The following is a 44,726-nucleotide window of genomic DNA, read 5'->3' on the forward strand; positions in this document are numbered from 1 at the left end:
GATTCGAACCAACGGCCCCCTCCTTAAAAGGGAGATGCTCTACCGGCTGAGCTAACGAGACAATCAAAAAATGAAATTATGCCAAAAGAATATTTTTTTGTCAAGATCTAAAATAAAAATTTAAGCATATTCTTAAATATGCTTAAATTTAAACGATTAAGCTAAGTCCAATGACACTTTTCCATTTTTAATTTCTGCCACCTTAACCTTAACCTCGTTACCAATTTCTAACTTTTCCTTGAATTTAGAATTATGCAATAAACCATCTACGCCATCTCTAAGTTCTACAAAAACTCCAAATTCTACAACTTTTTGAACTTTTCCTATAAATTCTTCTCCGATATCAAATTTAGGCACTTCTTTTCTATCGCGCTTTTTATTAGAACCTTTAGAATGAACTAAATTTAATATATATTCTTTGCTTTGAGAAATAAAACCATGATTAATTCCTGCTATTTTAACCTCACCTTTATCTCTATCTAAGTCAATATTAACTTCAAATTTTTCTATAATCTCTTTTATAGTTTTACCACCTTGGCCAATAATATCAGGGATTTTATTTGGATCTACATTAAAAATTTCAATCTTTGGTAAAATTGCTTCATTAACAACTATGTTTTGATTGGCCTCTTCCATTAATTGTAAAATGTGCTCCCTAGCTTCTTTTGCTTGATATAAAGCCTCTTTTAAAACTTGTTGCTCTATACCGCCAAGTTTTATATCCATCTGCAAAGCAGTGATTCCCTTGTAACTTCCTGCTACTTTAAAATCCATATCTCCATCATGATCCTCAAGACCCATAATATCTGTTAAAATAGCATATTTTTCATCTTCAAAAACAAGTCCCATTGCCACACCTGCCACTAGTTTTTCACTTTTTACCCCTGCGGCTCTTAAAGCCAAAGCACCACCACAAACAGTAGCCATAGAACTAGAACCATTACTTTCTAAAATTTCAGACACTAAACGAATAGTATGAATATAATCCGTATCAATACTAGGATGTAAAGCTCTTTTTGCTAAATTTCCATGCCCTAACTCTCTTCTACCTGGAGCTTTTATAGGAGTAGCCTCACCTACGGAAAAACCTGGAAAATTATAATTTACCATAAATTTTTCGCATATAGGATTTTTTTCTGTTAGTAAATCTGACATTTGCGCATCATTATCACTTCCCAAGGTAGCTATAACTAAAGCTTGAGTTTGCCCTCTAGTAAAAAGACACGATCCATGTGCATTTGGCAGAATATTTGTCTCTATATCTATCTTTCTAACATCTTTCAAGCCTCTACCATCCGCCCTTTTATTTTCATTAAGAATTTGACTTCTAACAAGTTCTCTTTTGCACAAATATAAAGCTTTCTCAATATCTTCAATTTTCCATTCATTTTCAATAGCACTAGCTTCATTTTCAATCTCTTTTGCTATTTGTGAAATTTCACTTGCTCTTTCACTTTTCGCCATTTGGTTAATTGCAATTTTAAGCTTTGAGATATAGGAATTTTTAATAAAATCAACAATTTTGCCACCATCTGTTTCTATTTTAAATTCAAGTTTGGAATTTTTTCTATAAGCAGCAAAAACTCTTTCATATTCATTAGAGCCACGCAAAATCGCATTACCTGCAAATTCCAAAGCCTTTAAAACATCATCCTCATTAAGCTCATTCATATAATGTTGACCATTTTGTTTGTTTGCTAAAGCTCTCATTTCTATCATTAAAAGCTCATCTTTAACACCCGCCACATAAAGGTCTAAGGTGCTATTTTTTAATTCACTATTGCTTGGATTTAAAACAAATTCATTATTCATACGACCTATTCTTACACCACAAACTGGCGCTTTTATAGGAATATCACTTAAATATAAAGCAATGCTTGCGGCATTTAAACTCATCACTTGCAGATCTACTTCAGGATCAGCAGAAAGAACCATTACTACAATTTGAGTTGGATAGGCATAGCCTTTTGGGAAAAGAGGTCTTAAACTTCTATCTATAATCCTTGCACTTAAAGTTTCATTATCACCTGGTTTAGTTTCTCTTTTTACATAACCACCTGGAATTCTTCCTGCTGCATAAGCTTTTTCTATATATTGTACCGTAAGAGGTAAAAAATCCTCTTCTACCATTTTTTCTTCTCTAGCAACAGTTGCCAAAACTACAGCATTTTTTTCTTGCATTAAAACTGCACCTGCTGCTTGTTTTGCAACCTTATTAGTCTCAAATATTTCAAGATGATTATTAATATTTATTTCATGTCGCATGATTTTTCCTTTAATATTTTCATCATAGGCAAAAACCAAATAAGCTTTTTAAATTTTAAAAATTAAAACTTAAAAAGCCTGTTTTTGTTTTGCCTATAAATTTATATCTAAACAACCGATTGTTTAGATATAAATTTATCTCTTTAATGGAAGATAATATTTACTTTCTTCTAAAATATCTAAAATTTCATGAGCTTGCAAAATCGTTTTATTTTTAAAATAAAACTCAATATTCACAAAATGATCAATTTTTTGCACACAATAAACCTCATCTACAAAAACACCGATATATTCATATACATCACTTGGCATTAAAGCAGTAGCATAAACAATACTATTCACTTCTTCTTTTAACAAACTTTTAATACATGAAGAAGCAGTAATTCCACTTTCGCAACCTTCATGCAATATTAAAATATTTCTCCCTTTTAAATCCTTTAAAAGATTTCCTTTTCTATAACGATACACATTTTTTAAAATTTTTTCTTCGTAGGTTCTATTGGCTTCACCATAAATATAATCTAAACTTATATCAAAAGCTTTAACTAAAGCCTCATTATAAACCAACTCCTTTGTTTCACTAATCATAGCTATTTGACATTCATCATTATTAGGAGCTTTAATTTGTTCTGTAAATAAAAAATCATATGGAATTTCTAATTTTTGTGCTAGTGCATCAACAAAAACTATCGATTTTAAAGAAGGTGTAATAATAATATAATCTTTTAGTTTGTTTAATGGTAATATATCATATAATTTCTCAAGTGCATCTTTTTCATCTTCAAAAAATATCATATCGACCTTTCATTTTCCTCTAAAGAAAAATCATAAGATACCCCGCCTAATGGATAAAAATTAAACATAAAATATACACCACTTTGATCTTTAGCACTAATACCACCACTTGTAAGTTTAGGTGAAATATCTTTGCGATACATCAAAGAATAATTCCAACATTTTCTTTGATAAGTATAACCTATCTCCCATTTTTCAGGATCTTTGTTCAAATCAAACCACAATCCACCAAAAATTTGATAATTAGTATTTATATCATATTGGGCTTTAGTTCCTATAAAATTATATTTTTCATTTTCATACATTCTATAAGCATGGTTTAAACTAATCTTCCATTCACCATAATCAAACAAAGCTTCACTAAAAACCTTATCAAAACGATTATCAGCTCCAGAATATTCAGCTTCATTTCTTAAACTTATATAATCATTGTAAAAATATTCTACAACATTATCAAAAGCACCAAAGCTACCTTCTTTAGTAAAGTATTTAACCTTCAAGTTATGATATAATTTTTTTTTGCCTAAAGTATTATAAAAATACTGATACATTGAAAAATTAAGTTGCTCAGGATCATTTTTTAACTCTACAAAATCTTCAGTGATTTCACCCGATTTAGCTCCAGGTAGAAAATAATTAACCCCTAAATATAGAGTATGATAAAAATTTTCATATGGCTTTGAAAGATCTGTATATAAAGAAAAATTATGAGAATTTCTAAATAAATGTTCTTGGTTTTTAACATCTGTGTTAGAATAATCTACAAAATTTGCATATATCCTTTCTGTGAAAGCAAAATTTAAAAAATCATCAAAAAAACTCGTATGATAAATTAAAGGTAAATCAAAATCTAAAGTTTTAGCATAAATACCCGTATGTCTATAATACCTATGAAAAGAAGCATCCAAGCTATATTGTATATAATTATCAAAAAATCCATTTAAATATCTATGATATTGAAAAGATGGATATTCTTGTAAAGTATCTTTATTGCTAATTTTAGAAGTGTCTATATAATACTTTGCATAAGCACCATAATAATTATCATCATCTGATAAAAAATAATTTATTTTAGAAGTAACTAAAGAAGCTTCGGTTTTTGCACTAGAACTTAAATTCATATAATCAACATCATTTAAATAAGTAGCATCAACCCATAAACCCTCTTGAAATTCTTCACCTAAAAGACTTTTAAATAAAGATTCATTTGAATATTTAACCTCTAAACCATAGTGTTCTTTATTTTTTAAATTTTCTTCTCTTTTATAACTTGATTTTTCGCCAAAAATACCACCGCTAATTTCACCTTGAGAATAAGGGGTATCAATAAATCTTAAAGTTGAGTATAAGCCATAACCTCTTTTTGTTCTAATCTGAGGTTCAAATTGAATGTCCGCATTATCATCAATAACATAATAAATTGGCTGATTATAATATAGCCCCTCACTTTGTTTTAAAACTACTTGGGGAATTAACAATCCACTTTTTCTTTTAGTATCTACGCTAAAACCAAAATAAGGTAAATACATCACCGGAACATTTTTTACATATAATCTTGCATTATAAAGATGTAAAAAATTACTCTCTTTGTTTAATTTGCCTTCATCAAAACGAATTTCCCAATCAGGATTTTCAACATTACAACTAGATACAACAGACTTTTTACCCATTACAAATTTGTCATCAATTTTAGCTTGATGACATTGTAGCCAAACCTCCAAATCATTATTTGAAAAAAATAAATTTTTAAAAGCTGTAGTGTTATCTTTTAAGTTAATCTTTGTATAAGTAGAATTAGTTCTTTCTTTTTGCCCCCTTAAGATATTAACATCTCCAAAAAGCTCCAAATCTTTTGTTGTTTCATTAAATTTAGCCTCGCTTGCAGTTATCAAATAAAAATCAGATACCACAACTACATTATTTTTTGCCTCTATAATATCATTTTTTTTGACAACATCCAAAGCATAAATATCTACTTTGGAAGCATATAAACTTCCTATGCAAGCCAAAGAAAGTAATATTTTACGCAAGATCTATCACCACTGTTTTGGCCGCATAATCATGCCAAGTTTTTAAAACGATATTGCTTAAAGCCCAAGCAAAACCCAAACCATACAACATATCACTAATTTGCCTCACACCTGCTCTTAAAGCACTTTGAATGAAATTTGGTTTATCTAATAAGTTTTGATCAATAACCATAATCTTCAAAAGCATTTTTCCTAAAGTTGCACCATATAAATATGTAAATAGACTATGATATGTAAATTGCAAAATTAAAGTTCCACCAGCAAAACGTATTAAAAGATTGTGAATTTCATCATAAGTTTGCATAGAACTAATCTTATCAAATAAAATAATACTCACAATAGCTAAAATCACAAAACTATCAACAATATAAGCTAAAAATCTTTTTTTAAAACTTGCTATTTTTAGCTCTTCTTTTTCTAGTTTGTCAAATAATTCTTGATTTGCACTCATTTAAGAACCTGAAAAGCAATATCTTTTCTATGTTGTTTTCCTTTAAAATGAACATTATCACAAAGCATATAAGCGTTTTTTTGCGCTTCTTCAATACTTTTTCCAATTCCTACACAAACTAATACACGACCACCACTAGCATATAGTTTGTTATTTTCTAAAATTACTCCAGCATAAGAAATATGAGAATTTTGCGGAATTTCTCCTATATCAATTAATGCTTTTGGAGAATCTTTATAAGGATAGTTTTTACTTGCACAAACCACACCTACTGCAAATTCATCTTTGATTTTTATACGAGTATTTGCAAGATTTTTATTCACACATGCTAAAAATAAATCCAAAGGATTTTCTATCAAAGGCATCAAAACTTCACACTCAGGATCACCAAAACGCACATTGTATTCTAAAACATAAGGTTTATTATTTACAACCATCAAACCTATAAACAATACTCCAACAAATTCAGCACCCTCTTCTTTCATACCTTTAAGAGTTGGTACTACTATATCTTTTTTTACTTGCTCTAATAAATTTTCACTTGCTAAAATACTTGGAGCATATGCACCCATTCCTCCTGTGTTTGGTCCCTTATCATTATCCAGTAATCTTTTATGATCTTGTGCAGCAGGTAACAATATAAAATCATCTCCATCACAAACTGCAAATACACTTAATTCAAATCCGTTGAGATATTCTTCTATAACAACAATCTTACCAGCTTCACCAAAACTCTCTCCGCTAAGCATATTTTTAGTAGCCTCTAAAGCTTCTTCATGGCTTTGAGCAATAATCACACCTTTGCCCGCACACAAACCATCTGCTTTTACCACTATAGGAGGAGTTAAACTCATAATAAATTTCTTAGCTTTCTCATAATCTGTTGTATTTAAAAATTTAGCTGTTTTAATTTTATATTTTTTTAAAAAACTCTTCATATAAGATTTTGAAGCTTCAAGCATAGCAGCAGCTTTAGTAGGACCAAAAATAGCAATATTATTTTCTTTAAAAAGATCTACTATACCCTCTGCTAGAAAATTTTCACTTCCAACTATGCAAAGATCAATCTCAGATGCCTTTGCATAAGCTGTAATAACCTTAGGATCTTTCATATTAAGATTTGTTCCTATTTTAGCGGTAGCACCATTTCCTGGTGCAAAATAAAATTCCAAATTATCATTTGTTTTTTGAAGAGCCAAAGCGATAGAATATTCCCTAGCACCGCTTCCTAATATTAAAATTTTCATTATTTTCCTTAAAATATCAAAACCCAAATGGCCGGAGTATAAGTGTCTGACCCTCAAAAAGTCAAAGTATGCCATTAGGTGATTTTTAAAGGCTGCAGCTTCTCGCTTTTTTCAAAACTCAAACGAAGTCACAGAACACGGTAAATCACACATCACAGCTTATAATTAATGTGTTGGATCCTCTTTAATACCATATCGAACCATTTAGGCATTCTAATTATAACTAAGAAAACTTAAAAATAGGGTTTAAAAGGATTTTTATAAAATTTTGAATTTAGTTTTAGAGTCCTTTTTTAAAAAATACTTTCCTTCTAAAATAACATCAGCAACAGATGCCCAAATAGTTTTTTCATCTACATAAACTATATCAAATTCAGTATTTTTCATCAATCCTTGATAATTTACTTTTTTAGGTGCATGCTTAACAACATAATAAGGATTCATTGCAAAAATTTGGATTTTCATATTAACATATAAATCAGGATTGGAAGTAACTATTAAAAAACTTTTTTCACATTCTTTTCTTACTTTTTTAACATAAGAAAGCAGTAATTGATCATTTGGATTTAGTGCATGTTTATTTAATCTATTTAAATAAAGTTCAGCAAAAGAAAGAGTGCAGAAAGAAATTTCGCTTGCAGTTTTAAAATAAGAATTTTTTATACTTGTTGATTTTAAAGATTTTTTCCAAATTTCTATATCTAATTTTGTAGCACATATATTTAAACCTTGTTTAATTTTCTCAAAAAGTTTCTCTCTAGCCATATTAAAACTATTATTAAAAATGGTAAGATTTTTTTCATAGAAAGACTTTCTCATTGCCTCTAATTTTTCAATGCTTTTTGTAAAATAATCTACTTCATTTTTTATTTCAACAAGCTTTTGTTTTTTACTTTGTATCATTTCTTCAAATTCTTGTCGTTTTTTGCCACTTTCTGTTTCTATTCTCGCTTGTTTTGATTTAATATCTGTAATCAAAGTACTCATTTGACGATCAAGTGCTAATTTTCTATTTTTCCTATTATCAATCGAAGCAAGAAGTGCTTGATAATGACATTGATGAGACAAAAAGACTTCATCATACAAACGCTCCATGTTGATATGTTTTTGCTTATCTTTCATATCTTTATAAGCCATTTCAAGATGTACTATAATATTTTTCATAGCAGAAAAGTCAGCTTGGCTAATGGTATTATCTGAAAAAAGCAAAGTATCCAAAGCCTTATGTAAAAAACGCTTCATAGCAAAAAAATCTATAATATATGGCACCTCATCTGTATTAATATCTTTCACAGCATTGATTGATAGTGTTTCATTATAAAAATACCTTTGAATAGCTTGTGGGATAGTCAAATTTAGAGTAATCTTATCAAGATTATCATAATCGGTTTCTCTATAAAGCTCTTGAACATAAGCATCACGTCTTGTTAGTCTTAAATCCTCCAATTCATCATCACTATCTGTTTTCCAAAAATCTCTTTCTTTAATAAAATCATTATCTCCAAATTCTTGAAATTTAGAAGGTCTTAAATCTGTAATATGCTTTCCATCGGATCTAAACTCAACAAACATACCAACCGTTGGCATGCTTCTTTTATCGTGCCAAGCATGTTTGTTAAATTCAAAAAATGTTTTTGCAAGATTAATTACTGTTCCTCTTCCAGTACCATCCACATAAACCATTATTTTTCCATGCATATCCAAATCCTTGATCTAAAGAAAAATTAAATTCTTATTTTAACTTTGTTTTCATAAATTTACAATAATATTTTAAAATTTATTAAAAATAACTATCTTAGGTATTTAATCTATGTTTTTATATCAATACTTTAAAAATCCAAAGCAAACAGGAGCATTTTGTGCAAGCTCAAAAAAACTAAGCAAACTCATAACCTCTCATGTCCAACATGCAAAAAATATTATTGAAATAGGACCTGGAACAGGAAGTTTTACCAAATATATCCTTAAGCAAAAAAATCATGATGCAAGATTTTTTGCAGTTGAAATTAATCCACATATGGCAAAAAAACTACAACAAAATATAAAAAATATAGATTTAGAAATTAGATCAGCGGAATTTCTACCTGATATGTTAGAAAAAAGAGCAATCAACAACGCAGACTTAATTATTTCTGGAATTCCTTGGGCTTTATTAAATCCCAAAGAACAAGATTTATTATTAAAATCCATTCATGAAGTTTTAGAGGAAAATGGTTGCTTTGCAACATTTGCATATATACTGCCCACGCCAAAAGGAAGAGCTTTTAAGAAAAAACTTTTTACTACTTTTAGCAAGGTAGAAATTTCACCTATCATTTGGCAAAATCTCCCTCCTGCTTTTGTTTATTTTTGCACTAAATAACTATTCCCATTCAATAGTCGCTGGCGGCTTACTAGAAATATCATACACCACACGATTAATTCCTTCTACTTCATTAATAATACGGCGTGAAATATTTTCTAGTAACTCATAAGGTAAATGAGAAAAAGTAGCTGTCATACCATCACTTGCATTCACCACACGCACACAAACTGCATTATCATAAGTCCTATTATCTCCCATTACGCCAACACTTTGCACATTTAAAAGCACGCAAAAAGCCTGCCATGTTTTATCATACCAACCACTGCTTTTTAATTCTTCAATCAAAATCACATCAGCTTTTCTCAAAAGCTCCAAACTAGGCTCATTTACTTCACCCATAATGCGTATAGCAAGCCCTGGACCTGGGAAGGGATGACGATAAACTACATCTTTACTCAAGCCAAGTTCTATTCCTAAAGCTCTTACCTCATCTTTAAAAATTTCTTTTAGAGGTTCAATAAGTTTTAAATTCATCTTTTCAGGTAACCCACCCACATTATGATGAGATTTTATGGTTTTACTAGCCCCTACAACCGAACTTTCAATAATATCAGTATATAAAGTTCCTTGTGCTAAATATTTTACATCTTTATGTTTTTTAGCTTCTTCTTCAAAAACTTCTATAAAGGTATTTCCTATAATTTTTCTCTTTTGTTCAGGATCCCTAACACCTGCTAAGCGACTTAAAAAAATCTCCCTAGCATCAATACTAATTAGATCAATACCTAAAGTATGTCTAAACATATATTCAACTTGCTCTTTTTCACCGCTTCTTAAAAGACCATTATCAACAAATACTACTACCACTTGATCTTTTATCGCACTTGCTAGTAATGCAGCCACTACACTGCTATCAACCCCACCACTAACAGCACATAATACCTTATCATTACCTACTTCTTCTTTAATTTTTTGCGCTTGAGTTTTTGCAAAAGATCCCATATTCCATATACTATCACAATTACATGCATACTTAGCGAAATTTTTTAAGATGCTTTTTCCAAACTCACTATGTTGAACTTCAGGGTGAAATTGTAAAGCAAAAAATTTACGCTTTTCATCTCCAAATACACAAAAAGGACTATTTTCGCTTGTTGCTAAAACCTCAAAACCTTGTGGCAAATTTTCTACCTTATCAGAATGACTCATCCATACTGTTTGTTTTTTAGGTAAATTTTTAAACAAGTCACTATCATTTTGAATATCTATAGTTGCTTTGCCATATTCTTTATGACCTGCTGGAGCTACATTTGCACCAAAATGATGTGCCATAAGTTGCATACCATAACAAATTCCTAAAACTGGTATATTTAAATCAAAAACACCTTTATCACAAAAATAAGCATCATTTGCATATACACTAGCCGGTCCACCGCTTAAAATAATACCCTTAGGCTCTTTAATTTTAATTTCATCTAAACTTACATTAAAAGGTAAAATTTCTGCATATACGCCCTGCTCTCTTAATCTTCTTGCAATGAGCTGTGTATATTGCGAACCAAAGTCCAAAACCAAAATATCTGCTTTTTTCATCTAACTCCTTTATAAATTTAACAATTGAAATTGTACATACCAAACTATAATAGATACTATATATCCAACTAAAATCGTCCATACATATTTTAAATGAGAGTTAAAAGTATAAATTCCCTTCATTTTTCCCATTACCCCTACACCAGCTGCTGAGCCAAAGCTTATTAATGATCCTCCAATTCCTGCTGTAAGAGTTACTAAAAGCCATTGAGTATCATCCATACTTGGATTAGCTTTTAATACCGCACTCATAACCGGAACATTATCTACAATAGCAGATAAAAATCCTACGCCTATATTAATACTAGTAGCTCCAAATTTTGTATAAAGATCAGAAGCATAAGCAAGCCATCCAACAAAATGTAAAGCGCCCACAGCAGATAAAATTCCAAAGAAAAATAATAAAGTATCCATTTCAATACGCGTCATATAATGAAAAATATTTAAATCTTTTTTACCTTGTTTTCTATTGAAAAAATACATATATAAGCTGAGCAAAGAAAGACCAAAAATCATACCCCACATTGCAGGTAAATCGCAAATACTATGGATAAAAACTGCTAAAGCGATAGTTAAAAAACCAAGCACAATAAATACTTTACCACCTGGCTTAATTTCAACTTTTTCTAGATTATCTTTATGAAAATTTGGCTCAATATCAGGCACATAACGCGATAGCAAATAAGCCGTAAGAAACCATCCAATAAAAGAAGCAGGAAAAAGAGCAAAAAATTCAAAAAAGGTAGCTTTTTTTGCCGTCCAAACCATCAAAGTAGTAATATCACCAAATGGCGACCAAGCTCCACCAGCATTAGCTGCTACTACAATATTTATAGCACCTGGGATTAAAAATTCTTTATTATGTTTATCTATAGTTAAAAGTACAGTAGATAAAATCAAAGCTGTGGTAAGATTATCCGCAATCGGAGAGATAAAAAAAGCCAAAATTCCTGTTAGCCAAAATAATTTTCTATAAGTATAACCCTTGCTTACAAGCTTATATTTTAAAGTTTCAAAAACCGATCTTTCTATTAATGCTTCTATAAAAGTCATTGCTGCTATTAAGAAAAACACAATTTGTGCGATTTCCAAGATAAGATGATTAACACTTTCTTCAAGTATTTGTGTGTCTAAATCATTTACTACCATATATATACCAATGACAATAAAAGAAAATGTTCCTATAAACAAAGCAGGCTTAGTTTTGTTAATATGATATTTTTCTTCTGCTGCGATAAAATAATAACCTAATATAAAAATTATTAAAACACCTATACCCAAAGCACTAAAAGCCAAATTTAACTCATGAGTTTGACCTGCTAATAAAAAGCTAATACTAAAACAAAGTAAAAAAAGTATTCTACTCATATTTCACTCTCCAAAGATTGGAATTTTTTTATTTCCTTTACACTGCCATTATTATCTTTTATTTCATAAAATGGAGCAGCTTTATAACCACATGCACTTAAAAATATTAATAAAAAAAATGTTACAATAATTAAATGGAAGTTAAAAATGATATTAAAACAAGTCGTGATGTTATTGATATATTTGCTAATTCTGAAAAATATAAACATTATAGACCTTTAAAAGCACTTTTGCAATATAAAGAGTTTTTAAAACTGTTTAACCATAATCACCAACAAATGATTACTAAACTCTTTATAAAAAATAATACTTTGATTATTTTAGTTAAACACCACATTGCATATATGGAGCTTAATCACGATAATACCAAAAAAATGATTAAAAGTCTCATAAAAAACTATATTTTAGCTAAGCCAATGAGTAATTTTGCAAAAGTGGAAAATATAAAAATACTTAGCGACAAAAACTTTATATCCAAAAACAATACTTTTAGCGCACATAAAAAAACTCATCTAGAACTTTCTAATGGAAATTTTAAAAACCATTTTGAAAATCCTATTTTATATAATAAATTTGAAGAACTACGAAAGCTTATAAAAAATGCTTGAAAATGAACTCAAAACCTTGCCTAATTTACCTGGCGTGTATCAGTATTTTGATATACAAGGTAAGCTTTTATATGTAGGTAAAGCCAAGAATTTAAAAAACCGCGTTAGAAGTTATTTTAATTTCACTCCAAAACTTTGCCCAAATCCTAGCAATAGTTTAAGAATTCAAAAGATGATTAGCCAAACACATCATTTAGAATTTATTACCACAAAAAGCGAGGCTGATGCTTTAATACTAGAAAATTCTTTTATAAAACAATTACACCCAAAATACAATATATTATTAAGAGATGATAAAACCTACCCTTATATTTATATAGACTTAAATGAAGATTTTCCAAGATTTGAAATTACAAGAAAAATCATCAAAAAAAATAAAATAAAATACTTTGGTCCATTTTTTAAAGGCGCAAAAGAGCTTTTAAATGCTTTATATTTATCTTTTGAGCTAAGACAAAAGAAATCTTGCAAAGAACTTTGTCTTTTTTATCAGATTAAGCGTTGCAAAGGTCCGTGCGAGCAAAAAATCTCTAAACAAGAATATGAAAAAATTATCCAAAAAGCCACACAAGCTCTTTTAAATCCCTTATCTTTAACAAAAAATTTAGAAAATAAAATGCTTGAATACGCAAAGAGTGAAAACTACGAAGAAGCAGCTCTTATAAGGGATCAAATTAAAACAATTGAAGATTTAAGTGTAAAAATACAAATAGACCTTGCAAAATTAGAAGATTTTGATATTTATGCTATTTATTGCGAAGAAAACATACTCTCCATGGTGCGTTTTGTAATAAATAATGGTAAAATCATTAGTTCAAACCATAAAATACTAGCTCTTAATAATCAAAACGAATTTGACTTAAATGCAATTTATAAACAATATATTCTAGAAAATTACACACAAGAATCTCCAATAAAATCAACTCGTATTTATACACACAAAGATTTTGAAGACATGAAGCTACTGCAAGATCTACTCAGCGAGAGATTTTCTAGAAGATTTTACCTTAAATCGCCAAAACTTGGTGAAAAAAAATCCCTGTGTGAGCTTGCTCTAGAAAATGCAAAAATAAACATACAAAAGCATTTAAAAAATGAAAATTATTTATTTTTAAAAGAATTAAAAGATTTTTTCAATCTGCAAAATTATCCCAATCATATAGAAATTTTTGATAATTCTCATATGCAAGGTGATGCAATTGTAGGTGCTTTAGTAACCTTCAAAGATGGGAAATTTGATAAAAGCTCTTATAGACACTATCATTTATCTTATAAAAATGATTATGATCAAATGCTTCAAATCCTTAGTAAAAGAGCTTTATCCTTTGATAAAAATCCACCGCCTGATTTATGGCTGATTGATGGTGGGAATGCCTTATTGAAACTAGCAAATGATATTATTAAAAGTTCTGGAGCAAATGTGGATATTTTAGCTATATCTAAAGAAAAAATAGATGCTAAAGCTTATAGAGCAAAAGGAAGTGCAAAAGATAAAATTTATACTCAAGAAGGAAAAATTCAACTTTCTACCGATGATAAAAAATTGCAATTTTTACAAAAATTACGCGATGAGGCACATCGCTTCGCAATTAGTTTTCACCAAAAAACAAAAAGAAAACAGGACCTACAAAGCTCTAAGCTGATACAACTTGGAATCTCTCAAGGTTATATTAAAAAATTTTTAGATTATTATGGTAGTTTTGATAAAATCAGTAAAGCCGATTTTAATGAATTAAAATCACTTTCTAATATAAAAATAGCCAAAATAATTAAGGAAAATTTATGATATTTTTTATTAGTTCTTTAACTTTGATTTTATGTTTTTTCAATTATTATTTTTTATATCCAATTGATCAAAAATTATTCTATATTTATACCTCTATTAGTATTTTAATATTTATCGCTACATGTATTTATTTAATCATAAAAAATCAAAAACTTAAAAAAGATAATATCATTATTCAAGAAATAGAAAAATTTTTAAAAATATCAAGTTCAACCTCTTTAATAGATCTAAAAGAAAAATTAAAAACATCATTTGAGCTAACGCAAAAACAATTGCAAGATCAAAAAATACAAAACAAACTTTTACAAAAAAACTTGCAATATCTTATTCAAAGTTTTAACTATATGGGATTAGAAAATTCCATTGCACTAAAACCGATTTTAAAAAAATATCAAATAAATACAAAAACAAAAAATATTATTTTTAAGAATATCCACGCATGCATTGTAAATGATGATATGATTGAAAATTTTTTATTACAATGTATTTTATTAGATATAGGCATTAGTAGTGAAATTTTTGATGATTTTCAAAAAGTAGAAAAAAAATATTCCTTTATTATTTCAAAGAAGAAAATAAAAAATACGCTAAACTACACATTTGTAGATGTCAATGTCAAAGATCTTATCAATTTTTTAAGTACAAATTTTAAAGAAGAAAGTTATCAAATAGCAAATTTATACAATGTATTGATTTTTAAATCTTCTAGTTTTGAAAATAATCTAATTTTAAATATAACCAATCAATTTTGCTCAAATAATCAAATCGTAGATAGCCTAAGTGATTTTAAGAACGCTTTAAAATTAAATTTTAGATTAATTTTGGTTGATTATGAAGTCATAAAGTTCGATATTTTACATTTTACTCAAATACTACATGAGTATAAAATACAAAATTCACAAAATAAAATTTTACTTTTTACCAAAAATAGAGTTAAAAATTGCGATTTTGCCGATGAAATTATAAATGACATTAGCAAAAATGAATGGATAATTTTACTTAAAAAATATATCAATCAAGTTTAGTTCTATGATTAATAGCCTTATGTAAAGATATAAAATCGACATTTTCCAAACTAACACCGCTTGGAATACCTTGGGCTATTTGGGAAAAACTCAAATTTAAATCCTTTAATTTTTCCTCTATAAAAAAAATTACAGCGTCTGAATTTAAGCCTTGAGTAAAAGCGAAAAAAATTTCTTTAGTATTTTTGTTTTCAATCATTACTCTTAATTTAGTAATATTTTCTTCGTTGGTATTTTCTAGTACAAAATAAAGCCCATCATAGCTTTTACTATCTTCTAAAATTAATACATCTTTAGGATCTTGCACTATACAAATAATATTATTATTTCTTTCTATATCAGAACAAACTTCACATAATTCATTTTCACTTAAAGCCCCGCATTGTATACATTTTTTAATCCCTCTAATGGATTCTTCAATACTATAAGCAAGTTTAGAACCTAGCAAAGGATCTTTTATACAAACATGATAAGCAAGTCTTAATGCAGACTTTTTACCGATAGTAGGCAATGCAGAAAATGCATTTACCAATTCATTAAATTTTTCTAAATCTTTCAAGTCATTTTAACCTTGAAAAAACAATCTTAAAAATATGATAACCATCTTCATAACTATAAGTTAAATTATAACCATGAAGATTGCAAATATTATTGATAATATAAAGCCCCAATCCCATACCTTCAACTTGAGTATTTTGTTCTCTTACAAAAGGTTTCAAATAATAATCAAAAGTTTTTTTAAGTTGAACCCCTTTATTTCTAACAATTACATAGTCCCCTGAACATATAATCTCACAAGCTTTATCGTCAGAATATTTAATAGCATTATCAATCAAATTTTTAAGCATTAAGGAAAAAAGTTCTAAATCAGCAACAATCATAGTATCTTCTTTGTAAGAAATCTTAACTTTTTGATAAAAATCATCTCTCATGAGATAATCTTCAGCCTGCTCTAAAATTAAGCTCAAATGATAAGTTTGCAAATTTAGTTGGCAATTTCTAGATAAAACTTTTTCAATTTTACCAAATTCATCAATCAATAATTCAAGTCTTTCAAAAATCGCTACTAAGCGGTCTTTTTGTTTTTGATTGTCTAGCATCTCACAAACTATCCTACCTTTTCCAATAGGTGTTTTAAGTTCATGCATAATCATTCTTAAAAAAAATTGTCTTGATTTTACTAATTCTTGTATTTTATTAATAGCATGATCAAATTCAAAAGAAATTTCTGAAATCTCATCATTAATTTGTGAATATTCGGATAAAGGTTCTATTTTTCCAGCACTAATATTTTTAATTTTCTTTTTTAAAATTTTTAAAGGCATTAAAGATCTTAAAACAGAAAAATATAAAAATATAATCAAAATCAAACTAAAAAAGAAACTTAGTAAAAACAAATACTCTAAACGCGTAGATGCATTTAGCTCATAAAGCTGCTTTAAATTAACTTGTTCAACATAAAAAAAAATTTGATTATGGTAAATAATAGAAGAAAAACTACCGTAAGCAGAATTAACCTTAAGCACCTTTTCACCTTTTGCAACTATATGTTTTGCACTGCGTTCATTTTCAACTATTTTAAAAGACTTAGAAAGAAGATAATCATGAATTGAAAAACCTTCTTTTCTTTCTAAATTATATATAATTTTTTCTACAATTTCTTTTTGTCTATTTTGCTCATTGGTTAAATAAGAATCAACCTGAACCTTACCCAAGAGCACAAACAAAGCACAAACAAACAAAAAAGCCGTTGCAAAAAGAACGGTAATCTTAAGATTAATAGTTACTTTCATCCTATTAATTTATATCCTATCCCTCTAACTGAAAAAATATGCTTTGGTGCCTTCGAACTATCGCCGATCTTAGTTCTAAGCCTACCAATAATTACATCTAAACTTTTAGAATCTTTATCTTTTAAGCTTTTGCAGTGATACACAAGCTGCTCTCTGCTAACTGAAAATCCATGTTGTCTTATCATATAACTTAAAATTTCATATTCAGCAGGAGTTAAAATTAAAACCTCTTCATTGTAACTAATCTCATGTCTTTTTTCATCAATTTTAAAAGCTGAATTGATTATTTTTTCAGGAGTTTCATTTACGCGTTTTGAACGACGGATTAAACTCATAATTCTTGCATGCATTTCTTTAGGATCGTAAGGCTTTGGCAAATAATCATCCGCACCTATTTGAAGTCCTACAATTTTATCACTTAAATCGCTTCTAGCTGAAGAAATAATAATAGGAATACTATATTTTTCTCTTATTTCGCGACAAACTTCAAGACCATCAAGTCCAGGTAAAGTTAAATCAAGAATTAAACAATCATAATTTTTTATACCAGCACTCATTCCCAAATACGGATCTTCATAATTAGTAACTTTGATATTAAATTGGGCCAAATATTCTGCTAAAAACTCTGCAAAATCTGGATCATCTTCGATCATTAAAACATTAATCATCTCTACCCCTTATTAGTGAAAATATGTTACAAACTTAATATTATAACACATAATTTAACTATTCATTTATTTTTTTGCTAAAATTATAATATTAATTTTTCAAGAGAGGAAAAAAGTGGAACTTAATTATTATGAAATATTAGAAATTTCTCAAACTTCAGATAAAGAAACTATAAAAAAAGCTTATAGAAAAATGGCATTAAAATATCATCCTGATAGAAATCAAGGAGATAAAGAAGCTGAAGAAAAATTTAAACTTGTCAATGAAGCTTATGAAGTACTTAGCAATGATGAAAAGCGAAGTATATATGATAGATACGGCAAAGAAGGATTAAAAGGACAAACCGGTGGTTTTGGTGGTTTTGGAGATGTTGATTTAGGGGATATATTTTCAAGTTTTTTTGGAGATGGATTTGGTTTTGGAAACTCAACGCGTAAAAAAGAAAGAGGAAATAAATATCCACATGATTTAAAAATAGCGGTAAAGATTAGCTTCAAAGAGGCTGTTTTTGGCTGCAAAAAAGAAATTGATTTTACCTATAAAACATTTTGTAAAATATGCAATGGTAGTGGATCAGAAAATGGAAAAGAAGATATTTGTTCTCATTGTGGAGGAAAAGGACAAGTTGGTGTTAGACAAGGTTTTATGACTTTTGTACAAACTTGTGATCATTGTAAGGGCAGTGGGAAAATAATAAAAAATAAGTGTAAGACATGCCATGGAAATGGTTATGAAGAAATAAAAGATCATATAGAACTTGATATACCAGAAGGTATTGATAGTGGTATGAGTCTTAGAGTGCAAAACAAAGCAAATAAGCTTCCAAATTCTTCTCAAAGAGGTGATTTGTATATCAAAATCGTTGTAGAAGATGATAATAAATTTATTAGACATGATGATGATATATATACCATAGTACCTGTATTTTTTACCCAAGCTGCTCTTGGAAAGACAATTAAAATTTCCACCATAAGAGGAGAAGCTGATCTTAAACTTCCAGTGGGTGCAAAAGATAAACAAAAATTTGAATTAGCTAATGAAGGTGTTAAAAATATTCACAATGGAAAACTTGGTTCGCATATTGTACAAATTGAAATAAAATTTCCAAAAACACTTACTGATGAACAAAAAAATCTACTATTGCAACTTGAAAAAAGCTTTGGCTTAGAAAATGAGGAAGCTTTTATAGAACAAGAAAGCTTGTTTGACAAAATCAAATCTTGGTTTAGTCACTAAGGAAGTTTTAAAGCCATCTCCATGGCTTTATAAATTTCTTCTGTTTTTTGACACTCTAAAAATAGCTCAAAAGCAAAAACACCTTGCCATAAAAGCATTTGCGTGCCATCTTTTATTTTTAATCCATTTTCTCGTGCCAACTTTAAAAAAGATGTTTCTCTACTATAAATAACATCAAAAGCATACTTAGCTTTTTGAAAAATATTTTTTAAAATCCTTTCTTCACAAGGTAAACTTTCATCATGTAAACCCACACTAGTCGTATTTATTATCAAATCAAATTGTGTATTTAAATCAAGTTGATCATATAAAAAACATGGATAATTATTTAAATTTTTAAATCTAACACTAGAGCGATTTGCTATTGCAACTTCAATATTTATAGATTTTAAAGCATGAGCTAAAGCTTTAGCGGTGCCACCAGCACCTAAAATCAAAGCATTTTTAATAGAAAAAAAATTTTCAATTGCTTTTAAAAATCCCAAATAATCTGTATTGCAAGCATAAATTTTACCATCTTTGTTTATTAAAGTATTGGCAGATCCTATTTGCTTAACACTTTCATCACAAAAATCTGCAATTTTATACGCTTCTTCTTTAAAAGGTATAGTAATATTTGCTCCATCAAATTTTTGAACAATTTCTTTTAATTTTGCTTTATTTTTTAAATGGTATCTTGTATATATTGCGTCTTTTTTAAGAACTTGTAAAGCATTATTGTGCATTCTTGGAGATTTAGAATGCACAATAGGATCACCTATAACTGTGAAAATTTTCATTTTACTCTAAAAGTAAAAGCACCTTTTGCGATTTTAGAACGCACCTTTTCCAATTCAGCTTTTAATTCGCTTTCTTTATAAGGCCCAACTAAAACTTTTGTAAGTTCTTTGCCATTTACTGTTGTTTTGTAAATTTTATATTCATATCCATTTTCTTTAAGTATATTTAATTCTTTTGATTTAGGATCAAGACTATTTAAAGAAAAAACTTGAATATAAGCACCTGCAGGAAGTTGTGTTTGAATACTTGGGGTTTTTATACTCTCAAACAATTCATTTGCATTGCTTTGCTCTGGGGTTTTTGGCTTTTCAACAACATTAGTTTTTGATTTTTCAGAAGGTTTTTGAATTGGTTTTTCTATAGATTTTTCTACAGGCTTAATCTCTTCTTGTTTTTCTTCCACCTTAGCTGGTTCTTCTTTTGGTTCTGTTGATGTAATTTGATCTAATACACTATTGCTTGGAATTTCCTGTTTTTCCTCTATGGTATTATTTGCATCAGCCAATGAACTTTCTTCTTTCAATTTTCTAGCTAAAGCTTCAAATTCATCCTCTTCTTTAGTATTATCCGTAATAGGCAAAGAATTAAAATTATTTTCATAAGAAGCTTGCTCTTGTGGCTCTGATGGCATTTGTAGTGATTTTTCCTCGCCTGGATCATTAATTAACTTCATTGCTATCATTACTACCAAAAACACAATAATTAAAATAATCGATCTGAGTAAAATTTTTTTAAGTTTTTCACTTTTATTGCTTTTTTGCAAGATAATATCATCAAATTCATTTTTGTTGTTTTCTTCCATTTTTCATCCTTTCAAAAATTACATATGTTTAGACCAAGAAGCGCCACGCTCTTTTTGATAAACCTCATAAGGTAAAGTTAAAATATTAAATTCCTTAGGTATATCCATACTAGGAAAAACTTTCCACTCTACAGGCATTTTTTGAGAAAAAAGCAAAGATAATTTTGATCCCAAAGAGCATGCTTCATTAAAAGTAGTATGTCCTTTATGGATATACAAATGCAAATGATTGTTAGTTCTTGTTTTATAGGCAGTAAAATTTATAAAACCTTCTTCCCTTAAAACAAGCTGTGCTCTATGCCAAAAACGCTCTGCGTTAAAACCATTGTAATCAAATACAATATTTTCAACCTTATCAAAACTATTAATCAAAGAGTGTGCTACAATAATTTTTTTTTCCATATGTTCCTGTATAACATTAGCTGTCAAAGGAGCATTTACTTTTTCGAATTTATCAAAAAAAATTCTACCTTTATGCTCATATTTGTTAATTATAGCATTACGCTTAATATAATAATGGCTTGTAACCATTTTAATTAAAGCCAAATCCATAGTTGTAATCAAAATAAAGCCCTTTCATAAATAATAAAATTACTTGCCAAATTTTTCAGTTTAACTTTAATCTCTTCTTGTAGTTTTGTATTTTGTATATCATCCAAAATATCAGCTATATAATTTGCAACAATAGCAATTTGCTCCTCTTTAAAACCTCTTGCTGTTAAAGCTGCTGTTCCAAGTCTTAAACCACTCGTTACAAATGGACTTCTAGTTTCCCCTGGAACCGTATTTTTATTTGCTGTAATACCTGCTCTTTCTAAAGCTAAATCTGCATCTTTACCACTAAAATCTTTATTTAAAAAGCTTAATAAAATTAAATGATTATCAGTACCACCGCTAACTAAATCATATTTTCTATCTATTAGAACTTGAGCCAAGGTAGCAGTATTTTTAATGATTTGCTTAGCATAAATTTTCCACTCATCACTTAAGTTATATTTAAATCCAACAGCTTTGGCGGCAATTACATGCATTAATGGACCACCTTGAATGCCCGGAAAAATTGCAGAATTGATTTTTTTGGCAATTTCTTCATCGTTACTCATAATAATCCCGCCTCTTGGACCTCTTAAAGTTTTATGTGTTGTAGAGCTTACAACATGAGCATAGGGAAACGGGCTAGGATGCTCACCTGCTACAACCAATCCTGCAATATGCGCAACATCAGCAAATAAATATGCGCCAACCTCATCTGCTATTTCTCTAAATTTAGCAAAATCAATCACTCTAGGATAAGCACTAGCACCACAAACAATAAGTTTTGGCTTAACTTCTTTTGCTATCTCTCTAACTTTATCATAATTAATTCTCCCATCAAGCTCTACCCCATAAAAAAAACTTTCATAAACTTTTCCAGAAGAACTTACTTTAGAACCGTGAGTTAAATGCCCCCCATGACTTAAATCCATACCCAAAATTCTATCACCAGGATTTAACAATGCCATGTATACACCTTGATTTGCTTGAGAACCTGAATTAGGCTGTACATTGGCAAAATTACAATTAAAAAGTTTTTTACATCTTTCTATAGCAATTGTCTCAATTTCATCTACAAATTCGCATCCACCATAATATCTTTTACCAGGATAGCCTTCTGCATATTTATTTGTTAAAATACTCCCCATTACTTCCATTACTTCTGGTATAGTGAAATTCTCACTTGCTATCATTTCAAGACCATCACATTGTCTTGCTAACTCCTTTTGGGTTAAATCAAAAATTTCTTTATCAAAATTTTCCAACATTTACTCTCCTTTTACCTCATTTTTAAGTGGCCTCATAGCTGGGAAAAGCACTACATCACGAATTGATTTTTTATTAATTAAAAGCATGACTAGCCTATCTATTCCTATACCTTCACCTGCAGTTGGTGCCATAGCATAGCCCAATGCATTAACAAAATCTTCATCCATTTCACATGCTTCCTCATCACCTGCATTTTTAGCTTCAATTTGCTTTAAGAATCTCTCATATTGATCTAGCGGATCATTAAGCTCATTAAATCCATTAGCAATCTCTCTACCCGCGATAAACAATTCAAATCTTTCAGCAATATCCTTATCTTTGTCACTCCTTCTAGACAAAGGACTTATAGAAACAGGAAAATCTATTACAAAAGTGGGATTAATCAACTTATCTTCAACATAATTATCAAAAAGTTCAGCTTGCAAATGACCTAATTCTAATTTTTCATTGGCTTCAAAGCCATCTTTTTTTAATTTTTCTAAAATTAATTCTTTATTATTAATAAGCTCATCATCTAAACCACCATATTTTTTTAACGCATCTTTATAAGTAATTCTTTCAAATGGCTTAGAAAAATCAATTATTTTTTCATCAAATTCGAGCTTTTTACCTAAATTTAATTTATCCAAAAGCATAGCAAAAAGCTCTTCTGTTAAATCCATCAAATCATGATAATTATGATAAGCCCAATAAAACTCAATTGTAGTAAATTCAGGATTGTGCGTTAAATCCATCCCTTCATTTCTAAAACATCTATTAATCTCATAAACTGCCTCAAAACCACCTACAATCAAACGCTTTAGATATAATTCTGGAGCTATTCTTAAAAATCTTTCCACGCCCAAAGCATTGTGATAAGTCACAAAAGGCTTTGCATTTGCTCCTCCTGCAATAGGATGCATCATTGGTGTTTCAACCTCTAAAAATCCTTTATTATCAAAAAAAGATCTAATGTAAGAAACAATTTTAGAACGCAAAATAAAATCTTTTCTTACTTCACTATTCATAATCATATCAAGATATCTTTTTCTATATCTTTGCTCAATGTCAGTAAGCCCATGATATTTTTCCGGTAAAGGCACTATGGCTTTTGTAGCTATTTGAATTTGCTCTACATGAAGACTAAATTCTCCTGTTTTAGTCATAAAAGGAAAACCTTTAACCAAAACAATATCCCCTACTTCAAGATATTTTTTTAAAATAGCAAAGTATTCTTCTCCTAAAATATTTTGATTAAAATAAATTTGAATATTATCTTGCTCATCTTCTATATTGGCAAATACCGATTTACCAGCTATTCTAAGAAGTTTTAATCTTCCTGCTAACACTCCATATACTTTTTCATCACGCTGATTTTCCGTATCTTTAATGTATGCAAATTTATTTTTATATTCAACTATACTCATTTCTTTTTTCAAAAAATGTGGATATGGATTAATTCCTAGCTTTTTTAATTCTTGCGCTTTTTGAATTTTTTGTTGTTCTAAAATATTATCAAACATTAATTTTACCTTTATTTTTTACTACATTGTGGACATAAGCCATAAAGTTGCATTAAATGTCCTGTTAATTTAAAATTATATTCTTTTGCTATTAACATTTGTTGCTGCTCAATAATAGAATTTTCAAATTCAACTATTTCTCCACAACTTTTACAAATTAAATGATCATGATGGGGTTTATTTGCGAGTTCAAATTTCTTCCCTGAAGCTCCAAAAGATATAGAAGTAGCCATGCCCGATTCTTCTAATAAATTTAAAGTTCTATAAACTGTAGCAATTCCTACATTTAATTCAGGATTTTTTTGCTTGATTTCCACATACAAACTTTCTGGGGTATAATGCATATCACTATTATATAAAGTTTTCAAAAGCACTTCTCTTTGTTTGGTATATTTTAAGCCATTATCCTTAAGTGTCTTCTTAAAGCGCTCAAGTAAAACATCATATTCTATATTTTCAATTTGCATTATTTACCTCCGAATTTAGACTTATATTAGAATCTTTAATTCTTTCTTCTATTTTTTCTAAACTATTTTGAGTAAAATCAGTATTCATTATAAATTCACCTGTTTTTCTAAGTAAATTTAAAGTATGACTATTGTTTGCATATTTTTCTAAACTTGAATTTAAAAATTCTATATTATTAATACAAGCAACTAAAATTGCAAAAATTAAAAATATTTTAGCACTTCCAAATAAAAATCCACCTATACGATCTATAAAACCAAGACCACTCATGCTAAACATTTTTGATAATATATTTCCCAAGGCCACACATGCTATCCATATCACGATTAACAAAACTAAAAAACCTGCAAAAATAGCAAGATTTTCATTTTCAATTGCATAAAAATTATTATTGATAATCTCTGCTACCTCTTTAGCATATCTTGAAGCAAGTAAAACCCCACCAACTATACCCAATAAACCAAAAATTTCTTTAAATAAGCCACTCACCAAGCCTTTTAAGCCTAAAATTACAGTCAAACCTAAAACAAAAACATCAAACCACGAAAAATTTTCCATCTACGCTAAACTCCAAATATTTTATTCAATTATTTTAGGGACTATAAAAAATCCATCTTGAGAATTTGGAGCATGCTTGCTTATCGTATCTATCACATCAGATTTTTTACTCTCATCATTTCTCAATAAGGTTCCACCATTTGTTGTGCTAGTCATGGCTTCTATATCATCAAGTTTTAATTCATCTAATTTTTCCACAAAATTAACAATTTGGCTTAATTGCTCTTCTAGTTCTTGTCTTTTTTCATCTGCTATTTTTAGAGCACTTAGCTTTTCAAGTTTAGTTAATAATTTATCATCAATTTGCATCATTTACCTTAATTTTAATTTTATAAAACTCTTTGGTTTAGATTGAAAATTATAACATAAAATAATTTATTTTTTCATTTTTATATGTTACAATTATAGACTTTAAAATTACAAAATAACATTTTTTATATTAATAAAGGAAAAATATGGCTTTAAAAGAAAATTTGAAAGCAGTAAAAGAAGAATTAAGCTCTCAAGAGCAAATGATGGAAAATTTTATCAAATCAGAACGCTTTATAAGAAAATACAAATATTATTTTATTGCTCTTATTGCTCTTTTAGTTCTTTATTTTAGTGGAAGTTATATTTATAATATAAAACAAGAAAAAAATATCCAAGAAAGTAATATCATTTTTAATAATCTATTAAAAAATCCTTCAGATCAAAAATTAATTGAGGAATTAAAGCAAAAAAATGCAAATTTATACACCATATATATTATGGGTCAAAATAATCAAGATCTTAATCAAACCTTGAGTCTTAATATAGATCCTTTGTTAAAACAAATAGTGCTTGCCCAAAATAATCAAAAATCAGATTTTCTAAAAGATTATAATACTCTATTAATAGGTTTTGAATTTTTAAAACAAAATGATTTTAAAAACGCAGATGTTGAATTTAATAAAATACCTATAAATTCTCCTTTATGGCAAATCATCACAAGCTTAAAACACTATCAAGGAATAAAATGAAGCATTTTTATTTATTTATTATTACTTTAATATTTTTTAGTGCTTGTGGCACTAAAAGGGAATACTATCAACCAACACAACTAGAACAACTTCCTTATAATTCTAAAAATATTAATGGAAAAATAGTTAATTTTAACAACAACATTGCTCAGTTAAACAATAATACTTTCATAGACAATAAAGGAAATATTACTGCTTTAAAAATAGATAAAAACTATAATATTTTAAATATCCGTCAAGAAGAAATTCTTATAGCTGATAATGATGGGAATTTTAAAATTTTAAATTTACAAGGTGAAGAATTATTTTCTCATAAATTTAACGAAAGTGTAGTAAGTGCTAATGTAGACGGGGATGATATAGCTTTGATTTTAGCAAGTAATACTTTAGTGTATGCTAATAAAAATCTTGGTATAAGAATGCTACAAAATTTAGGTACTGCTTATGCTCAAGATAGTCGCTATGCTAATCCTTATTTTTTAAATACCATTATCATATACCCTATGCTTAATGGAAAATTAGCCATACTTAACAAAAGTACACTAAAAGTTAGTAAAGAAATTTTAGTAAGTAGCGAAGAATTTTTTAATAATATCATCTATCTTCATGTTAAAAATGATACAATGGTTGCCGCAACAGCACAAAAAATCATCGTTGTAACACCAAATAGAACTTTATACTTAAACGAAAACATTAAAGAAGTAAATATTAATGATAAAGAAATTTTTATATTAACAAAAGATGGAAGAGTTATCAAAAATGATTATAATCTTAGAAAAATTGATGAAATAAAATTTCAATTTGCTTTATTTTCCAAAAGCACATTATATAATGATTCTTTGTATATATTTGAAAAAACTGGCTATTTAATTAAATTAAATACAAATCTGAAAGATTTTACCGTATATAAATTAAATGAAGCTATTGATAAAAAAAGTTTTATGGCTAATGGTAAATTTTTCTATCACAATAAAGTTTTACAATTAAATTAAAATGAATCAAGAACTAAGCGATATTCTTATTAAGCATGGAATTATTTTAAAAAATATTAATTCCTTGGATATCCATGCTTTTAGCAAAAAGAAAAAACTAATTTGCTTTTATGGAGAAAATACAAAAAAACAATATTGTTTATTTTTATTTTCTTTTGCAAAAAGTAAGATTTTAAAAAAAGAGGGTTTAGAATTTGAAAATATTTTTCAAAATATAAGTCAAATTTTAAATTTAAAATTTAAAAATCATTTTATTTTTCATCAATCTCTAATTTGCTCAAAAGCAAAAGAATATTTATTCACCAAAGGAATTCAAAGTTATGCTTTTGTGTGATATTGGTAATACAACTGCAAGTTTTTTAAATGAGCAAAAATTTCATTCTATGAGCATAGAACAATTTTTACAGTATGAGCCGACACAAAAAGTGTTTTACATCAATGTTAATCCAAATTTAGAGCAAAGATTAAAGCAAAATCCTTTATTTATTAACCTTGCTCCATATTTTAATTTTGATACTATTTATAAGAATTTAGGAGTTGATAGAATAGCAGCTTGCTATACCATAGAAGATGGGGTAGTAGTTGATGCTGGCTCTGCAATAACTGTGGATATTGTTTCAAATTCAATCCATCTTGGAGGATTTATCCTGCCTGGTATTGAAAGTTACAAAAAATCTTTTGCTAGTATTTCTTCTCGCTTAAAACACGAACTTAACACTCAAATAAACTTTGATGCCTTTCCCCAAAGAACTATTGATGCTTTAAGTTATGGAGTTTTTAAAAGTATATATTTACTTATAAAAGATAGTGCATATGATAAAAAGTTATATTTTACAGGTGGCGATGGGCAATTTCTTGCAAATTTTTTTGATTATGCAATTTATGATAAATTTTTGATTTTTAGAGGTATGAAAAAAGCTGTTTGTGAAAATTTTATACTTTAAAAGATTAACCATATCTTTGGCTTTTCAATTATAAGCTTTATTTAAACTCAAAACAACTATATTTTGATATTATTAGCAAAATCAAACATACACAAAAGGAATTGATGATAATGGATCGAAAACACTTTGATGCCGTAGTGATTGGCGGTGGGATTTCTGGTGCTGCAGCATTTTACGAATTAGCAAGATATACTGATATTAAAAGTATTGCATTATTAGAAAAATACAATAACGCTGCAACATTAAATAGTCACAGCACAAGTAATTCACAAACCATCCACTGCGGTGATATAGAAACTAACTATACCTTGGAAAAAGCAAAAAAAGTTAAAAAAACAGCAGATATGATTGTAAAATATGGGCTCTTGCAAAATGCACAAAATAAATTCATGTATTCACACCAAAAACTTGCACTTGCAGTTGGGGAAAAAGAATGTGAATATATGAAAAATAGATATGAAGAATTTAAAGAATTATATCCTTATATTAAATTTTACACAAAAAATGAAATCAAACAAATAGAACCAAATGTTGTTTTAGGTGAAGATGGTGTCAATGATAGGGCGGATAATATAGTAGCTATGGGTGTAGAAGAAGGTGAAATTTATACCACAGTAGATTTTGGACTTATGAGTCAAAATCTCATAGAGCAAGCTTGCAAACAAGGTAAAGATACTCATGTTGCTTACAATCAAGAAGTTGTGTTTATAGAAAAAAAAGATGATATTTTTTATATAAAAACAAGAGATTTTAAAGAATATAGTGCAAAATCCATTATCGTCAATGCAGGCGCACACTCGTTATTTTTAGCACATAAAATGGGTATAGGTTTAGACAAATCTTGCTTTCCTGTTGCAGGAAGTTTTTACATGGCAAAAAGAAAAATTTTAAATGGTAAGGTTTATATGGTGCAAAATCCAAAACTCCCATTTGCTGCATTACATGGCGATCCTGATTTACTAACTAACATGAACACCCGTTTTGGTCCTACTGCTTTAGTTATTCCTATGCTAGAAAGATACCATGGCTTTAAATCTTTACCTGAATTTTTTAAAACACTTAATCTTGATATGAATGTAATTAAAATTTGTTTTAATCTTTTTAAAGATTCTACTATTAGAAATTATATTCTTTATAATTATTTATTTGAAATTCCTTATATCAACAAAAAACTTTTTGTAAAAGATGCTAAAAAAATAGTTCCTAGTTTAAAAACAGATGATATTTACTATGCTAAAAACTTTGGCGGGGTACGCCCTCAAGTGCTTGATAAAAAAGCAGGAGAATTAATGCTTGGAGAGGCCAGCATCACTGAAATTCCGGGTATAATTTTTAATATGACACCAAGCCCAGGTGCTACGAGTTGTCTTGGTAATGGTTATAGAGATGCAAAACTTATTTGTCAATACTTGGGTGCTAATTTTAATGAAGATTTATTTACTAGTGAACTGCTATAAAAAGGATAGGAAATGTTAAAAAAAACAAAAATAGTCGCAACAATTGGGCCAGCAAGTGAAAATGAAACTACAATAAGACAAATGATTATTAATGGAGTGAATGTTTTTCGCTTAAATTTCTCACATGGAACTCATGAATATCATAGTCAAAATCTAGCCACCATTAGAAAAGTAGCAGCTGAACTTAATGCAAGGATTGGAATTTTACAAGATATTAGCGGGCCAAAAATTAGAACCTTAAAAATTCCAGAAGCTTTTGAGCTAAAAAGTGGAGATAGACTAGACTTTTACAAAGATACTTTTGAAGGCGAAAAACTTTCTAATGAACATTATAAAGTCTGTATTAATCATCCCGAAATTCTTTCTATGCTAAAAGTGGGAGAATACATCTATCTTTGTGATGGCTCTATTAAAACTAAAGTTATACAAGTTGAAAAAGATTTTATCCAAACCCAAGTAGAAAATAGCGGGGTGCTTAGTTCAAATAAAGGAATTAATTTTCCAAATACAAAAATCAATATCGATGTTATAACTCAAAAAGATAAAGACGATCTTGCATGGGGCATTAAAAACGATGTTGATTTTTTAGCTATATCTTTTGTACAAAATGCTCATGATATTGATGAAGTTAAAAAAATACTTGATGAAAATAATGCCAAAATTGCTATTTTTGCAAAAATAGAAAAATTTGATGCTGTTGAAAATATCGATGAAATTATAAATAGCAGCGATGGTATAATGGTGGCAAGAGGAGATTTAGGCATTGAAGTGCCTTATTATAGAGTGCCAAATATACAAAAACTCATCATTAAAAAAGCTAATGAAGCCAATAAACCTGTAATCACTGCCACTCAAATGCTTTTTTCGCTTGCAAAATCCAAAACTGCCACAAGAGCTGAAATTTCAGATGTTGCTAATGCTGTACTTGATGGTACCGATGCGGTTATGCTTAGTGAAGAAAGTGCGGTGGGGATTGATCCGGCAAATGCAGTTGATATTATGACTCAAACTATCATTGAAACAGAAAAAAACTATCCTTATGAAAAATTTGAAAATTTTAAATGTTTTAACGAAACTGATATCATTGCCAAATCAAGCACACAATTAGCTACTGATTTAAATGCAAATGCAATTTTTACCATTACAAGCAGTGGTGCTTCTGCGGTTAAAACAGCAAGGTATCGTCCAAAAATGGATATCATAGCTATTACTCATTCCAAAAAAGCTTTAAATTTTTTAAGTATAGTCTGGGGAGTTCAACCTGCTATATTGATAGAAAAGCATGAAAATTTAACAGAACTTTTAAGCAATTCTGTAAAACTTGGAGTTGAAAAAGGCCTTATGAAAAAAGATGGGGTTTATACCCTTACTGCAGGATTTCCAGTAGGTGTTGCAGGAAGTACAAATTTAATTAGAATTTTACAAAAAGATCAAATTGAATATTATTTAAGTTTGGGAAAATAACCCAAACTTAATATTCTTCTTCTATTAGATCACATAAGCAGTGTATGATTAAAATATGCATTTCTTGAATTCTGGCCGTATCATCACTTGGGATGATTATATTATGCTCACATAATGCATTCATCGCTCCACCACCTTTTCCACTAAGCCCTATACATTTAGTGCCAATTTCTTTGGCCTTTTCAAAAGCTTTGATCACATTTGGGCTTTTTCCACTAGTAGAAATTCCAATCAATACATCATTGTTGCTAGCTAAAGCTTCAACTTGTCTTGAAAAAACAAATTCAAAACCATAGTCATTTCCTATAGCACTTAAAGCAGAAGTATCAGTGCTTAGAGCAATAGCAGCTAAAGCCTTTCTTTCTTTTTTATATCTTCCACTAAGTTCAGCTGCAAAATGTTGGCTATCTGCAGCACTTCCACCATTTCCACAAATTAAAATTTTCCCACTACTTTTCAAGCACACTTTTAATTCTTGAGCAACCGTAGCAATTTGCTCTTTTAAATTCAAACTTTGCTCTAAAGTTTTTTGATGTTGAATAAATTCCTTTTCAATTTTATTTATCATTTGCAATCCTATTAATTATATTAGTAGTACTAAATCCATCTTCAAAGTCAATTAATTCTACTTTTTTTACTAAATTTGAACCCACTACTTCTTTGCCTTTATAATCAGCTCCTTTAACTAGCACATCAGGCTTTAAAAACTCTATCAGTTCATAAGGAGTATCATCATTAAAAATCACTACATAATCTACAAAATACATACTCGCGAGCATACATGCGCGTTGGAATTCTAAATTTATAGGTCTTGAGTTTCCTTTTAGTTTTTTTACGCTTTCATCTGAATTTAAACCTACAACTAAGATATCTCCTAGTTTTTTAGCTTTTTCAAGGTATTTTATATGACCATAATGCATAATATCAAAACATCCATTGGTAAAAACTACTTTTTGATTTTGTATCAACTTCACAAGCTCTTCTTTACTTTTAATTTTATCTTCAAAAGAAGCTTTTTTTAGATTTTTAATCTCTTCTAAACTTACACTCACACTTCCTACTTTTGCCACCACAACAGCTGCTGCATCATTTGCTAACTCACATGCTTTTACAATATCAACTTTTAAGGCTAAAGCATAAGCAAGCATAGCTATAACACTATCTCCAGCTCCTGTTACATCATAAACCTCCAAAGCTTTTGCGGGAATAATATGTAATTTCTCATCAAAAAGTGCTATTCCTTCTTCAGATAAAGTTATAATAGAATAAGCTAAATTTAAATCATCTTTTAATTTTTTCAAAGCTTTTTCTAAATTATCAATTTTTTCTACACCCAAAGCTTGAATAGCTTCTTTTTTATTTGGAGTTAGCAAGGTTGCATTTTGATATTTGCTAAAATCACTTCCTTTTGGATCAATCAAAATAGGTAAATTTAAAGTATTTGCATGCTCTATCAAAGCTTTTGTTACTTTTGAAGTTAAAATCCCTTTGGCATAATCACTCAAAACAATCGCATCATAATCTTTTGCGATTGTTTTATACTCTTGGATAATTTCATCTTCTAATTTAGTATCAAAATCATTCTCATCATCAAGTCTTAAAACTTGCTGAGAATGTGATAAAACTCTACTCTTAAGAGGGGTTTTTCTATCTTTTTCTACTAATAATTTTGCATTTAAATTCTCTTTTAAAAACCTCCCACTCTCATCATCACCCACAAGTCCTAGAGCAAAAACCTCAGCACCAAGACTTTTTAAATTTGCATATACATTACCAGCTCCACCCAGTCTTTTATCTTCTTTTTGTGATTTCATCACCATTACAGGAGCTTCTGGAGAAATTCTAGTGCAATCACACCATATATAATGATCTACCATAAAATCCCCGACAACTAAAATTTTTGGCTTTTTAGAACTTAAAAAATCAAACATTTACTTCCTTTTCATAAAGCCTTTTGATCTCATCTAAATAATCTTTTACACCCTCTTCAAGACTAAATTTAGCTTTATATGAAAAACTCTCATCTAATTTTGCTTGAGTATGGAATTGATAAGAATTTTTGTAAGGATTAGGAATATACTCACAAGGATAATTAGTGTTTAATTCTTTTTGCAAAATATCTACTATATCTTGAAAAGTTCTTGCTTTACCTGTAGCTACATTATAAATTCCACTTTTTGCTTCTAAAGCTTGTAAATTTGCACTCACAACATCTTTAATATACACAAAATCACGATAAATTTGATCACTTCCTTCAAACAAACACGGACTTTTACCCGCTAAAATTTGATGTCCAAATTGCAAAATCATAGAAGCAGTGCTATTTTTAAAAAATTCTCCCTTGCCATATACATTAAAATATCTAAGCCCAACTATATGCATTTTATCAAAATATTTTTTTGCTAATTTATCCATCATTAATTTTGAATATGCATAAGGGTTTTTAGGGGCTTCACTTAAATTTACAGTTTGCGGGCTTGGAGCATCTCCATAAACTGAGGCTGAACTTGCATAGATTAATTTCGCATTAAGTTCCAAAGCAAGTTCTATAAAATCTTTAAAAGTGTTTAAATTGGTCTTTAAAACTTTGTTTTGATCATAAACAGTTGTATCTGAAATTGCAGCCTTATGAAAGATCACATCAGGTTTAAAAGCTTTTATAACTTTTAAAGTTTTTTCATCATTAATATCGCCCACATAAAGCTCACCTTCAAAATCTAAAATATTCTTAAAATGACCAAAACTTTCTAAATTTCCATTTTCAAAAGTAGCACTTGATCGCATTTTATCCACAATCAAAACCTCATGTTTATCCTGAAGTTCTAGAGCAAGAGCAGAGCCTATAAAACCTGCTCCACCTGTTATCACAATTTTCATTTCCTATCCTTTAAATAATACAAAAGTTCTTTTAAATTTTTAAAGACCTTATAGTTTTTATTATCATTATAATTTTTATTAATCAAAAATAGATTTTTTATACCAGCATTGATTCCAGCTTGCATATCACTTAAATTATCCCCTATAAAAAAAGATTGTGAAAAATCTATATAAAATTCTTTTTGTGCTTTTAAAAGCATGCCAGGTTTTGGCTTACGACATTCACAATTTTCTAAATGTGGGCAGTGATAAATTTTTTCTATTTTAATGCCTTTTTTCAAAAACTCACCTAGCATATACGAGCTTAAAATTTCAAAATCTTTTTCACTATAATAAGCCCTTGCAATACCTGATTGATTAGTAGCTACAAAAATTAAAAAATTTTGCTTTTGAAAAAATTCACAAAGTTCAAAAATACCATCACAAAATTCAAAATCACTAATCTTATGAACATATTTTTTATCTATATTAACAATCCCATCTCTATCTAAAAATAACGCCTTTGTTTTCATGAAAAAATTATAATGAATTTTTTTTAAGATTTTATAATTTATCAAGTAAAAAAGTTTTTTAAGCGACTTTAAATAAAAAAAGCATATAATTAAAAACATTTTATTTTCAATTTATATAGGAGTGATACAATGAAAAAGCTACTTGTTTTATCAGCTTTGGCATGTCTTAGTGTTTCAGCTTTTGCTGCGGATGGTGCTACACTTTATAAAAAATGTGCAGTATGTCATGGTGCTAAAGCAGATAAAGTTTATCTTAACAAAGTTCCTGCTTTAAATACTTTAACTGCAGCTGAAAGATTACAATACATGAAAGATTATGCAGCAGGTAAAAGAAATGCTTATGGCCAAGGTGCAATCATGAAGATTAACCTTAAAGGTTTAACAGAAGCAGATTTTAAAGCAATTGAAGAATACATCGAGAGCTTAAAAAAATAATTTGACAGCCTTTATGGCTGTTTTTCTTGATTTTTCTTTTCCAAAGCTTCTTTTTTTCTTTTTTCCAAAATTACTGCATCATTTAAAGCTTCTTCGCTATCATTTAAAGTAGTAAATTTATAATCATCGTCAAATTGCTTATTTTTGATCCCCCAAAGTAAAGCACAAATTGCCAAAAATAAAGCAACCATAGAAACACCTATCATCATTATTAAAACACCATTCATTTTTTAATCCTTAAAGCATTTAAAATCACTATTATACTACTAAAAGACATTGACAAAGCTGCAATTAAAGGATTAATCAAACCAAAAAAAGCTAAAGGCATGCTCAAGGCATTATAAAATAAAGAAAAAGCTAAATTTTGTTTAATAATTTGATAAGTTTTTTTAGCTATTTGTATAGCCTTTTGCAAGCTTTTTAAGTCGTTTTTTAACAATATAATATCACTATTTTCCATAGCAAGCTCAGAACCTTCTTTTAAAGAAACCCCAACACCTGCATAAGAAAGTGCTAAAGCATCATTTACCCCATCTCCTACCATTAAAACCTTACCTGTTTGATTTAAGTTAGCTATTATTTGCATTTTATCTTCTGGCATACATGAAGCTTTGAAATGATTTATTTTTAATTTTTCAGCTACCTTACTCACAGCAGATAAATTATCACCACTTAACATATAAATTTGCATTTTGCATTCTTTCATAAATTCGATCAACTCTTCAGAGCTTTCTCTCATACTATCTTCTAATTCAAAAACTGCTAATATAGTTTTATTTTTAGCAAATATAAAATGCGTAGTTTGAAATTCTTGTACTTGCATATGATTTTCTTTGAAAAATTTCTCATTTCCTCCCAAAAATTCATCTTTACCCAAAAAGGCTTTATAACCTCTTGCTTGAAAATTTTGAACTTTTTCAAATTCTATTCTGCTATCAATTTTTTCATCTAAAAATTTCAAAATGCTTTTAGCCACTGGGTGGTTAGTCAGGTGTAAGAAATTTAATAACTCATTTTTATCTAACCTCTCATCCAAAAAGCTTTTTTTAACTTCTAAACTAGCCTTTGTTAAAACCCCTGTTTTATCAAATACAGCCACATTACACTTACTCAAATCCTCCACAACACCTGCTTCTTTGAATAAAATTTTTTCTTTCAAACCAGCACTAATTGCTACTAAAGAACTCACCGGAGTAGCCAAAGCCAAAGCGCATGGACAAGCTATGATTAGCACAGAAACCATGCGTATCATAGCCTCTTCAAAACCCAAATTTAGTACAAAAAAAGTAAAAGCAAAGCAAAGCAAAGCACAAGTTAAGATAATAGGTGAAAAATACTTACTTACTTGCTGTACCATTTTTTCTATTTTGGCTTTTTTTGAACTAGAGTTTTCAAGTAAATTAATAATCCTAGCTAATTTAGAATCCTTATAAAGTGTGTTTGCTTTATATAAAGTATTCCCGCTTAAAACCAAAGAAGCAGAATAAATCATATCATCTTTTTGCACATCAAGTGGTAAGCTCTCTCCGCTTAAACTAGACATATCTAAACTAATATTACCACTAATACACACTCCATCTATTAAAACCCTATCACCTTCTTTTAACTCTATAATATCTCCTATTTGCACCTCTTCTACATCAATATTTTCTATTTTTTCATTTTTTAATACCCTTACTTCATTACCTAAAAATGATCTCAAATGATCGAGCGTATCAAGGGCTTTTTTCTTACTTAAAAGCTCTAAATACTTTCCTATAAAAACAAAACAAATAATCATCGCCACAGAGTCAAAATATACCTGTGAAGCTCTTGAAAACATTGCCCACACTGAATATATATAAGCTAAACTTGCTCCACTAATTACCAAAGTGTCCATATTAACACTTTTAAATTTCAAAGCATAATAGGCATTTTTATAAAAAATCGAGCCTGTGTAAAAAAGTACAGGAGTACAAAGTAAAAATTCAGCAAAATGTAAAATATCTTTAATATCAGCTTCCATACCACTAAAAAACCCAGCATATTTAGCTACAGATATCCACATAATATTCATTACGCAAGCTATAGCAACTATTAATTTCGCATAAAAATCTCTTTTGGTTTGAGTTGCTCTTTGTTCATTTTTTGTAGGTAAATACACACTAGCCTTATAGCCTATACTTTCTATATTTTGGATAATTTTTACTAGATTAATACTTTTTTCATCAAAAACAATTCTAGCTTTATGGGTAATAGAATTAATATCAACCTCTATCACTCCTTCGCTTTTAATGAGAATTTTTTCATTAAGCCAAACACAGGCTGCACAATGAATTTCTTCTATTAGCAAAAAAACCTCACTAAAACCTTCTTTTGTTTTTTGTATGTATTTTTCATAGTCTTTAATACTATATTCTATTGTTACTGGGGTTAAAGTTTGATTACCAAGTTTTTCATAAAATTCCTCCAAATTATTCTCTTGTAAAATTTCATATACACTTTCACAGCCTTTACAACAAAAATAATTTCCATTTTTTTCTATCATTTGTTCTTGTTTAAAGCTTAATTGGCAATGCTTACATCTCATTTTATACTTTCTTTATAAGTTTTTACAATATTTTATCATTTTTTCAAACTTTCAATTTTAAAAATTATTTACAAAGCTATATTATAATTTCCAAAATTTGACAAAAAAGTATTTTTTTTAATAAAATCTTTTTTGAATAAACTAAAACAAAAACTACATTTTCTACATTTTATGAGGATATATGGAAAATACAAAAGAAAAGAAACAACACCAAAGAACACACATTCCTGTTGAAGGTTATAAAATAGAAGATTTAAAGTTGCTTGATTTAGAAAGCTTAGTAAAAATAGCAAATGAAGCAGAAATAGAAAATCCAAGAGAATTTAGAAGACAAGATCTTATTTTTGAAATTCTAAAAGCACAAACCAAAAAAGGTGGCTTTATACTCTTTACAGGAATTTTAGAAATTTCGCCTGAAGGTTATGGATTCTTGCGTGGAATGGACTCAAATTTAAGCGATAGTGTAAATGATGCTTATGTATCAAACTCACAAATTCGCAAATTTGCTCTGCGTGTAGGAGATATAGTTACTGGTCAAGTTAGAGAGCCAAAAGATCAAGAAAAATACTATGCTTTATTAAAAATTGAAGCAATCAACTATCTTCCATTAAAAGAAGCTAGAGAAAGACCTTTATTTGACAATCTTACTCCAATTTTTCCAACTGAAAAAATCAAATTAGAATATGATCCTTTAAAATTAACAGGCAGAATGCTTGATTTATTTGCCCCTATAGGAAAAGGTCAAAGAAGCTTAATAGTAGCACCTCCAAGAACTGGTAAAACTGAGTTAATGAAAGAACTAGCTACCGCTATTGCTAAAAATCATCCAGAGGCTCATTTGATTGTACTTTTAGTAGATGAGCGTCCTGAAGAAGTTACAGATATGCAAAGATGTGTCAAAGGTGAAGTTTTTAGCTCTACTTTTGACTTACCCGCTTATAATCATGTTAGAGTGGCTGAGCTTGTTATAGAAAAAGCAAAAAGGATGGTAGAAACAGGTAAAGATGTTATTATATTACTTGATTCTATTACAAGATTAGCAAGAGCTTATAACACTGCCACACCAAGCAGTGGTAAAGTTTTAAGTGGTGGGGTTGATGCAAATGCCTTGCATAAGCCAAAACGCTTTTTTGGTGCAGCTAGAAATATAGAGCATGGTGGCTCATTAACCATTATAGCAACTGCTTTGATAGAAACAGGCTCAAGAATGGATGAAGTGATTTTTGAAGAATTTAAAGGAACAGGAAATAGCGAAATCGTTCTTGATAGAAATATTTCAGACAGAAGAATTTACCCTGCAATTAACATCATAAAATCAGGCACTAGAAAAGAAGAATTACTCCAAGGTGTTGAAAAACTTCAAAAAATTTGGGCAATTAGATCAGCTATTTCACAAATGGATGATATAGAAGCTTTAAAATTCTTATACTCTAAAATGCTAAAAACCAAAAGCAATGAAGAGTTGTTATCCATCATGAATGAGTAGTAATGCTCCAAGCTCTTGCTGTTAAATACAGACCAAAAAATTTCAATGAGCTTGTAGGGCAAAATACTGTTTCTACAAGCTTAAAATATGCTCTTGAAAATAACCGCTTAGCACATGCTTATTTATTTTCAGGATTACGCGGAAGTGGAAAAACTTCAAGTGCAAGAATTTTTTCAAGAGCCCTAGTATGTGAAAAAGGACCAAGTGCTAACCCTTGTGGAGAATGTTCTCAATGCTTATCTTCACTCAGTGGCTCTAATATAGACATTATAGAAATGGATGCTGCAAGCCATAGAAGCTTAGAAGACATTCAAGAGCTTATCGAGCAAGTTAAATACGCTCCATCTTTAGCTAGGTTTAAAATTTTTATTATCGATGAAGTGCATATGCTTACCCCACAAGCAGCAAATGCCTTGCTTAAAACCTTGGAAGAACCACCAAGCTATGTAAAATTTATACTAGCAACAACTGACCCTTTAAAACTTCCTGCTACGGTTCTTTCAAGAACGCAGCATTTTAGATTTAAGCAAATTTCTATTCACGATATCTTAAATCATCTTGAGTGGATTTTAGAAAAAGAAAATATCAATTATGAAAAAGAAGCTTTAAAACTCATAGCAAGAAGTGGAAACGGATCTTTAAGAGATACTCTAACTTTATTAGATCAAGCCATAGTATATTGTCAAAATCATATACAAACACAAAAAATTACTGCGATGCTAGGCTTTTTAGATCCATCTAAAATTGAAGAATTTTATCAAGCCATTTTAGCTAGCGATAAAGATAAAGTTCTTGAGTTTTTAAAAGAATTTGAAGATTACGAGGCAAGTAATGTCATCGATGAGATGATATTTTTTTTAAAAGAAGCATTTTTTGCCAAAAACAATCTTTTTTCTATGTTAATTTACGAAAGATTTTTCAGAATTCTTTCGCGTGCTAAGACTATGTTAAATTCTAGCGATGATGATAGTTTTGTACTTTGTGTTATGGCTTTCATGCTTATAGAAGCAACTTACCTAAAAAGTATTGATGAAGCTATTTACAGTAAAAGCCCAAAACAAGATAACACACCAAGCCCAAAACAACAAGAAATTCTTTCTGCACAAACAATTAAAGAAGAAAAACTTAATCCTTATGAAAGTTTGTTAAAAGCTATTTACAAAAGAGACTATGATTTAGCTGAAGTTTTCAAAAAAACCACGCAGTTTATTTCTTTTGAAGATGATATTTTAAGTATTAGCTCACATGCTAAAGATGATGATAGAAAAATCCTAAATAATGGCTTTAAATTAATCAAAGTCTTGCTTCATGAGCTTTTTGGAGAAAAAACACAAATTAAAATTCAAAAAATAGAAACTATAGATACCCAAAAATTGCAAGATATATTCAAAACTCCTATAAAACAAGAAATAAAAAGTACTCCGAATTTAAATGAACATTTTGAAAATTTTAAAAAAGATGCTAAAAAATACGATCCTAAAGACGAAACCAAAGAAGCTCTCAATAAGCTCTTTGGCTCCCCAACTATACAAAATTAAAAACTGCCGTTGATTGAAATATAAATTCTTCTTCCTTCTTCTATGCGATTATAAGTATTTACCCAAGTATCTTTACCTTTGTTTTTATAAGACTCCCAATCATTTGTAAAACTTTTATCAAAAAGATTATAAATTGCCGCATTAATATTCCATTTTTTATTGATATCATAACGCACACCCATAGAAGCTAAAAAGACATCTTGATAATACTCTCTATTAATATTTGTATCACCCATATAACGATCTATTTGCCATTCGCCTTTTATCCATGGAGTGAATTTGCTAAAGATATTATAACTTGCTTTTAGCATGATATTGTGTTTTAGACTATCAATTTCTGGTTTTCCTATCATAGTTTTATCTTGCGCATCTTTAATTTCACTATCAAGATAAGTATAAGCTAAATCTAAATTTAAATGCTCTACAGGAGTAATCCCGGCTCCAAGTTCTATGCCTCTATACTCAACCTTGCCATGATTAATCGCCTGATAGCATGTATCAGCTTCACATTTTCCAATACCCGAAATCATACTATCTTTGTCGAATTTTTGACTAGAAATTTTATCTTTAAAATTTGTCAAAAACCCAGTAGCTGAAATATAAAATAAGTCATTATTATAAACAGCAGCTAATTCATAATTAAGCGATGTTTCTTCTTTTAAATTCGGATTTCCATACATAGGGTACTTACCTTGTCCACTATAATTATAAGCACCAGCTATCAATCTATTAGCATATGGAGTTCTAAAGCCCGTTGAAACACCACCCTTTAAAGTAAGCTCGCTAGTAGGATTATAAACCAAATAAGCCCTTGGTGAAATATTATTTCCAAAAATTTCATGATAATTATATCTTGCACCAAAAGTAAATCTTAAATCATCTCTTATACTATACTCATCTTCTGCAAAAAGAGCTAATAAATACTGATCAAAATTCGTAGGATTAGCGATTTTATCTTGCATTTTTTCAAGTCTATATTCACCACCCACGCTTAAAATATGACTTTGACCTAAAGGAATAACTGATCTTGTATCTACGATAATATCTTCAGCAACTATATCTCTATTTTGCCCTAAAAATGACTGATTTGCCTGGCCAACCACCTCACGCCCATCGTTACTTACACGGTTATACTGCAAGGTAGAAGTAATCGAAAAATCTTCATACACACCCTCATGACTTAAATAAGTTACCAACTTATCCACTTGCATAGTGTCTGTATAACCACCTGTTAAAGAGCCATCATTTTTATCTGTTGGTTTTGTTAATGTGCCTAGTTGGCCTTTTTTATTATCATAGTGATTTCTTGAAAAATCAATATCAAATATCAAGGTATTATAATCATCTACTAAGTAATTTAACCTAGTTCCTAAACTAAAATTATTAGCTTTTGTAGGACTTTGAGCCTGATCACCTTGCACTCTTTGTCCACTTCCATTACTAAATTCAACATTAGATTGCTCCCTATAAAACTCTCTAAAACGTAAGGTTAATCCTAGACGATCATTCATCAATGGGCCACTTGAATATATACTTGTGCCATAAGTATTGCCCCATTCTTTATGTGCATTAAAAATACTATCTAAACTAACTGATGTTTCCCATTTATCGCTTACTTTTTTTGTGATGATATTTACAACACCACCTAAAGCTTCAGAACCATATAAAGTACTCATTGGTCCTTTTATCACTTCTATTCTTTCTATGCTAGAAATTGGAGGTAAAAATGAATTTGAAATCTCATTAAAACCATTAGGTCCTACTTCTCCACCTATCCCTTGACGGCGCCCATCAATCAAAACTAAAGTATATCCGGTAATACCTCTCATGGTGATATTATAAGATCCAGTTTTTCCCTTACTAGCAAATAAATCTACACCAGGAATATCAGCAATAGCTTCAGCAACATCTCTATAAGGCTTACTCTCTAAATCTTTTTTACCAATCACATTTATAGTAGCAGGAGCTTCTTTGATATCTTGAGAAAATCCCGAAGCACTCACTATAGAGCTATCTAATAAAACTTCTTGTGATAAAGCATTACAGACCAAAAGACTAGCAACACAAACTGACAAGCAATAATTTTTCATTATTTCCTTTCATAAATAAACAAAATTTTCAAAGTTGGAATATTATGATAATAATTATTAATTTAAAATAAATTTATTATATCAATTATGATAATTGTTATTAATAAATAATTTAATTTTCAGTAATATAATCACAAAAATTTTTAAAGCGAGGATGTGTGGAATTTTTAAAAACTTATATTGACTTAATTATATTTATTGTTTTAGGGTTAATGGCATTTATTGCTATATGGTGCACTATAGAACGCATCTTATTTTTTAGAAAAATTAAACTAAATGATTATCAATGCCAAGAAAAATTTGATGATGCAATTAGTGAAAATATCACTATGCTTTATATTATTTACACTAACGCTCCTTATGTAGGACTTTTAGGAACTGTAGTAGGGATTATGATTACATTTTACGACATGGGAGCAAGTGGAAATATTGATGTAAAATCTATTGTTATTGGCTTATCGCTAGCTTTAAAGGCTACTGCTTTGGGAATTTTAGTTGCCATCCCTTCTTTGATGGCTTATAATGGATTGCTTAGAAAAATATCAACTTTGAGTAATGCATATCGTATTTTTAAGGATAAAAATGCTTAAATTGCCAAAAAATGAAGGTTTAAATATTATTCCTTTTATAGATATAATGCTTGTTTTACTAGCCATTGTTTTAAGTATATCCACTTTTATCGCACATGGTGAAATCAAAATCAATCTACCTCAAAGTGAAAATTCAAATTCCAAAAGTGAAAATAAAGACAAAATAAGCATCTTAATCGATAAAGAAAATAAATTTTATATCGATGGAAAAACAGTTTCCATAGAAGAAATAAAAGAAAAATTTGACACTATAAATTCTAAAACCTTAGTAGAGTTAAAAAGTGATAAAGAAGCAAAATTTGAAAGCTTTGTAAAAATTATTGATATTTTAAAAAATAAAAATCATGAAAATTTTCAAATTTTAACAGAGCAAAAAAGATGAAGACTTTTATAAGTAATCATAAAAATCAATCATTTTTCATTACTTTATTTATCTTTTTACCTTTACTTTTTGTTTTTCTTTATACTAAGAATTTTTTACATATACAACATAACACTACAAAGGAAGAAAAATTTAATATAGCTATAAAACAATTTTTACAAGATTCTCCTAAAATAAAAAACGAACAATCTAAACAAGAAAAAATAAAAAAAATAGAACAAGTAAAAGAAAAACCTATCGTTCAACCTAAAAAAATAAATACTTCAACCGATACTAAAGCAACAAATCGATTAAAAGAGGAAATAAAATCTCAAAAAATAACATCTCAAGAAAAAAACATCCTGATAAATTCTCAAGAAAGTATATCTTTAACTAATAACAATGAACTTTTAAAAGAAGTTAAGCAAGCTATAGATAAAGCTTTAATTTATCCTAGGCAAGCTCGAAAAATGCGGATGAGTGGCGAAATTTTAGTAGAATTTACATGGACTAAAGATAAAAATCTATTAAACTTAAAAATATTAAAACCATCAAAATATAAATTATTGAACGATAGTGCCTTAGAAACTATACATATAGCGTCTAAGAATTTTCCACAGTATGAAAAAACTTTTCATATAAGAATACCATTAATATATAAAATAAACTAAGCAAAATTGCTTAGTTTGTCTTGATTAAATTATGTCCTTTATAGATCCCATAAATTTTATAATCTCCATTTTTAAGCATCAAAACTACAGGATATTCTTCTTCATAACCTTGTTCCATTCCAGGACTTCCTTGAGGCATACCAGGAGCAGAAATACCTATAACATCCTCAGGTTTATTTTCCAAAAGCCAAGCAACTGCATCTTCAGGAACATGCCCTTCTATAGCATAGTCATCAATCACGCCAGTATGACAGCTTTGATACATAGGCTGAATATTCATTTTTTCTTTTATTTTTAAAAAATCTTCACTTTTGTGTATTTGTACTTTATAGCCTTTATCTTTCATATAATTAGCCCAAAGATCGCAACATCCACAAGTGGGACTTTCGTAAATATTTAATATTTTTTCATTAGCCAATAAGCTTGTAAAACCAAGCGTTAAAGTTAAAAATAATTTTTTCATATATCCTCCAAAAATAAAAAAGATACAATACATTATAAAAATTAATATTTTATATCAAAAACCAAAAATATCAACTATGGCTAATTAAAAATATTAAATTAAAGTATTACTACTAAATAAAATTTCTAAATAACTTTTCTGATTTTCTACCACTTAATAAATACTAAAACCTTCTTTTTATTTTGTAAAACT

44 protein-coding genes are annotated in these 44,726 nt (G+C 28.9%); 17 read left to right on the plus strand and 27 right to left on the minus strand.

Annotated features, from left to right (window positions below; all coding sequences use genetic code 11):
- Positions 1-156 precede the first annotated feature (156 nt).
- The 6 genes from L8X38_RS07120 to L8X38_RS07145 form a co-directional block, all read right to left on the minus strand.
- Positions 157-2,265 (minus strand): polyribonucleotide nucleotidyltransferase, encoded by a 2,109-nt coding sequence (locus tag L8X38_RS07120; protein WP_263661654.1) that lies wholly within the window; start codon positions 2,263-2,265, stop codon positions 157-159.
- 135 nt (positions 2,266-2,400) lie between these two features.
- On the minus strand, positions 2,401-3,060 hold the full coding sequence (locus tag L8X38_RS07125; protein WP_133319883.1) for a phosphoribosyltransferase: 660 nt from the start codon (positions 3,058-3,060) through the stop codon (positions 2,401-2,403).
- Entirely contained in the window at positions 3,057-5,093 is a 2,037-nt protein-coding gene (locus tag L8X38_RS07130; protein ID WP_263661675.1) for an LPS-assembly protein LptD, read from the minus strand. The genes L8X38_RS07125 and L8X38_RS07130 overlap by 4 nt, the downstream gene beginning before the upstream one ends.
- A complete protein-coding gene (locus tag L8X38_RS07135) occupies positions 5,083-5,541 on the minus strand; it encodes an RDD family protein (RefSeq protein ID WP_133319881.1) in 459 nt (152 codons plus the stop codon). The genes L8X38_RS07130 and L8X38_RS07135 overlap by 11 nt, the downstream gene beginning before the upstream one ends.
- The gene (gene purD / locus L8X38_RS07140; protein ID WP_263660749.1) at positions 5,538-6,788 is read right to left on the minus strand and encodes a phosphoribosylamine--glycine ligase; all 1,251 of its coding nucleotides are present in this window, start codon (positions 6,786-6,788) and stop codon (positions 5,538-5,540) included. Before purD ends, L8X38_RS07135 begins: the two co-directional genes overlap by 4 nt.
- A 258-nt stretch (positions 6,789-7,046) precedes the next feature.
- Positions 7,047-8,486: a hypothetical protein gene (locus L8X38_RS07145; protein WP_263661655.1), complete on the minus strand. Its 1,440-nt coding sequence runs from the start codon at positions 8,484-8,486 to the stop codon at positions 7,047-7,049.
- Between the two features lie 112 nt (positions 8,487-8,598).
- On the opposite strand from L8X38_RS07145, the gene L8X38_RS07150 reads away from it, so the two are divergent.
- Complete coding sequence (locus tag L8X38_RS07150; RefSeq protein WP_263661656.1) at positions 8,599-9,150, plus strand: class I SAM-dependent methyltransferase; 552 nt, start codon at positions 8,599-8,601, stop codon at positions 9,148-9,150.
- On the opposite strand, the gene guaA is transcribed toward L8X38_RS07150, so the two are convergent.
- Both guaA and nhaD read right to left on the minus strand, forming a co-directional pair.
- Positions 9,151-10,686: a glutamine-hydrolyzing GMP synthase gene (gene guaA, locus L8X38_RS07155; RefSeq protein ID WP_220567179.1), complete on the minus strand. Its 1,536-nt coding sequence runs from the start codon at positions 10,684-10,686 to the stop codon at positions 9,151-9,153. It abuts the gene before it with no gap.
- A 9-nt stretch (positions 10,687-10,695) separates the two neighbouring features.
- On the minus strand, positions 10,696-12,054 hold the full coding sequence (nhaD, locus tag L8X38_RS07160; RefSeq protein ID WP_263661657.1) for a sodium:proton antiporter NhaD: 1,359 nt from the start codon (positions 12,052-12,054) through the stop codon (positions 10,696-10,698).
- A 134-nt stretch (positions 12,055-12,188) separates the two neighbouring features.
- Here nhaD and L8X38_RS07165 point away from each other — a divergent pair, with 134 nt between their 5' ends.
- The 3 genes from L8X38_RS07165 to L8X38_RS07175 are packed head-to-tail and all read left to right on the plus strand — an operon-like array spanning position 12,189 to position 15,473.
- On the plus strand, positions 12,189-12,662 hold the full coding sequence (locus L8X38_RS07165; RefSeq protein ID WP_263659807.1) for a hypothetical protein: 474 nt from the start codon (positions 12,189-12,191) through the stop codon (positions 12,660-12,662).
- Positions 12,655-14,448: an excinuclease ABC subunit UvrC gene (gene uvrC, locus L8X38_RS07170; protein WP_263661658.1), complete on the plus strand. Its 1,794-nt coding sequence runs from the start codon at positions 12,655-12,657 to the stop codon at positions 14,446-14,448. The genes L8X38_RS07165 and uvrC overlap by 8 nt, the downstream gene beginning before the upstream one ends.
- Complete coding sequence (locus L8X38_RS07175) at positions 14,445-15,473, plus strand: hypothetical protein (RefSeq protein ID WP_263661659.1); 1,029 nt, start codon at positions 14,445-14,447, stop codon at positions 15,471-15,473. The genes uvrC and L8X38_RS07175 overlap by 4 nt, the downstream gene beginning before the upstream one ends.
- Here L8X38_RS07175 and recR read toward each other — a convergent pair.
- From recR to L8X38_RS07190, 3 genes are read right to left on the minus strand one after another with little or no spacing between them, the layout of a single operon-like run.
- Positions 15,460-16,032: a recombination mediator RecR gene (recR, locus tag L8X38_RS07180; protein ID WP_263661660.1), complete on the minus strand. Its 573-nt coding sequence runs from the start codon at positions 16,030-16,032 to the stop codon at positions 15,460-15,462. The genes L8X38_RS07175 and recR overlap by 14 nt on opposite strands.
- 1 nt (position 16,033) lies before the next feature.
- Positions 16,034-17,266 (minus strand): ArsS family sensor histidine kinase, encoded by a 1,233-nt coding sequence (locus tag L8X38_RS07185; protein WP_220567174.1) that lies wholly within the window; start codon positions 17,264-17,266, stop codon positions 16,034-16,036.
- A complete protein-coding gene (locus tag L8X38_RS07190; RefSeq protein ID WP_066006696.1) occupies positions 17,263-17,934 on the minus strand; it encodes a response regulator transcription factor in 672 nt (223 codons plus the stop codon). Before L8X38_RS07190 ends, L8X38_RS07185 begins: the two co-directional genes overlap by 4 nt.
- Before the next feature lie 115 nt (positions 17,935-18,049).
- On the opposite strand from L8X38_RS07190, the gene dnaJ reads away from it, so the two are divergent.
- Entirely contained in the window at positions 18,050-19,171 is a 1,122-nt protein-coding gene (gene dnaJ, locus L8X38_RS07195; protein ID WP_263661661.1) for a molecular chaperone DnaJ, read from the plus strand.
- Here dnaJ and L8X38_RS07200 read toward each other — a convergent pair.
- Genes L8X38_RS07200 through gatC form a run of 8 tightly spaced genes read right to left on the minus strand, consistent with a single transcriptional unit; the run spans position 19,168 to position 25,393 of the window.
- Positions 19,168-19,950, minus strand: coding sequence for a shikimate dehydrogenase (locus L8X38_RS07200; protein WP_263661662.1), 783 nt, complete (start codon positions 19,948-19,950; stop codon positions 19,168-19,170). The genes dnaJ and L8X38_RS07200 overlap by 4 nt on opposite strands.
- Positions 19,947-20,753 carry an SPOR domain-containing protein gene (locus L8X38_RS07205; protein WP_263661663.1) on the minus strand — a complete coding sequence of 269 codons (807 nt, stop codon included), beginning with the start codon at positions 20,751-20,753 and terminating at the stop codon, positions 19,947-19,949. Before L8X38_RS07205 ends, L8X38_RS07200 begins: the two co-directional genes overlap by 4 nt.
- Before the next feature lie 18 nt (positions 20,754-20,771).
- On the minus strand, positions 20,772-21,317 hold the full coding sequence (locus L8X38_RS07210; RefSeq protein WP_133319866.1) for a DUF1882 domain-containing protein: 546 nt from the start codon (positions 21,315-21,317) through the stop codon (positions 20,772-20,774).
- On the minus strand, positions 21,314-22,555 hold the full coding sequence (locus L8X38_RS07215; RefSeq protein WP_133319865.1) for a serine hydroxymethyltransferase: 1,242 nt from the start codon (positions 22,553-22,555) through the stop codon (positions 21,314-21,316). Before L8X38_RS07215 ends, L8X38_RS07210 begins: the two co-directional genes overlap by 4 nt.
- Positions 22,556-24,058, minus strand: coding sequence for a lysine--tRNA ligase (gene lysS / locus L8X38_RS07220; protein ID WP_263661664.1), 1,503 nt, complete (start codon positions 24,056-24,058; stop codon positions 22,556-22,558).
- Between the two features lie 11 nt (positions 24,059-24,069).
- On the minus strand, positions 24,070-24,525 hold the full coding sequence (locus tag L8X38_RS07225) for a Fur family transcriptional regulator (protein ID WP_043019516.1): 456 nt from the start codon (positions 24,523-24,525) through the stop codon (positions 24,070-24,072).
- Positions 24,515-25,084 (minus strand): CvpA family protein, encoded by a 570-nt coding sequence (locus tag L8X38_RS07230; protein WP_263661665.1) that lies wholly within the window; start codon positions 25,082-25,084, stop codon positions 24,515-24,517. Before L8X38_RS07230 ends, L8X38_RS07225 begins: the two co-directional genes overlap by 11 nt.
- A 21-nt stretch (positions 25,085-25,105) precedes the next feature.
- Positions 25,106-25,393 (minus strand): Asp-tRNA(Asn)/Glu-tRNA(Gln) amidotransferase subunit GatC, encoded by a 288-nt coding sequence (gene gatC, locus L8X38_RS07235; RefSeq protein WP_133319862.1) that lies wholly within the window; start codon positions 25,391-25,393, stop codon positions 25,106-25,108.
- 146 nt (positions 25,394-25,539) lie between these two features.
- On the opposite strand from gatC, the gene L8X38_RS07240 reads away from it, so the two are divergent.
- The 6 genes from L8X38_RS07240 to pyk all read left to right on the plus strand — a co-directional run bounded on the left by L8X38_RS07240 (position 25,540) and on the right by pyk (position 30,942).
- Positions 25,540-26,085 (plus strand): hypothetical protein, encoded by a 546-nt coding sequence (locus tag L8X38_RS07240; protein ID WP_133319861.1) that lies wholly within the window; start codon positions 25,540-25,542, stop codon positions 26,083-26,085.
- On the plus strand, positions 26,082-27,077 hold the full coding sequence (locus L8X38_RS07245; protein WP_133319860.1) for a hypothetical protein: 996 nt from the start codon (positions 26,082-26,084) through the stop codon (positions 27,075-27,077). Before L8X38_RS07240 ends, L8X38_RS07245 begins: the two co-directional genes overlap by 4 nt.
- 1 nt (position 27,078) lies before the next feature.
- Positions 27,079-27,411 (plus strand): hypothetical protein, encoded by a 333-nt coding sequence (locus tag L8X38_RS07250; protein ID WP_263659799.1) that lies wholly within the window; start codon positions 27,079-27,081, stop codon positions 27,409-27,411.
- Positions 27,398-28,021 carry a type III pantothenate kinase gene (locus tag L8X38_RS07255; protein WP_133319858.1) on the plus strand — a complete coding sequence of 208 codons (624 nt, stop codon included), beginning with the start codon at positions 27,398-27,400 and terminating at the stop codon, positions 28,019-28,021. The genes L8X38_RS07250 and L8X38_RS07255 overlap by 14 nt, the downstream gene beginning before the upstream one ends.
- Before the next feature lie 110 nt (positions 28,022-28,131).
- Positions 28,132-29,478: an FAD-dependent oxidoreductase gene (locus tag L8X38_RS07260; RefSeq protein WP_263660760.1), complete on the plus strand. Its 1,347-nt coding sequence runs from the start codon at positions 28,132-28,134 to the stop codon at positions 29,476-29,478.
- A 12-nt stretch (positions 29,479-29,490) separates the two neighbouring features.
- A complete protein-coding gene (gene pyk / locus L8X38_RS07265; protein ID WP_214114012.1) occupies positions 29,491-30,942 on the plus strand; it encodes a pyruvate kinase in 1,452 nt (483 codons plus the stop codon).
- A 7-nt stretch (positions 30,943-30,949) separates the two neighbouring features.
- Here the strand turns inward: pyk and gmhA are convergent, their stop codons facing one another.
- From gmhA to L8X38_RS07285, 4 genes are read right to left on the minus strand one after another with little or no spacing between them, the layout of a single operon-like run.
- Entirely contained in the window at positions 30,950-31,510 is a 561-nt protein-coding gene (gene gmhA, locus L8X38_RS07270; protein ID WP_263661666.1) for a D-sedoheptulose 7-phosphate isomerase, read from the minus strand.
- Positions 31,500-32,873, minus strand: coding sequence for a D-glycero-beta-D-manno-heptose-7-phosphate kinase (gene rfaE1, locus L8X38_RS07275; RefSeq protein ID WP_263661667.1), 1,374 nt, complete (start codon positions 32,871-32,873; stop codon positions 31,500-31,502). The genes gmhA and rfaE1 overlap by 11 nt, the downstream gene beginning before the upstream one ends.
- Positions 32,866-33,819, minus strand: a complete 954-nt coding sequence (gene rfaD, locus L8X38_RS07280; RefSeq protein WP_263661668.1) for an ADP-glyceromanno-heptose 6-epimerase — start codon at positions 33,817-33,819, stop codon at positions 32,866-32,868. Before rfaD ends, rfaE1 begins: the two co-directional genes overlap by 8 nt.
- Entirely contained in the window at positions 33,816-34,430 is a 615-nt protein-coding gene (locus L8X38_RS07285; protein ID WP_412175443.1) for a D-glycero-alpha-D-manno-heptose-1,7-bisphosphate 7-phosphatase, read from the minus strand. The genes rfaD and L8X38_RS07285 overlap by 4 nt, the downstream gene beginning before the upstream one ends.
- A gap of 30 nt (positions 34,431-34,460) precedes the next feature.
- Between L8X38_RS07285 and L8X38_RS07290 the strand changes: the two genes are divergently transcribed.
- Positions 34,461-34,766, plus strand: coding sequence for a c-type cytochrome (locus L8X38_RS07290; RefSeq protein ID WP_133319851.1), 306 nt, complete (start codon positions 34,461-34,463; stop codon positions 34,764-34,766).
- 11 nt (positions 34,767-34,777) lie between these two features.
- Here the strand turns inward: L8X38_RS07290 and L8X38_RS07295 are convergent, their stop codons facing one another.
- Together L8X38_RS07295 and L8X38_RS07300 are read right to left on the minus strand one after the other, a co-directional pair.
- Positions 34,778-34,993, minus strand: coding sequence for a cbb3-type cytochrome oxidase assembly protein (locus L8X38_RS07295; protein WP_263661670.1), 216 nt, complete (start codon positions 34,991-34,993; stop codon positions 34,778-34,780).
- Positions 34,990-37,335 (minus strand): heavy metal translocating P-type ATPase, encoded by a 2,346-nt coding sequence (locus L8X38_RS07300; protein ID WP_263661671.1) that lies wholly within the window; start codon positions 37,333-37,335, stop codon positions 34,990-34,992. The genes L8X38_RS07295 and L8X38_RS07300 overlap by 4 nt, the downstream gene beginning before the upstream one ends.
- A 181-nt stretch (positions 37,336-37,516) precedes the next feature.
- On the opposite strand from L8X38_RS07300, the gene rho reads away from it, so the two are divergent.
- Positions 37,517-38,821 carry a transcription termination factor Rho gene (gene rho / locus L8X38_RS07305; protein ID WP_039617780.1) on the plus strand — a complete coding sequence of 435 codons (1,305 nt, stop codon included), beginning with the start codon at positions 37,517-37,519 and terminating at the stop codon, positions 38,819-38,821.
- A gap of 2 nt (positions 38,822-38,823) precedes the next feature.
- Complete coding sequence (locus L8X38_RS07310) at positions 38,824-40,359, plus strand: DNA polymerase III subunit gamma/tau (protein ID WP_220567156.1); 1,536 nt, start codon at positions 38,824-38,826, stop codon at positions 40,357-40,359.
- Here L8X38_RS07310 and L8X38_RS07315 read toward each other — a convergent pair.
- Positions 40,356-42,449 (minus strand): TonB-dependent receptor domain-containing protein, encoded by a 2,094-nt coding sequence (locus L8X38_RS07315; protein ID WP_263661672.1) that lies wholly within the window; start codon positions 42,447-42,449, stop codon positions 40,356-40,358. The genes L8X38_RS07310 and L8X38_RS07315 overlap by 4 nt on opposite strands.
- Positions 42,450-42,607: 158 nt before the next feature.
- Between L8X38_RS07315 and exbB the strand changes: the two genes are divergently transcribed.
- Genes exbB through L8X38_RS07330 form a run of 3 tightly spaced genes read left to right on the plus strand, consistent with a single transcriptional unit; the run spans position 42,608 to position 44,071 of the window.
- Positions 42,608-43,039 (plus strand): TonB-system energizer ExbB, encoded by a 432-nt coding sequence (gene exbB, locus L8X38_RS07320; RefSeq protein ID WP_133319846.1) that lies wholly within the window; start codon positions 42,608-42,610, stop codon positions 43,037-43,039.
- On the plus strand, positions 43,032-43,421 hold the full coding sequence (gene exbD / locus L8X38_RS07325; RefSeq protein ID WP_263661673.1) for a TonB system transport protein ExbD: 390 nt from the start codon (positions 43,032-43,034) through the stop codon (positions 43,419-43,421). Before exbB ends, exbD begins: the two co-directional genes overlap by 8 nt.
- Complete coding sequence (locus tag L8X38_RS07330) at positions 43,418-44,071, plus strand: energy transducer TonB (RefSeq protein ID WP_263661674.1); 654 nt, start codon at positions 43,418-43,420, stop codon at positions 44,069-44,071. Before exbD ends, L8X38_RS07330 begins: the two co-directional genes overlap by 4 nt.
- Positions 44,072-44,081: 10 nt before the next feature.
- On the opposite strand, the gene L8X38_RS07335 is transcribed toward L8X38_RS07330, so the two are convergent.
- The gene (locus L8X38_RS07335) at positions 44,082-44,534 is read right to left on the minus strand and encodes a DUF411 domain-containing protein (protein WP_220567152.1); all 453 of its coding nucleotides are present in this window, start codon (positions 44,532-44,534) and stop codon (positions 44,082-44,084) included.
- Positions 44,535-44,726 lie beyond the last annotated feature (192 nt).

The organism is Campylobacter sp. CNRCH_2014_2452 (genome assembly GCF_025772865.1).
Lineage (GTDB): Bacteria > Campylobacterota > Campylobacteria > Campylobacterales > Campylobacteraceae > Campylobacter_D > Campylobacter_D lari_D.

What these genes read in the sequence shown, in the direction of transcription:
- gatC (WP_133319862.1), bottom strand. Translation starts at nt 25,393, where the DNA reads ATGCAAATTGATGATAAATTATTAACTAAACTTGAAAAGCTAAGTGCT.
- nhaD (WP_263661657.1), bottom strand. Translation starts at nt 12,054, where the DNA reads ATGAGTAGAATACTTTTTTTACTTTGTTTTAGTATTAGCTTTTTATTA.
- gmhA (WP_263661666.1), bottom strand. Translation starts at nt 31,510, where the DNA reads ATGATAAATAAAATTGAAAAGGAATTTATTCAACATCAAAAAACTTTA.
- guaA (WP_220567179.1), bottom strand. Translation starts at nt 10,686, where the DNA reads ATGAAAAAAGCAGATATTTTGGTTTTGGACTTTGGTTCGCAATATACA.
- L8X38_RS07190 (WP_066006696.1), bottom strand. Translation starts at nt 17,934, where the DNA reads ATGATTAATGTTTTAATGATCGAAGATGATCCAGATTTTGCAGAGTTT.
- L8X38_RS07185 (WP_220567174.1), bottom strand. Translation starts at nt 17,266, where the DNA reads ATGAAAGTAACTATTAATCTTAAGATTACCGTTCTTTTTGCAACGGCT.
- L8X38_RS07285 (WP_412175443.1), bottom strand. Translation starts at nt 34,430, where the DNA reads ATGTTTTTAATTATATGCTTTTTTTATTTAAAGTCGCTTAAAAAACTT.
- rfaE1 (WP_263661667.1), bottom strand. Translation starts at nt 32,873, where the DNA reads ATGTTTGATTTTTTAAGTTCTAAAAAGCCAAAAATTTTAGTTGTCGGG.
- L8X38_RS07205 (WP_263661663.1), bottom strand. Translation starts at nt 20,753, where the DNA reads ATGGAAGAAAACAACAAAAATGAATTTGATGATATTATCTTGCAAAAA.
- L8X38_RS07330 (WP_263661674.1), top strand. Translation starts at nt 43,418, where the DNA reads ATGAAGACTTTTATAAGTAATCATAAAAATCAATCATTTTTCATTACT.
- lysS (WP_263661664.1), bottom strand. Translation starts at nt 24,058, where the DNA reads ATGTTTGATAATATTTTAGAACAACAAAAAATTCAAAAAGCGCAAGAA.
- L8X38_RS07135 (WP_133319881.1), bottom strand. Translation starts at nt 5,541, where the DNA reads ATGAGTGCAAATCAAGAATTATTTGACAAACTAGAAAAAGAAGAGCTA.
- L8X38_RS07295 (WP_263661670.1), bottom strand. Translation starts at nt 34,993, where the DNA reads ATGAATGGTGTTTTAATAATGATGATAGGTGTTTCTATGGTTGCTTTA.
- L8X38_RS07145 (WP_263661655.1), bottom strand. Translation starts at nt 8,486, where the DNA reads ATGCATGGAAAAATAATGGTTTATGTGGATGGTACTGGAAGAGGAACA.
- L8X38_RS07175 (WP_263661659.1), top strand. Translation starts at nt 14,445, where the DNA reads ATGATATTTTTTATTAGTTCTTTAACTTTGATTTTATGTTTTTTCAAT.
- L8X38_RS07245 (WP_133319860.1), top strand. Translation starts at nt 26,082, where the DNA reads ATGAAGCATTTTTATTTATTTATTATTACTTTAATATTTTTTAGTGCT.
- L8X38_RS07310 (WP_220567156.1), top strand. Translation starts at nt 38,824, where the DNA reads ATGCTCCAAGCTCTTGCTGTTAAATACAGACCAAAAAATTTCAATGAG.
- uvrC (WP_263661658.1), top strand. Translation starts at nt 12,655, where the DNA reads ATGCTTGAAAATGAACTCAAAACCTTGCCTAATTTACCTGGCGTGTAT.
- L8X38_RS07250 (WP_263659799.1), top strand. Translation starts at nt 27,079, where the DNA reads ATGAATCAAGAACTAAGCGATATTCTTATTAAGCATGGAATTATTTTA.
- L8X38_RS07240 (WP_133319861.1), top strand. Translation starts at nt 25,540, where the DNA reads ATGGCTTTAAAAGAAAATTTGAAAGCAGTAAAAGAAGAATTAAGCTCT.
- L8X38_RS07215 (WP_133319865.1), bottom strand. Translation starts at nt 22,555, where the DNA reads ATGTTGGAAAATTTTGATAAAGAAATTTTTGATTTAACCCAAAAGGAG.
- L8X38_RS07225 (WP_043019516.1), bottom strand. Translation starts at nt 24,525, where the DNA reads ATGCAAATTGAAAATATAGAATATGATGTTTTACTTGAGCGCTTTAAG.
- L8X38_RS07230 (WP_263661665.1), bottom strand. Translation starts at nt 25,084, where the DNA reads ATGGAAAATTTTTCGTGGTTTGATGTTTTTGTTTTAGGTTTGACTGTA.
- exbD (WP_263661673.1), top strand. Translation starts at nt 43,032, where the DNA reads ATGCTTAAATTGCCAAAAAATGAAGGTTTAAATATTATTCCTTTTATA.
- purD (WP_263660749.1), bottom strand. Translation starts at nt 6,788, where the DNA reads ATGAAAATTTTAATATTAGGAAGCGGTGCTAGGGAATATTCTATCGCT.
- L8X38_RS07150 (WP_263661656.1), top strand. Translation starts at nt 8,599, where the DNA reads ATGTTTTTATATCAATACTTTAAAAATCCAAAGCAAACAGGAGCATTT.
- L8X38_RS07260 (WP_263660760.1), top strand. Translation starts at nt 28,132, where the DNA reads ATGGATCGAAAACACTTTGATGCCGTAGTGATTGGCGGTGGGATTTCT.
- rfaD (WP_263661668.1), bottom strand. Translation starts at nt 33,819, where the DNA reads ATGAAAATTGTGATAACAGGTGGAGCAGGTTTTATAGGCTCTGCTCTT.
- pyk (WP_214114012.1), top strand. Translation starts at nt 29,491, where the DNA reads ATGTTAAAAAAAACAAAAATAGTCGCAACAATTGGGCCAGCAAGTGAA.
- L8X38_RS07200 (WP_263661662.1), bottom strand. Translation starts at nt 19,950, where the DNA reads ATGAAAATTTTCACAGTTATAGGTGATCCTATTGTGCATTCTAAATCT.
- L8X38_RS07290 (WP_133319851.1), top strand. Translation starts at nt 34,461, where the DNA reads ATGAAAAAGCTACTTGTTTTATCAGCTTTGGCATGTCTTAGTGTTTCA.
- L8X38_RS07300 (WP_263661671.1), bottom strand. Translation starts at nt 37,335, where the DNA reads ATGAGATGTAAGCATTGCCAATTAAGCTTTAAACAAGAACAAATGATA.
- rho (WP_039617780.1), top strand. Translation starts at nt 37,517, where the DNA reads ATGGAAAATACAAAAGAAAAGAAACAACACCAAAGAACACACATTCCT.
- L8X38_RS07255 (WP_133319858.1), top strand. Translation starts at nt 27,398, where the DNA reads ATGCTTTTGTGTGATATTGGTAATACAACTGCAAGTTTTTTAAATGAG.
- L8X38_RS07165 (WP_263659807.1), top strand. Translation starts at nt 12,189, where the DNA reads ATGGAAGTTAAAAATGATATTAAAACAAGTCGTGATGTTATTGATATA.
- L8X38_RS07125 (WP_133319883.1), bottom strand. Translation starts at nt 3,060, where the DNA reads ATGATATTTTTTGAAGATGAAAAAGATGCACTTGAGAAATTATATGAT.
- L8X38_RS07120 (WP_263661654.1), bottom strand. Translation starts at nt 2,265, where the DNA reads ATGCGACATGAAATAAATATTAATAATCATCTTGAAATATTTGAGACT.
- L8X38_RS07315 (WP_263661672.1), bottom strand. Translation starts at nt 42,449, where the DNA reads ATGAAAAATTATTGCTTGTCAGTTTGTGTTGCTAGTCTTTTGGTCTGT.
- L8X38_RS07335 (WP_220567152.1), bottom strand. Translation starts at nt 44,534, where the DNA reads ATGAAAAAATTATTTTTAACTTTAACGCTTGGTTTTACAAGCTTATTG.